The 57,671-nt window shown below is 30.3% G+C and carries 46 protein-coding genes (1 of these 46 running past the window's edge); 19 read left to right on the top strand and 27 right to left on the bottom strand.

Annotated elements, in window-relative coordinates:
- Window positions 1-79: 79 nt before the first annotated feature.
- From ACUN3A_RS15725 to ACUN3A_RS15630, 20 genes are all read right to left on the bottom strand, one after another.
- On the bottom strand, window positions 80-1,153 hold the full coding sequence (locus ACUN3A_RS15725) for a hypothetical protein (protein WP_445552233.1): 1,074 nt from the start codon (window positions 1,151-1,153) through the stop codon (window positions 80-82).
- Window positions 1,154-1,296: 143 nt separating this feature from the next.
- Complete coding sequence (locus ACUN3A_RS15720) at window positions 1,297-2,064, bottom strand: nucleotidyl transferase AbiEii/AbiGii toxin family protein (RefSeq protein WP_445552232.1); 768 nt, start codon at window positions 2,062-2,064, stop codon at window positions 1,297-1,299.
- Between the two features lie 3 nt (window positions 2,065-2,067).
- On the bottom strand, window positions 2,068-2,355 hold the full coding sequence (locus ACUN3A_RS15715) for a DUF6922 domain-containing protein (protein WP_445552231.1): 288 nt from the start codon (window positions 2,353-2,355) through the stop codon (window positions 2,068-2,070).
- Window positions 2,356-2,648: 293 nt separating this feature from the next.
- Window positions 2,649-4,118, bottom strand: coding sequence for a hypothetical protein (locus ACUN3A_RS15710; protein WP_445552230.1), 1,470 nt, complete (start codon window positions 4,116-4,118; stop codon window positions 2,649-2,651).
- A 1-nt stretch (window position 4,119) separates the two neighbouring features.
- Entirely contained in the window at window positions 4,120-5,952 is a 1,833-nt protein-coding gene (locus tag ACUN3A_RS15705) for a hypothetical protein (RefSeq protein ID WP_445552229.1), read from the bottom strand.
- A gap of 2 nt (window positions 5,953-5,954) precedes the next feature.
- Entirely contained in the window at window positions 5,955-6,980 is a 1,026-nt protein-coding gene (locus ACUN3A_RS15700) for a 3'-5' exonuclease (RefSeq protein ID WP_445552228.1), read from the bottom strand.
- Between the two features lie 7 nt (window positions 6,981-6,987).
- On the bottom strand, window positions 6,988-8,007 hold the full coding sequence (locus ACUN3A_RS15695; RefSeq protein ID WP_445552227.1) for a DUF1848 domain-containing protein: 1,020 nt from the start codon (window positions 8,005-8,007) through the stop codon (window positions 6,988-6,990).
- Window positions 8,004-8,633 (bottom strand): alpha-ketoglutarate-dependent dioxygenase AlkB family protein, encoded by a 630-nt coding sequence (locus ACUN3A_RS15690; protein WP_445552226.1) that lies wholly within the window; start codon window positions 8,631-8,633, stop codon window positions 8,004-8,006. Before ACUN3A_RS15690 ends, ACUN3A_RS15695 begins: the two co-directional genes overlap by 4 nt.
- A 119-nt stretch (window positions 8,634-8,752) precedes the next feature.
- Window positions 8,753-12,190 carry a DEAD/DEAH box helicase family protein gene (locus ACUN3A_RS15685; protein WP_445552225.1) on the bottom strand — a complete coding sequence of 1,146 codons (3,438 nt, stop codon included), beginning with the start codon at window positions 12,188-12,190 and terminating at the stop codon, window positions 8,753-8,755.
- Window positions 12,191-12,233: 43 nt separating this feature from the next.
- Window positions 12,234-13,502: an MBL fold metallo-hydrolase gene (locus ACUN3A_RS15680; protein WP_445552224.1), complete on the bottom strand. Its 1,269-nt coding sequence runs from the start codon at window positions 13,500-13,502 to the stop codon at window positions 12,234-12,236.
- A complete protein-coding gene (locus tag ACUN3A_RS15675; protein ID WP_445552223.1) occupies window positions 13,499-14,689 on the bottom strand; it encodes a restriction endonuclease subunit S in 1,191 nt (396 codons plus the stop codon). The genes ACUN3A_RS15680 and ACUN3A_RS15675 overlap by 4 nt, the downstream gene beginning before the upstream one ends.
- Window positions 14,690-14,709: 20 nt before the next feature.
- Window positions 14,710-16,185 carry a type I restriction-modification system subunit M gene (locus ACUN3A_RS15670; protein WP_445552222.1) on the bottom strand — a complete coding sequence of 492 codons (1,476 nt, stop codon included), beginning with the start codon at window positions 16,183-16,185 and terminating at the stop codon, window positions 14,710-14,712.
- Between the two features lie 8 nt (window positions 16,186-16,193).
- Window positions 16,194-17,456: a DUF2130 domain-containing protein gene (locus ACUN3A_RS15665; protein WP_445552221.1), complete on the bottom strand. Its 1,263-nt coding sequence runs from the start codon at window positions 17,454-17,456 to the stop codon at window positions 16,194-16,196.
- Window positions 17,457-17,532: 76 nt separating this feature from the next.
- Complete coding sequence (locus ACUN3A_RS15660) at window positions 17,533-23,400, bottom strand: DEAD/DEAH box helicase (RefSeq protein WP_445552220.1); 5,868 nt, start codon at window positions 23,398-23,400, stop codon at window positions 17,533-17,535.
- A gap of 3 nt (window positions 23,401-23,403) precedes the next feature.
- The gene (locus ACUN3A_RS15655) at window positions 23,404-26,661 is read right to left on the bottom strand and encodes a hypothetical protein (RefSeq protein ID WP_445552219.1); all 3,258 of its coding nucleotides are present in this window, start codon (window positions 26,659-26,661) and stop codon (window positions 23,404-23,406) included.
- A gap of 86 nt (window positions 26,662-26,747) precedes the next feature.
- Entirely contained in the window at window positions 26,748-27,746 is a 999-nt protein-coding gene (locus ACUN3A_RS15650) for a helix-turn-helix transcriptional regulator (RefSeq protein WP_445552218.1), read from the bottom strand.
- A 387-nt stretch (window positions 27,747-28,133) separates the two neighbouring features.
- Entirely contained in the window at window positions 28,134-30,221 is a 2,088-nt protein-coding gene (locus ACUN3A_RS15645; RefSeq protein ID WP_445552217.1) for a VapE domain-containing protein, read from the bottom strand.
- A gap of 97 nt (window positions 30,222-30,318) precedes the next feature.
- Window positions 30,319-30,600: a helix-turn-helix domain-containing protein gene (locus tag ACUN3A_RS15640; RefSeq protein ID WP_073371263.1), complete on the bottom strand. Its 282-nt coding sequence runs from the start codon at window positions 30,598-30,600 to the stop codon at window positions 30,319-30,321.
- A gap of 89 nt (window positions 30,601-30,689) precedes the next feature.
- Window positions 30,690-31,598 (bottom strand): hypothetical protein, encoded by a 909-nt coding sequence (locus ACUN3A_RS15635; RefSeq protein ID WP_445552216.1) that lies wholly within the window; start codon window positions 31,596-31,598, stop codon window positions 30,690-30,692.
- 238 nt (window positions 31,599-31,836) lie between these two features.
- On the bottom strand, window positions 31,837-33,054 hold the full coding sequence (locus ACUN3A_RS15630; RefSeq protein WP_445552215.1) for a tyrosine-type recombinase/integrase: 1,218 nt from the start codon (window positions 33,052-33,054) through the stop codon (window positions 31,837-31,839).
- Between the two features lie 384 nt (window positions 33,055-33,438).
- Between ACUN3A_RS15630 and ACUN3A_RS15625 the strand changes: the two genes are divergently transcribed.
- The 15 genes from ACUN3A_RS15625 to ACUN3A_RS15555 all read left to right on the top strand — a co-directional run bounded on the left by ACUN3A_RS15625 (window position 33,439) and on the right by ACUN3A_RS15555 (window position 45,323).
- Complete coding sequence (locus tag ACUN3A_RS15625; RefSeq protein WP_445552214.1) at window positions 33,439-33,903, top strand: hypothetical protein; 465 nt, start codon at window positions 33,439-33,441, stop codon at window positions 33,901-33,903.
- 189 nt (window positions 33,904-34,092) lie between these two features.
- Window positions 34,093-35,043, top strand: a complete 951-nt coding sequence (locus ACUN3A_RS15620) for a hypothetical protein (protein ID WP_445552213.1) — start codon at window positions 34,093-34,095, stop codon at window positions 35,041-35,043.
- 175 nt (window positions 35,044-35,218) lie between these two features.
- A complete protein-coding gene (locus ACUN3A_RS15615) occupies window positions 35,219-35,569 on the top strand; it encodes a hypothetical protein (protein WP_445552212.1) in 351 nt (116 codons plus the stop codon).
- Window positions 35,569-35,868: a hypothetical protein gene (locus ACUN3A_RS15610; RefSeq protein ID WP_445552211.1), complete on the top strand. Its 300-nt coding sequence runs from the start codon at window positions 35,569-35,571 to the stop codon at window positions 35,866-35,868. Before ACUN3A_RS15615 ends, ACUN3A_RS15610 begins: the two co-directional genes overlap by 1 nt.
- A 494-nt stretch (window positions 35,869-36,362) precedes the next feature.
- Complete coding sequence (locus ACUN3A_RS15605; RefSeq protein ID WP_445552210.1) at window positions 36,363-37,880, top strand: reverse transcriptase domain-containing protein; 1,518 nt, start codon at window positions 36,363-36,365, stop codon at window positions 37,878-37,880.
- A gap of 161 nt (window positions 37,881-38,041) precedes the next feature.
- Window positions 38,042-38,482 carry a hypothetical protein gene (locus ACUN3A_RS15600; protein WP_445552209.1) on the top strand — a complete coding sequence of 147 codons (441 nt, stop codon included), beginning with the start codon at window positions 38,042-38,044 and terminating at the stop codon, window positions 38,480-38,482.
- 166 nt (window positions 38,483-38,648) lie between these two features.
- Window positions 38,649-39,311 (top strand): XkdF-like putative serine protease domain-containing protein, encoded by a 663-nt coding sequence (locus ACUN3A_RS15595; RefSeq protein WP_445552208.1) that lies wholly within the window; start codon window positions 38,649-38,651, stop codon window positions 39,309-39,311.
- 332 nt (window positions 39,312-39,643) lie between these two features.
- Entirely contained in the window at window positions 39,644-40,216 is a 573-nt protein-coding gene (locus tag ACUN3A_RS15590) for an RDD family protein (protein ID WP_445552207.1), read from the top strand.
- A 354-nt stretch (window positions 40,217-40,570) separates the two neighbouring features.
- Window positions 40,571-40,939, top strand: a complete 369-nt coding sequence (locus tag ACUN3A_RS15585) for a hypothetical protein (protein ID WP_445552206.1) — start codon at window positions 40,571-40,573, stop codon at window positions 40,937-40,939.
- 474 nt (window positions 40,940-41,413) lie between these two features.
- A complete protein-coding gene (locus ACUN3A_RS15580; protein ID WP_445552205.1) occupies window positions 41,414-41,965 on the top strand; it encodes an NADAR family protein in 552 nt (183 codons plus the stop codon).
- Window positions 41,966-42,190: 225 nt separating this feature from the next.
- Window positions 42,191-42,844 carry a carboxypeptidase-like regulatory domain-containing protein gene (locus ACUN3A_RS15575; protein WP_445552204.1) on the top strand — a complete coding sequence of 218 codons (654 nt, stop codon included), beginning with the start codon at window positions 42,191-42,193 and terminating at the stop codon, window positions 42,842-42,844.
- 150 nt (window positions 42,845-42,994) lie between these two features.
- A complete protein-coding gene (locus tag ACUN3A_RS15570) occupies window positions 42,995-43,471 on the top strand; it encodes a hypothetical protein (RefSeq protein ID WP_445552203.1) in 477 nt (158 codons plus the stop codon).
- A gap of 122 nt (window positions 43,472-43,593) precedes the next feature.
- Window positions 43,594-43,812: a hypothetical protein gene (locus ACUN3A_RS15565; protein ID WP_445552202.1), complete on the top strand. Its 219-nt coding sequence runs from the start codon at window positions 43,594-43,596 to the stop codon at window positions 43,810-43,812.
- Between the two features lie 58 nt (window positions 43,813-43,870).
- A complete protein-coding gene (locus tag ACUN3A_RS15560; RefSeq protein ID WP_445552201.1) occupies window positions 43,871-44,701 on the top strand; it encodes a DUF6263 family protein in 831 nt (276 codons plus the stop codon).
- 40 nt (window positions 44,702-44,741) lie between these two features.
- The gene (locus ACUN3A_RS15555) at window positions 44,742-45,323 is read left to right on the top strand and encodes a hypothetical protein (protein WP_445552200.1); all 582 of its coding nucleotides are present in this window, start codon (window positions 44,742-44,744) and stop codon (window positions 45,321-45,323) included.
- Window positions 45,324-45,387: 64 nt separating this feature from the next.
- Here ACUN3A_RS15555 and ACUN3A_RS15550 read toward each other — a convergent pair whose 3' ends face one another.
- Window positions 45,388-45,987 carry a hypothetical protein gene (locus tag ACUN3A_RS15550; protein ID WP_445552199.1) on the bottom strand — a complete coding sequence of 200 codons (600 nt, stop codon included), beginning with the start codon at window positions 45,985-45,987 and terminating at the stop codon, window positions 45,388-45,390.
- Window positions 45,988-46,256: 269 nt separating this feature from the next.
- On the opposite strand from ACUN3A_RS15550, the gene ACUN3A_RS15545 reads away from it, so the two are divergent.
- The 4 genes from ACUN3A_RS15545 to ACUN3A_RS15530 all read left to right on the top strand — a co-directional run bounded on the left by ACUN3A_RS15545 (window position 46,257) and on the right by ACUN3A_RS15530 (window position 50,895).
- Window positions 46,257-47,354, top strand: coding sequence for an MBL fold metallo-hydrolase (locus ACUN3A_RS15545; RefSeq protein ID WP_445552198.1), 1,098 nt, complete (start codon window positions 46,257-46,259; stop codon window positions 47,352-47,354).
- A gap of 202 nt (window positions 47,355-47,556) precedes the next feature.
- The gene (locus ACUN3A_RS15540; protein WP_445552197.1) at window positions 47,557-48,735 is read left to right on the top strand and encodes a sodium:proton antiporter; all 1,179 of its coding nucleotides are present in this window, start codon (window positions 47,557-47,559) and stop codon (window positions 48,733-48,735) included.
- Window positions 48,736-48,970: 235 nt separating this feature from the next.
- Window positions 48,971-49,723, top strand: coding sequence for an SDR family NAD(P)-dependent oxidoreductase (locus tag ACUN3A_RS15535; protein WP_445552196.1), 753 nt, complete (start codon window positions 48,971-48,973; stop codon window positions 49,721-49,723).
- Window positions 49,724-49,752: 29 nt separating this feature from the next.
- Window positions 49,753-50,895 (top strand): lactonase family protein, encoded by a 1,143-nt coding sequence (locus ACUN3A_RS15530; RefSeq protein ID WP_445552195.1) that lies wholly within the window; start codon window positions 49,753-49,755, stop codon window positions 50,893-50,895.
- A 74-nt stretch (window positions 50,896-50,969) separates the two neighbouring features.
- On the opposite strand, the gene ACUN3A_RS15525 is transcribed toward ACUN3A_RS15530, so the two are convergent.
- The 6 genes from ACUN3A_RS15525 to ACUN3A_RS15500 form a co-directional block, all read right to left on the bottom strand.
- Window positions 50,970-52,274, bottom strand: coding sequence for a M28 family metallopeptidase (locus ACUN3A_RS15525; protein WP_445552194.1), 1,305 nt, complete (start codon window positions 52,272-52,274; stop codon window positions 50,970-50,972).
- 123 nt (window positions 52,275-52,397) lie between these two features.
- A complete protein-coding gene (locus tag ACUN3A_RS15520) occupies window positions 52,398-52,634 on the bottom strand; it encodes a MoaD/ThiS family protein (RefSeq protein WP_445552193.1) in 237 nt (78 codons plus the stop codon).
- Window positions 52,631-53,446: a uroporphyrinogen-III C-methyltransferase gene (gene cobA, locus ACUN3A_RS15515; protein WP_445552192.1), complete on the bottom strand. Its 816-nt coding sequence runs from the start codon at window positions 53,444-53,446 to the stop codon at window positions 52,631-52,633. The genes ACUN3A_RS15520 and cobA overlap by 4 nt, the downstream gene beginning before the upstream one ends.
- Before the next feature lie 371 nt (window positions 53,447-53,817).
- Window positions 53,818-55,731 (bottom strand): family 43 glycosylhydrolase, encoded by a 1,914-nt coding sequence (locus ACUN3A_RS15510; RefSeq protein ID WP_445552191.1) that lies wholly within the window; start codon window positions 55,729-55,731, stop codon window positions 53,818-53,820.
- Window positions 55,732-55,749: 18 nt separating this feature from the next.
- Window positions 55,750-56,808, bottom strand: a complete 1,059-nt coding sequence (locus ACUN3A_RS15505) for a glycoside hydrolase family 43 protein (protein ID WP_445552190.1) — start codon at window positions 56,806-56,808, stop codon at window positions 55,750-55,752.
- Window positions 56,809-56,819: 11 nt separating this feature from the next.
- On the bottom strand, window positions 56,820-57,671 hold the 3' portion of the coding sequence (locus ACUN3A_RS15500) for a family 43 glycosylhydrolase (protein WP_445552189.1). 144 nt of this gene lie beyond the right edge of the window; only the last 852 of its 996 coding nucleotides appear in the window; the start codon falls outside the window, past its right edge; it ends in the stop codon at window positions 56,820-56,822.

The following is a 57,671-nucleotide window of genomic DNA, read 5'->3' as shown; positions in this document are numbered from 1 at the left end:
GGCTGGGTGGGCGCAAAAAGGTCAGCGATAGCGTTCCTATTTTTTTTATTTTTGAAAAGGTTGTTTATTGACAGTCTTTTTATTTAGCATCCAGTATTTCATCTGGTTTATTGATTAATGGATCAAGCCAATCTGCTTTATCAGTTGCCCAATTTATCCATTCTTGTTTTTCCGGTGTTAGGCTATTTGTATTAATTGCATGTTGTTTTTCGGCTTCAATATATTGCCGAATTAAAATTGTTTTGTTGTGTTGCTCTGAGAGTGCAACCAATTTATTGAATTTGGTGATTTCTTCGTCTTTGCGTTTTTTGATTTCTTCCTTACGCTTTAATTCGGAATCATATTGCAATCTCCATAAACGTGATGCTTCTTCTTGCTTTTTCTTTTCTTGGGCATAGATTTCAAGTTTCGCAACTATCCGAGCTAAAAGTTCTTCGATTTTTACTTTTCCGTCACGCCATTCTTTTTCTCCTGAATATTTACCGATTTTTAATATTAACTCACCCGTTGGAATATATTCTGAAAAACCATGCGGTGTTGTGGCAGGTATTCTTTTCGTTGCTTCCCGTAAGTCAAAATCAATATAAATCCCATCGATCAAGATACAAGTATCATGATTTTCTTTAGCTATAGTATGACCTCTATAACGCAACAATTTGGTAAGGATATCCATAAAACGTAATGCTCTGTCACGATGCTTATCACCTACTCTGATTGGATAATGTAACTTTTTGTATTTATCATAAAATACGTTCCCTTTACTTTCATTCCAATAATCCTTGGTTTGAATGGTTAATATGTCTGGTTTTTCTATTTTATCGGGAACTACCAATGGTGCTTTTAAATCATTCTCAATTTCTTTGGTTCTTATGGTTAATGGAGTTTGGTCAACATTTACTGGATTCCCCTCTTCTCTTATTGTCAAGACAATTTTATCCACTTCATTGGATATTAGATGTAGTTCCTCTCTTTTAAACGGTTTATTAAATTTGAGTTTTGACCAATAACCACCATCCGGCATAGGAATCTCAAATTGCTTACACAATTTTTTAATTCCATCATTTGAAAGTGCATATTCTTGAGTTAGCTTTGATACTGGCGTTGACCATACTATATCATATAATTCTTTCCTGGTTAATTCAATAGTTTTCATAAAAAACACCTCTTTAAAAGACTAAATTAAAGGTACAAAATGTTATTTAAAAAATGAAATTAGCGAAATGAAGCAAACAAAGAATTGATGCTAGGAATACTTGGACTAGGGGCAATTTTTGTGCAGGTGAATGAGGTAATGAGTTATTTGATTTTTATTCCTTTTGGTCCAGGGAAATCTTTACCTAAATGGCTGTAAAGGCGTCTTACTTTTGAACGCCAACTTATTTTTGCTTCAATCCAAGTTTTACTTCCCTCGATAATTTGTATGGTATCGTTTGTATGTGATGGAAACTTTGAATAATCGGAATTATCATCAAATTTTAATAGTAATTCTGGATTGTCAATAGGTGTTTTGTTTTTACTTAAATCAAATATTGTTTTATCTTCTTCTTTGTTGAATTTAAGCGTTTTTACTTTTAAATCTTCATATAAATCTACCAATGAAATTGTATCGGTTATGAAGTCTAAATCATAAATATCTTTCTTGGTTGAACGGTTTGAGGTGCTGATTAATTTGAATAAACCAATGTCTCTTTTTGAAAGTAAACTTATTCCTTGATTTACTTCTACATCGAACAAATTTTTCATATTTTGAAGCATCTCCACTTTTATGGTTACCCCATCTTCTAAATCAAGAAAGAAACGCAGAAAACAATATTGGTCGTTTATATCACAAGGATCGTCAAAGCTTTTTGCTTTCGTACCAAAGTAGTTTTTAACTTCATTTTCGATGTTTTTAAATCCCTCTTTGCCAATTATTCCATCGTAAAAGAAATCAATATCATCAGAAACTCTATGATTGAATTGTAATGCTAGATTTGTACCACCACCTAAAGTAAATTTTGATACTGTTGGTAATGTTTGTAATTCTATAATGGCTTTAATTATTGCTGGAGTAACTGCCTTCATACATTATAGCGAAAAACGAAGAAATGGTTTTACATTGTATCTTTTTGCAACACTTATACAAACTTTGTTACTAATGTTCTCTGTTGTTAATTTTAAGTATTTAACAATATCTTTAGCAGAATATAGTGTTTCTAATTTTTGAATGTCTGTTTCAAATGTATCTGGAGTTGTTGCATACAAAGCCCTTGGTATAATAATAGACTTGTCTTTGGAAAGATTAAGTTTATTAGGATCCATATCCCAAAATAAGTGTTTGGGAAAAATTGTTGCTATGTTAATTGACTGTTTCACTATGCAAAAATAATGAATTTAGTGTTATATGGTGTATTACTATAAAAAAGTTTAACTTATTTGATCTTAAAGACTTAATGTAAATCTAAAAGAAAACAAATAATAAGTTCATAAAAATGAAATTAGCGAAATGAAGCAAATAAAGATGTGAGTTTAGGAATACTTGGACTAAACGAGGATTTTGTGTAGATGAATGAGATAATGATTAGATAATACCTCTGATATTTAAATGGAATCTATTAGATTTGTAGCTCCTCTTTTTATAAGGAAAACATCGCCTAATGCTGCAAAGATTAAATTACACATTTAAAAACTCTTACTACTCTTGTCCATCCATTTATCCAATCATCCGATTTACTGTTTATTTTAAACAATTCTTCAAAACCCTCATTGCCTGAAAAAGCATTGACAAAACTATCAATTCTTGCAGTTTTTAAATCCGTTATGTATGGGCTTACACATAAAAAATAATTTTCTCCAGAAAAATTAGCTTTAATTAATTCAATCAATTTTGATAATGAGAAAACATCCATATCTAGTATATTAGAAAATAAATGTATTCGCGTCTTATTTACTTGTAGAAAATCATTAGCTACCAATGAATCTAAATCCTTGTTTATTGTATTAATAATTTTGGTATTATTGCTGAATTTTGAAACGTGAAGCGATGCTCTTTTTAAAGCTATTAGGGAAGGCTCTATTAGCGTCATTTGTGATATTGATTGGTCGATATCATAGTCATTTAAATATTCCAGTAAAGTCATTGAAGCCATTCCTTGCCCACAACCCCAATCGATGCAATGGGGATTTTCATTAAATATATGCCTAGGCAAATGTTTAAAACTTGAAACTAATTTTGTGTGGTGCATTTTGCCATAACTCTTTAAATAAGAAAACAACTGATTTTCTTTTTCAATAATTTTAACCCCACGTTGAAGTGAATAGAAAACATTTGAATCATTTATTAGAGCGAATTGATCAACAGATATTTGTCTTATCGAATGAAAGTTTGCAGTAGCACTTTCTAATAATTCAACATAGTTTGTGCCTTCTTCTATTAAAAATAATTTATTTTCAAAAGGAATCTGCCTTTTTACTCTTTTTAGAAAAGTATCTAATAAAATTTGGATTTTATTGTATGAAGTAATAGGATCAATGACATCAAGATTAAGTACTTGATTAATCAGATTGTTTTGTAAAAAATAATAATTAGGATTATTGTTTTTAGAAAGTATTTTATTTTTAATTGAAACTACACCTTCATTGTTTTGTTTACCAAAATCATTAATTACTAATGCGTAATAACTAATAAAAGTATCAATTACTTTATCCTCTGTATCTTCTTCCTGATTATATGCAATTGAAAGTTTATCTAAAAAACTATCTATAATTTTATCGTAATCCGATATTTTTTTTATTCCTATAAGATATAATGAGGACGCTTCTAAACGGCTGCTTATATTTAAATTATTTTTAATTAAAAGTTTATAGAGTTGATGAAAAGGCATTAAAAAACTAAACCTTTGAGAAACATCTAGCAATATGCTAATAAAACTTTTATTTAATTCTATTGAAAAATCTAATTTTTTAAATTTTTGTAAGTTATTTGAAATATATAACTCAATTCTGTTTTTATCAACATTTAAGTCATTAAAATTTTGTGTTAAAAAAAAGTCATAAAGTCTATCGTTATTCTGCTCAATAAAAAAACTTAAATTTTCTACGCTGTTTGAGGCTGCTATTAATTCGTCAAAAACACTCATTTTAGAATATTTCTTTTTGAGATTCTACATATAAAATAGCTTCTATTAATTTATCTATATCGTCAGGATTGTTTTTAAAAGCTTTAAAATTATCTACTTTTAATTTTTCAGCCTCCTTTTTTAAATTAGTAATATTTAATTTTTTGAGTTCTTGCCGTCTATTTACTTTATCATCCTGAAGTTGTAAATCCGTTTTATTATCAACATCATTTACTAGATTTTCATTAGGTGTTTTTTCAGCGTATATTTTATTTTCTGACACATTATTTTCTAGTAATGAACTAGTTGTTGTTACTAATGGTTCATTTTGTTCTGGATTATCTTTAATGTTGTAATTATCGTTTGATTTGAATTTTTCTATAATTTCTTCAAGTTCCTTAATTTCGTTTTTTTGTTTCAGAATAAAATTATTTAGTTTTTCTATCTCTAAACTTTTCTCATTGTTTTTTTTATCGAATTTATTGTTTAGCTCTTTTTCTATTTCTTCTTTAGCCTTTTGGAATACTTCCTTTTCATACTCTTCAAAATCTTCTTTTAAAAGAGTTGTAAAGTATTTAGTTCCCTCTATATTATCCTTGTCAATTAAGTATTTAGGGATACACTTATTAATTTCTGATATGATTTTTTGATAAATTTTATTGCGTGAAATACTTTGAAAGAATTCTGGAAAACCAATTTTTTCTTTTTTTTTAATAATGATAGTTTTGTCTAATACTTGATAAGTTTCGAAATCTTTGTAATCAGTTTGGTCTTTATATTCACTGACCCAATTTAAATATTCAAAATCACTATTGTCTCTTTTATTATTAATCGCAAATTGAAAAATACTTTCTATTGTTAAATAGTCTAATTGACTGTCTAATTTGAATTTGACATCAATATTAAAGTTATTTGTTTTGTAATTATTTCTTAATACTTCATATCCCTTATTAATACCAAATATTAGTGCAATTCCTTCTTTTCTTTCAATTGGGAATTTATTGGATATTATATCAGAAATAAAAGTATCAATACTTTGCCTTGTTCCCTCACCATAAGATGCAAGTATTGCAACGAAATAGGTTAGTTTTTCTTGGTTGATTTTATCAATTAAATATTTACCATTATTTGTTAATAATTGAACTTTATCAACCTTAGCAAAATTCTCAACAGTACTGTTATTTATTTTGTTATAAATAGCATCATATAGACGATTAAATTTTTCAGTACGAATTATTGCCCATTCTTGGTTATTTTTGACTTGTACTTCTTGATTTATTATTTCATCTTTAACTAAATCGTTTATTACTGATAAAGTATTAAAATAATTTGTTGGATAATTTTGAGGATCATTACCGGCAATACTCATCACTGCAAAGCCACCCATTAATCTATCAAACTGCTCTAATTCTTTGCTCCAATCTTTTAAAGAGTTTTGATTATTAATTGAGGTAAATTCTTCAGTATTTATTTCAATTGAATTTGGCACAACTTCAATTAAATTAATTGGTAAAAAAGCAGCCCCACTTTCTATGTTATATACAGTATTGATCTTTTGTTCTTCATTTTTAAATGTTATTTTCTTAATTCTAGAAATAGGAAGTGGCATTTCTAGTGTAAAAAAACTATTTGAAATTTGAACAGCTTTTTCTGTTTCTTCATTAAGTATAATTTCTAATGAACAATCTGTTTCATTTGTAAACATACTATTTGACAGTAGTATTTGATTGTCATATCTATTTTGGATATCGGCATTTCTGTTTTGTAAATATTTTGTTGGACAAATACATCCTTTTGCAAAATAAAATGCAAGATTTTCTGATTTTATGGGTAAAAAATATGTTTTATTATTCATAATTATTCAATATCATAAGTGTTTTTATTTCCTTTGTTTGGCTTCGTTTTACAAATTAAAAATAAATTTGTTTTGGTCCTAGTTAAGGCAACATAATAATCTTCTTCATTTACTACGTCTAGTTTATCAATATACCAATCATAAGAGTCAAAACTAGGAATAATTACAGTGTCAAATTCAGTTCCTTTTGATGATTTAAAAGTAGTAATATGAATACCACTTAATCCTTCAAATTCATCTAAGTCACTATTAAATTTTGTACAGTCAATATCATTGTCAAGTTTTTCTCTAATTAGTGCATAGTATTCTTTTACTTGTTTTTGAGTTGGAACTAAAATTGCAATATTTTCAGTATCTCCTTGAAAATCATTAATAATACTCATAATAGCATCCAACTCGTCCTCTCTATTCCAACCAGTAATTTTTACAATAGGCTTTAAGCCTGTTGTTAATGATCCGTTTATAGTGTCTTGAGGAATTAAAATATCTGGAAAAACAGAACGTATAAAATCAAGTATTTCTTTTGAATTTCTAAAGTTTTTTGTTAAGGTATATTCTTCATTTTCGAATGTTTCTTCTAACCAATCGGTTAATCCTGCTAATTGTTCTTTATTTAGATAAAGACTTTGTTCGGGATCAGCTCCATAAGAAATTTTGCTAGAAAATCTTTTAATAGTTCTATATATATCAATATTAACATCTTGTCCTTCGTCAATAATTATTTCATCATATTCTCTGTGTAAATTTGTATGAGAAGACCACCAAAGTGATCTATTGACATTTTCGGCAGCTTCTTCATTTTTAGATAATGCTGATTGTATTAAATAATGTTCTAACGTTTTTGTATAAGTTAGGAGCAAACTTTCTCTAATACCAGTTTCATAATTTCTAATATGTCTCCATAAACAAACAACGCTTTTACCAGTACCTGGACCACCTGATAAAGCAAGTGAATCTGTTTCATTTAAGGCTGCTTGTTGATTGGGTGTTAATTGTGTAATTATGGGTAAATTGAAATAATATGGCATAATTTATTTATTTTCCTGTTATAGTATCTGCTTTTGGGTTCATTGTATGTGATTTGTAATTAGCAAATGCTGCTTGCTTTGAAGTATTTGCATAACAATATACACATTCGTGTGGACAGGTATTGTACTCGCCAATATCTTTACTCATAATGCAACCACAAGCTTCTCTTTGTCCTTTGTCTTTTATTTTTTTTGTTTTGGTTATTGTTGCTGACACATCGAATAACGAAGGTTCCGTAAATTCTACTCCCAAGAATTTCATTAATTCTTCGTCTTGATGAAATAAGTCTATCATTAGGTCGTCATCAATACATTTGTTGTGATTGATGCCGAATTTATTCAAGCCGAATTTTTCTGCACAAGTTGCTATTTCTAATTCCCATTTTTTATTTAATTTTTGCAAGCCTTCTGCAAATTCCAACATTGTTTCCAAACTGAATTCAATATATTTTATATTGGCTTTGTTAAGATTGCTTTCTACTTTTTTATAAATACCAATGTCAGCAAAGCTAAAAACTAATTTATTAGTGTACTTGTATAATTCATCGCCAATTTTTTCCAGTCTTTTTAGCAGTTCTTTTACATCAATTTCGTTTGTTAACAATAATGGATCAAAACGCCAGACTACTTTTTCTTTTCCGATTCTATTGGAGAGTTCTTTAAATGTTTTTATTCTGTTTTCTACACGAGGTACTTTGCCTTCAAAACCTTCCTTATCATAATCATTTAATGAAAATTGGAAATAATAATTTTTGACATTTTTATCCAAGAAATCCAGGTGTTTCATCATCGGTTTTGGATTTTTTGTCCAAAAAACAACTACTTTGATGTTTTTGAAAGAAACATATAGAGGTACTCCATTGAAAGGATTTTTCCATTTCACATATCCCGCTTTCCATCTGTCTACAAACCAATCTGCATAAAATGTTGGAATATCTGTTGATCGACTGGCCGATACAATTATTGGTGCTTGCGCCAAAACCGTTTCTCCATCATCATTTACTATTTCAACTTTTTGCCAATTCATAGTATTACTCTGAAAGTTAAATTGATTCTTTCTTTTAATGGTTTAGCCGATTTAGGAACTTGATGTTGCCAAAAGTGTTGTAGTTCTCCCTGCATTATTAAAAGACTTCCGTGTTTTAATTCAATCTCCAATTTTTCTTTTGTTATACGATGTCTTAATTGGAACTTTCGCGTTTCTCCAAAATTAGCGGATGCAATTACTGGATTTTTGCCCAGTTCTTTTTCTGCGTCAGTATGCCAAGAAATTGAATCGGAACCGCTTCTATATCGATTTAAAAGGACACTATTAAAAATTACTTTGGATTCAGGTTCAATTTTATTTTTAATAGCAAGAATTTCTTCATTCCAAGGCATTGGACTTAGTGTAATACCCGAAAATGAATAGGGTTTGTCATTATCACCGTACCATGCAGTTAGTCTAGGAAAATCAATATTTTTTCCATATATATTCATAGATTCCTGCTTCCAAAGTACTTTTTCTGTCAATGCTTTCAAGTAAAAATCACTTTCTAATTTTGAGAAAAAACTCGGTAAATAAATAAATTCACCGTTTGTGATTTTATTTAAACCAGTTTTAGGAAAAGTATTATCATTCCCATTACCCTCAAACATATCTAATTGCGCCATATACAAATGTAATTAAAATTGATTTTTTTCAGATTATGTTTTATGTTTATTCTATCTTGATTTTTTGAAAAAGCACTATGTTATAGTAATGTGATTTATTTTAAAATCACTGTTTACTATTACGCTATACAAGCATTCTCATTAATACGCTCAATAATACTTATCACTTTGTGTGCATCACTATCCTCAAATACTCCCATTAATCCCTGATCGTTCATATCGGTGAATGGTGGTTCAAACAACATACTTGGTTCAATAGTTCCATTTTTTGTTAAATAGGTAATAATGTTTTGAATGAATGTCATTTGGTCAGCTCTCAGATTTCCGGCTTGTAGGAATTCTGAAAAGGCATCTTGTGCTGCTTTTATATCAAGACCAATGATGTTTCTAATAAATACTCCTAATGGTTCTTTCCCAAATTCTTTTTCGAAATCTTGTCTTGTTCCTCTTTCTTCTCCATCAAACAAAATGTCTTCTAAAAGCTTCAATTCCTTTGTTGTAATTGGATTGTTTGAAACTAATTTTGAAATCGTCAATTGATGTTTGTTTTCTCGAATGAAACTCTCTACTCTTCTTCGGTAAGAAGTGCCATAATTTGAAGATATTTTTGGTTCATTCAAAACCATACTGATTTCTGAATCTTCTAGATCTGTATAAATTATTGCTTTATTGTTAGTATCTAAATACTGAATCAGTTCTCGAAGCTCTTCTCTTATGCCGTCTAACTTCTTTTGTGAAATTTCTTTATAAAAGTCCTGTTTTCGGATGTTTTCAATTGTTGGTTTCGCACGTAATACAACAGGGATGGTATATTTTTTACTCAATCCTTCGGCAATATCAATTAAGGTTTCTTCGTATCTCTTTTTTGTACCTGACATCATCAGTGTTGCTATTTGTAGTTTTAGCATCATCAGGTCAAAACGCCTTGCCATTTCATTGATTGTTTCTGGAATAGGTAATTCAGACAAGTACTCTTCAATTATATGTGTGTCGTTACTATCTAAATTATTCCATCTCGCTCTTTCGTTGAATTCATCTACATATTTTAAATTCATGGCTACTTGAAAACGTGTTCTATCTAATTGTTGTATAGCCTTATGTAATATATCACGTAAAGCATTAGAAAGCTCAACATTTTCTTCTTCGCTTTCTTCTACGAGCAATCTACTTAGATGTAATCTGGATTCAAAAATTTGTTGTGTGATTGGTTTAGCAATTAGTGTTTCTTTTCCTTTCTTCTGAACTTCAAAGAATTCGAAATTACCACATACATCAAATATTAAGAAATGGTCTTTGGGTTGATTTGGTCCAAAAACATCATCACATAATCGTGTACCTCTTCCTATCATCTGCCAAAATTTTGCATAGGAACGCACCACTTTGAAAAACACTAAATTCAATATTCTTACCGCATCAATTCCTGTGTCCATCATATCGACAGAAACGGCAATTTGCGGATTGTTTTCTTTGTATTTATCACAGAATGCATCTATCAAACTTTGAGCATGAGAAACTTCATTGTGTATCATGGAAATAAATCCCGATGGCAAAGCCGGATATCTTTCGGTGAAACAATCAACAATGAATTTGGCGTGCTTTTGATTTACAGCAAAAATGATGGTTCTGCCTAACTTATCACCACCTTCAATTTTTAATCCGTTTGCCATTAAAGCATCCAACACTTTATTTACCGTATCTTTATTGAACAACCATTTGTTCATGGCATTGGCTCTTATTTCTTCTGGAAAAAGTCCTGTGGTTTTGTCCTCAAATGTTTCTTCGTATTTTTCTTTTTCTTTATCCGATAAGTCTTTGTACTTGATACCCTCTCTTAGGAAATTGGTTGTAATGTCAATATTCTTATACGGGTTTAAATATTGAGGTACAGCTTGATGTAACTCATACAAAAATGTTGGGTCTTCATTACTGCATCCGAAAAGCTCAAAAGTATTGTGGTCAATTCCATCTTTAGGTGTAGCTGTAAGTCCTACAATACTAGCATCAAAATAATCAAAGATGGCCTTGTATCGGTTGTAAATAGAACGGTGTGCTTCGTCAACAATAATTAAATCGAAATGCCCTACACCGTAAAAACGTTCATCGGCATTGCGAATATTATCTATTTTGTTCATCATGCTTGGATAGGTACTGAACACTAATCGCGTGGTATCGTTTTCCTTTTCCTCTGTTAAATCTATGGCTGATAAATCGGGTAAATATTCGCTAAAGTTGTTCTTTGCTTGACGCACCAATGCGTTTCTGTCTGCTAGAAACAGTACTCGTTTTACCCAATTATTTTTGAATAACACCTCTACCATAGCCGCAGCAGTTCTTGTTTTACCACTTCCTGTTGCCATTACCAATAAGGCTCTTCGTTTGTTACCACACAAACCATTTTCACCATCAGTTACAAAGGTTTCTGCAACCCGATTTATGGCTTCAAATTGATAGGGTCTGTTTGCAATGGCAGTATTGATCGTTGCCTTACGAATGTCTTTTATCGTTGTTCTTTTTTGAATTAACCATTGTAATTCCTCTTTGGTATAAAAACCAAAAACTCTTCTTGGAGAACTATAAAAAGTATCTTCCCATATCTTGGTTTCATAGCCATTAGTATAGAAAATAACAGGTCGTTGCTTGTGCATTTCTTCTAAGCAATTAGCATATAAAAATGCTTGATATTTTCCAACCTCAACATCTTTTGTAGTGCGTTTTGCTTCAATTATTGCCAGAGGTTTTCCGTTGTCGTCCCATAAGACATAATCAACAAATCCGTTGCCTTTTGGATTGTCAGCAGATATTGGCATACCTGTTACTGGGTATTCAATTTCTCTGCCTACATTTAAGTTGTTCCAACCTGCTTCTTTCAAATCGACATCAATGAGGTGCTGACGTGTTTGTGCTTCCGTAAACTCAGCAGTTAAGGGTTTTAGTCTTTCCTGTTTTTGTTTTTTCAATTTTACAACCGCTTGTTGGGTTTGTTGTTGTAAAGCTATAAGTGTTATTTCGCTTTCTTGTGCTTTTTCAAAAATAGCTTCTTTTTCTTGTTGCAATTTTGCAATTTGCTCTTGTAATTGCTGATATGCTTTTTCTTGTTCTTGCTGTTGTTCTTTTAGGAGTCTTTGTTTTTCTCCTAATTTAGGAATGAAAGCTTCGTTGAATACTCCAGGTAAATCAGGAATTTCTGCGCTATAGGTTTGCGCCAACCATTTGGTAAAATCATAAATGTAACGGATGCTTATTAATGCATCTTTGGCATTAATACGATTACCAAAGTGCGCTGCATTGTTCCCTGTTTTTCTAACAATGTGTAAGCCTTCGTGAAGCTGAAAAGGAATGATACTTTTAATTGCTTCTTCGTTCATTAAGTTGATGAGCTCGGTATTGAATGGTTTGTCGATATACTCTACCTCATAGATTAGATACATGGACTCTTCTAATACCAAACGACAATAACTAGCTGCAGAAACTGGTTCTATAAAAACCCTTTCTTCGGCTGTTTTTAACTTACGATAGAGTGACAACCACTCTTTTTGAAGGAATTTAAAGTTGCTCATTTATTTAAAATATTTTACACTTTTATCTATTATGATTAAATTCTTAAATATTATTACCAATCACATATCTAATTTTCACATGACTCAATTGTGTATTTGAATGAATCACATTAATAGGTCTTGCATTTTGTACAATATCAATTATGGATTGAGTTGGATGTTTATTACGATTACCCAAACCAAAATTAATTATGTGATGAATAGCATTAGAAAACACATTGAAGAATCTAGGGTTTAAATAACCAGAAGCTCCATGATGTGGAATCTGAGAATATATTACTTTGTCTGTAATAATACTTGACCATTTAGCCATAATCTGATCTAAACATCTATTATCTACTTTTATATCTCCTACAAGAAGATTACCACATCTATATGAACTAGCTCCTGACACTTTGCAGCTTGCAGGGAAGTATGGTCTTCCTAAAATCCAACTTCTTATATAATCAAAAGTTAGTGGTGTTATTGCAGTATGAAAAACTACTAATGAAGTGTCATTTATATGAGCTTCTAAAAAATTTTGATAATAAAGTTGTTTTAAATTAATTAAGGTAGATATTGGCGAATTGTTCACATATATTCTAACATCCTCAATTGTTGGATTAGTATTTGAGAGTAACAAAGCCAAATCATTTTTAAAAGTAATAACTTGTCGTGGATCTCTTATCTTGTTAAAGAATTTAAATTCCCACAACCCGCTAAAAATTAATGTGCCCATATCATAGTAATGGCTCACCCCTTCAGCCGTAATTACTTCAAGAGGTAAATTAGTTACTAATTGCAAATTATTTTCTAGAACAAATTGAAAATCTTCTGTGAAATTAAGTTTATTCGGATCTATATCTCCATTCGTTAAGTCATCTCTTCCAGCCTCTGAAGGATGTATATATATGACTTGATCTACTTTAAATTCATTCATTAGATATCTTGCAGGATCAATGAAGAATTCAGCAGGAAATGTATTTCTACCATCAATTAAACTTACATGATAATTCAGTAAAAGTTCATCTGGTGATAAAAATGGGAGTATTACCACTTTTGCTCCATTAGTCTTTTGTAATAAAAGAGGCACATGACTAATATGATCATCATGAAAGTGGGATATTAGTAATAGGTCTAACTTATCTCCCTTTTTAATCTTTCTGCTGAAAATATCAATTTCATGGTTAATGTAATGGGCTGTTGAATTTGTACCACAATCATATACCATAGTGTACAGTTCTCCACTAGGCAAATGATTAAAAACACCTGAATAGAATAAGCCTTGACCTACTGGTCTAAATTGAAACTCTATTTCGAAGAATTTATTCATACTAATTCCCCTTTAAAAGCTTTTTGTAACAAACTATTAAACAACTCTTCAGATTTTATTAAACTCTTTTGTATTATTGCTTTTTGTTGTTCAATTATAGCTAATTGCTCAGTAAATTTGTTTTGCAATTCAATTGGTGGATTAATAATAGGAAAATTTTCGATGTGGTCTTTGTTAAGCTGTCTTTTATCAATTCCTCCTACACAAACACTTCTGATATGACCTCTGTATTCTTTTGTTGTCAGTATATGTAAAACAAATTCATTGATAATGCCTTTTTTAAGTCTTATCAAATAAACGTGACCATTTACATTCGCTTCATCATCCTCACCTAAATACATTGCTGCCCTACCTAGACTACTATTTTCAGTATTTATTCTTCCCGTTTTTGTCATTAAAATATCTTTATGCTTCAAACTACTTTTCATCATTTTGTCATGAGTAGCTTGATCTAAAAAAGCTATATCTTCATAAACTAATCTATTTTTCCACACATTTTGACTTCTGAAAAATGTAATTCCTTCTTCAACATACACTTCACTCCCTCCTTTTGGAGTGTTACCACTATGTATTTTGATAGAAATTTCTTTTAGCTTATTAACTTTCCATTTCTTGGGATTACTCACAGGATCTCCAAACATATCCAAAAACAATGCTTGTGTAAGTTCATCATACTTTGCTAGCAATGCTTTGTCATTCTGTCTTAAAGTATCTACTGTATCGAGAATGGTTGCTATTTTTTGTTGTTGGGGTAATGGCGGCAGTGGGATTTCAAGATTATCAAAATGTTCCGTTTTTAAATTATTAATATTTGCTCCTTCTGCTAATTGGCTAATTGTATTCTTGTAATAAGGAGTTTCAAAGAAAAATTTAAAGTAATCTTTATTTACTATTTCTGCATTTGGTCTTAATACTTTACAAAAAGCACCGAAACCTGCATTAATATCTTCTAAAATCATTGCAGCCTTACCTACTATTGAAATACTTCCGCTTGATGCAGCTATTAAAATATCTCCATGTCTAAGTAATTGAGTGTCCTTTACTCCTCCCTTTGGTATATAAACAAAATCATTATGAACTATTCTTGAATTTTGAATATTACCAGCTCTTAAAACAGGAATCAAACCTTCTTCAAATTTTAAAGAAGCATCATTTTTACTATATGAAACACCTCTAATTTGTTTCATTAGTTTACTTAACGGATAATTCATTTTAACAACTCTTCTAAGATTAGTAATTTATCTTTATTCTCTTCTTGAAGCGTTTTAATATCTTGAATTAAAGTACTTGGTTGGGCATAAGTTACTACATCATACACCACCTCTTTGTATCCTTTTATAGACAAATCCCAATCGTTGGCTTTGATGTCTGCAAAAGGCACTAAGAAGCTTTTATCAGTACGTAATCGTTTGGTTTCTGTGTCTAAATTATGGTAGCGTGTTACGATATCAGGTATGTCATTGGTTGTAGTTTCTCTACGTTGGTCATCTAAGCTAAAACCATCTGATTGCATGTCATAAAACCAAACATTGTCTGTACCACCTGTACTTGTTTTAGTAAAAAATAAGACTGCGGTACTTACTCCTGCGTAAGGTTTAAAAACTCCACTTGGCATGGAAATAACCGCATCGAGTTTGTGGTTTTCGATGATTTCCTGTCGTATTTGTTTGTGAGCGTTAGAAGAACCAAACAAAACACCATCAGGAACAATCACTGCACAACGCCCACCTGTTTTCAGCATACGAAGCATTAAACCTAAAAAGAGTAATTCTGTCTTTTTAGATTTTACCACTTTTAGAATAGAAGTTTCCACACCGTCATAATCCAAACTACCTTTAAATGGTGGATTTGCCAGTATCAGAGAAAATTGGTCTCTTATGTCTGCATTACTTTCACTCAATGAATCTTTCCCTATCAGATTAGGGCTTTCTATTCCATGCAGTTGTAAATTCATAGCGCCAATACGCAACATGGTGTTGTCAAATTCAATGCCGGTAAACATATCCGTATTGTAATGCTCTCTGAAAGCCTTATCATGGAAATATTCGGGATGTTTCTCATGGAAATATTCCCCTGCAGCAACCAAGAATCCTGCAGAACCTGCAGAAGGGTCACAAATAGTATCCTCTTTGGTCGGTTGCACCATTTCCACCATCATCTTGATAATGTGTCGTGGTGTTCTGAACTGACCGTTTCTCCCAGCTGTTGAAATTTTGGAAAGTAAGTATTCATATAAATCTCCTTTGGTATCCCTATCTTCCATCTTGATTTTATCAATCATCTGCACCAATGGGTCAAGCAGTCTTGGAGTTGGAATCATAAAAGTGGCTCCGCTCATATATTTGGCAAAAACTCCATTTTCGGCACCTACTTGTTTCATGTGGTCGAAAACAGAAAGTCCATCAACCATTGGTTTGGTAAACAAGTCAAACATTGCCTGTGGTTCATTGTTCTTAAAGGAACTCCAGCGTAATTCTTTTTGCTCTTCGGTAAATATTGGATTAACAATAGGCTTTTTAATCATAGCCGATTTCTTTTCTTCCTTCAACTGGGTTTCGTCTAATCTTCTTAAGAATAAGAGGTAAGTGAATTGTTCAATTACCGTTAGAGGATTTGATACTCCTCCAGTGGCAAAACTGTCCCATATTTTATCTACCTGCGATTTTAAATCTCCTGTTATCATTTGTTTATTTATTCTTCTATTACATTTATTTCGCTCTCCAATTCTAATGCTTTTATGGTTTGCACTGCATTTCCGGCTATACCACGAATAGCACCGTACATATTGATAGCATTATCAATTACTTTGTCAATTTGCTTTTCGCGTTGGCTCCAGATTCGTTGCATGCTTCTTTTCTCGGAGTTTAAGTCGGTTTGCATTTGTGTAAACCCTTCTACAATTCCTTCCATTTGTAAATGGAATTCATTGCTAGTCAAGAAATCATAGAGCATTGCCATTTTGTCCCCTTTGTTTTCCTGCGATTGCAAGGTTTGGCTCACTCGTATTACTGTTTCTCGCAATACGGCACTTAATCCTTTAAACTCTTCAAAAGTACAAATCCAGATTCCGTCTCTCATTCCCATGCGTTCCATTCCATTCGGCAATACTTCGGTCACTAAAACGCCTAAATTAGCTTTTTTTACTCGAATATCATTCTTAAATTTTTCTATCCATGCCGGTTGGAAAGCTTTAGTACGCTTGCTTTCATAATAAATAGAACCGCAATTTTGTAGTTCTCTGGTATTTACCACTTGAAGGCAATCGGCACCGTTAGCTCCTTTTTTTATTTCATTGATGGTGTCTAAAGGAAAATTCGACGCTAACCATTCTTCGATGGCTAATTCCATCACTTCACCTTGCAATTGCATAGAACCTTGTTCCTGCTTGCGTTTCATTTCCTCGGTAAGTTTCTTTTGTTCCTCTAATTGTTTTTGGAGTCCAGCAAATTTCAATTCATTTTTATCGTCTTCCTGTTTACGGATTTTTTCACGTTCCAGATTTAAAGTCTCATTTAACTTGACTTGATTTTCAGCTTCAATAGCTTCTTTCATTTCCAGTTTTTCTCTTTGAAGCTTTGCTACTTCACCTTGCATTTTACTAAGCTCTCGTAACTTTTCTGATTTTTCAGAAAGTTCTTTTTCCATTTCCGTTACCCTGTCTTTGCTTTCCTCTTCCAGCTTCTTTTTCAGCTTTTCGGTTATCTCTCTTTCAGATACTTTTTTAGCTTGTTCTAAACGTTCTGTAAACAGTTCATTTTCCTGCTTTTTCTTGGCTTCAAATTCGGCTTTGGCTTTGTTTAATTCATCATTTTTAGCTGCCAATTCTTTCGCTTGTTGGTTTGCTTTTTGTTGGTATTCTTGTCTAATTTTATCTTCTAATTGATTTTTAAGAATATCATTCACATCGATTGAAGTTCCACAATTAGGACATTGGATAGCAGTTTGCTCAGACATAATATTTACTTTTTATTGGTTTACTTTGTAAAGGTAAACTTGATGTGTGCGGTATATCTGCACTAGTTTATTTGTTTTATTCTTTAATTGTTCTGTATAATTCAAAAAAGCTAATATGTCCTGCAAAATCTATATTAGAAATCAGTAGATTAGAATGCCTATTTAAAAATTGATGATTCCAAAGTGGATGGACAATAAGACTATTTACAATATTTGATCCCATAATATCAATTGTTGTTTCTTCCAAATAATAAAGCATATTACTACTTTGAATTGCTTTTATTTTTGGATTTACTTTTGAAAGTGTTACAGCTCTTTTATTGATTAAATCATGAAGATCTTGTAATTCGAAATATTGAGACAAATTACCATCCAAGCCAAAGTTATAATTATGATTTGTTAAAAGTCGTAGTAGACCAACACCTAACCTCCAATCTAAAATGTGATGGTAGCCAGAATTATCATAAGCATTTAGACATTTTTGACATGATGTACTACATTCATCACGATGATTAATAATAGATTTAATAAAGTTATTTTTACCCTCTAAAATTTCATTTAATATTTCATCGAAATTTTCATATAAATAGTTTACAAAACCTGATCCATTTGGTGCTGCATCGCTTAGATATAAATAAGGAACATTATTTTCTATCTTTAATTCACTTATTTCTATTTCTCTTGGTTCTATATCTAATTTGTCAGCAACTACTCTTTGAAGAATAAATGCTGCAGAATAGAAAGCTGATTTAATTGCACTTTTATTACCAGATATTACATCCAAAGACACACCTTCAGGTATATTTGTAATTTGTAATTTGATCATCTCTGTAGATTTCTTTGCTCCTAATGCAATTTCCTCGATAGGTCGATCTTGGATTCTTAGATAACTTTCAATGATGAAATTTGGTTGGAATTCAATTTCTTCATTATTAAACCCAGTTTCCTTACTAATATGTGTTTCAATAATCCTTGAATTATTTGGAGTTTTATAAATATCAAAATTACAAACCGATTGACCTTCAAAATAATTACCATTGTTATTATTTATATGCCAAATTTCAGATCCAAAACCGAAATATGTTAAATTATAATTTCTTTTGGTTTGATTTTGATAAGTATTTGCTTTTTCATCTGCAAAAATTCTTGAAATAGAAAAATTAGATCTAGAATCACTATTATCTCTTCCATTACCAATGTTATTGATAATGGTATTAGTTCTAAATGCTTTAGGAATTACTAATCTTTTATATATTGTGTTTTCGCTATTTTCAGAAAAAGGATCAATTGTTATAAAATTGTCATTTTGATCAAGAATTAGTGAGTAACTGTTTTCCAAGGCATCTAATTGTTCCAAATTACTTCCATTATATTTTTTTAATGTTTTGATATTATACAAATTACCTTGTACTCTTCCATAAATTAAAGGAACTGTCAATCCTACAGATTCATACTCTCCTTTATCTTTTGTTTTTATCGAGCCTGGTGCAAATTCAGTTATTGCTTGTTCAAGATTTCTGCTTATAGACTTAATTTCACCATTCCCTGAGCCATGATAAAAATTTCTTGTATTACTAGGCATTCCGTACATTGGCAAAAGTCCAGCTTCAGCTAAAGTTTGCGCTAATCCAATAGTGTATAAATTGTTATTTATTGCTCGATCTATTTCGTTGATTAATTCATTTTTAAGCCATAAATTTAAATTAGTAATATCTTTAATTATTCTATCCTCTTTATTGAATTGTGTTAAATAATAATGTATATATTCATTTATAATACTTCCATTCTCTTTAATCCAATTTTCAATTATAGGCTTATGAATTGTCCAATTGGAACAACTATCAAATTCACCATGTGTATCGGTTATACTCTCTTCAATTTGTATATTTTGAAATGCTATTTTTAAAATATTCTTAGTTAACATTCTTTTTACAATCGGTAACTTAATTTGATATTCATTGTTGCTTTTATTTGGAGCTAAAGCCAAAAGTGGAGCAGGAGCATCACCACCTGTTATTTCACTAATACCATTATGATAATAATAAGTGTCATGGCTTTTTCCACGACAAAATGTAAATGCAACTGAATAAGCTTGCCCTCTTCGACCTCCACGACCAACACGCTGTTGGTAGTTATATCTCGTTGGTGGCATATTTCCTTGAAAAACTGCTTCTAAACTACCGATGTCTACACCGACCTCCATAGTAGTTGTTACATTTAGCATGTCAATTTCTTTACTTAACTTTTCTCTATTCAATTCATTTAAACTATCTTTTATAAATACTCCTTTGAAATGTAATTGTCTTTCTGCTTGATTATCAGATTGCCCAGTTAATTCTGCAGTTCTTAATCTTATTGCTTTTCTTTTTTCAATAAGTACATCAAAACTAATGAAGTTGTTTACTCTTAATTTTTTAACAAAACCAGATGGATCAGTTGGTAAATCTTCAGCACATTGGACATTGGTGCAGTATCCCATACCTGAATGCAAATGTATTTTTTTACAATTGTTGCATTCATAATATTCATGGTTATCATTTACGTTATAAAAACTTAAAGCATTAGGACTTATTGTGAAATTATTGTTTCCAAAAATTTCTGCTAAGTAATCAATAACATTTTGACCAAAAGCTATAGTGTCTTGACCTCTGTTTTCAGTATATTTTTCTATGTGTGTAGTAAACTTACTAGGAAGATTTATATATGCATCATACCCTGAAATATTAAAAGAATCTGGATCAGCATATCGATAATTATCTCCCATAATTCTTAAAAATGAATTTAAAAAATCTTCTAAAGAATTTTCAGAATTAAATTGTCTTCTTAACTGATTGTACCTAGTGCTCTCACGATTGTTATTAATTTTTAAATATCCTATACCAGCACTCTCAGAATTTACATCCATGTAAATACCAAAGCTATTTTTGAAAATTGTTGCAAAAAGTTGACTTCTTATATCAAGTATAAAATTTTGTGGAATATTGAAATTTGGTTGTCCAACTCTATTTCGAATTTCATTAATTGAAGCAATTTTTCCATTTTCAAAATCATAAAAATTACTCCAATGTTTCCCTGATATGTTTTCTTTTTCTAAACCTACACCGCCGGGATTAATTCCTAATTCTAATAATTTTTTAACTAATAATCCATCAAGTTCATTTGCTCTTATTTCAATTAAATTTTCAATGTTTAATGATCTATCAGGATATAAAAAATTGTTTAATGAATTTTCATCTTCAGCTAAAACGAACCCTGCAATTGAAGCAGCATTAATTATATCAGCATAACTATTAATTTCTGAAAATATTTTTGCTCCAATATCTCTAGTCCTGTTTATGAGTTCTATTATTCTCGGATTAGGAACAGATAATTCTTCTAAACATTCTAAAAACAATAGTCTAACCATGTCTCTGAAATGTTCTTTTTCTATACCAAAAGCCTGATCGGCGGCATCTTGTCTACTGTCTGAGAAACCAACTAATTTAGGTTTTTCACCAGATAGTTGATATATTAACTCTTTACTCAAGATTTGATTACTTCTAGAAATACCTGTTCTGAAACTTCTAATTGGTGATTTAGTATATAGTCTTCTTGTATAGTCTGCATTACAAGATGGACAAACATGAGGTAATGCTTCAAATTGTTGATCATGAATGTCAAAATCTATAATTGTTTCTCTTCGATTTTGTGGATCAAATGTCAAAATGAAAGTATATCCTTTTATAAATTCATTATTATTTAAATTAATACCATTAAAATATATTTCTCCAGTGTAAGGATTTAAAGATGATCTTTTCCAGTTTCCTCTAACTCCAGTTGTAGAGAATGCATAATCACCATTTACATTACTTTGATTAAAATCATCTCTTACTTCTAGGTTATTTGAGTTTAATCTAGTTATATAATAATCTTTAGTATTATTTTCACAAGGCCAAAACACTGTATATTCATTATACCTTTTATTTTGCACCATTGGTGTTGCACTATTATTTGGGATTTTAGATAAATCTGGGTTGTTTAAGTTTAATTCCCATTTCTGTTGGCCATTGATAATACTAAAAACACTCTTATTTCCTCCAATAAATGCTGTAGCACATTTTTCACAACGTAATGTTTCTAAAACTTTATGGATTGCTCCATCATTAGAGTTGACAGCTGTTTTGGGAGAATAAAATAACTGTCCAAAAGGATTCTGAACTTTACCTGGTTCTTGCGGTAAAAGTTCAGTCCATAAGCCTTCAACGTATTTGTAAAATTGATGGAAACGAATTCGAGGAAGCTTGCAATCTTTGATGCTATTGATTTCTTCATCTGCTCTTATGATCAAAAAACCTCTTAATGCATTTTGATCCCCGTTAAATAATTTATTCGCAAGTTCACTCATTGAAATAGGAACAATTTTACCTTTTTTATTTTTACAGGCTTCGATAAAGTGTCCAAATATATTTTCAGCTTCAATTCTAAAATAGGATTTTAAATCTGAATGACCTAGTTCTTTAGCAATTTGAGATTTTACTATTTTCTTTTCATTTTCGTTTTTCAACAAAAAAGTTTGATCGATTTTATTAAAAACAGAAAGTAATATTTTATTTTTTTTATTTGGAATGTAATCACTCCCCAGTTGAATTTCAAATGCATTTTTTGATTGATCTTCATAATATACCCCAAAAAATTGCTCTAAATATTCTTGAGTTTTGTCTGGATCTCCAAGAGAAGCACTGGATGCTAAAATTCTTAACTGAGGATTTGGTATTTTTTTACCAATATCTTCAATAACAGGTCTTACTCCAATTGCATCCAAAAACATCCTTATTAAGTATGCAATTTCAGTTCCGGCAGTACCTCTAAATAAGTGTAATTCATCAATTATTAAATGAAACACATTGTTTTTATCTTCTTTAATCCATTTTTTAGTACTTTCAAATATATTAGCTTCGATATTACGCATTAACATTACACTTAACATTGAGAAATTCGTAATTAATATATCTGGTGGATATTGCTGCATATCCCATCTTGTAACCATCTCGGAGGTCCGAATATCATTAGTTAATCTAGGTTTTATATATAATACCTCATCCTTCGTTTCTGGGTTTTTTTCTATATAATTTTCAACTTCATTTGACAGATGCTGTAATTCATTTAATTGTTTTCTACAATGTTTTCTTTTTTGTTTATTATCATTTCCTTCTAATTGACCAGCAAGAATTGTTCTACTATTATATTGACCAAAGTAGATTCTGTTTCCATTAAGTCCATCTACATCATCAAAATGAGCTCTGACATCATCATTATCCAATGCTTTTCTTAATCGAGTCATTTGATCTTCAACTAAAGCATTCATTGGATATAAAATTAAAGAACGAACCGCAGCTGTTCTATTTTCCCCATTACGCTGAATAGGATTGTATTCTTCATCTGTTGAATTAAACCAATTTGGACTACCATAAGATGGTTTTTTCCAACTTTTAGCTTCTTTATATAACTGTCCAAAAAGCGGAAAAAGAAATGATTCCGTTTTACCAGAACCTGTGCCAGAAGTTATCACAGTATTGTTTTTATTAATAAATGCTTTTTCAAACATTTCAACCTGATGCTTATAAGGCTTATAACTTATTAATCCCGTTTTAATAAACTTTGATAAAAAATCAAAAGCATGTTCTTTTTTTTGACTAAAACCTTCAGCAAATTTTTCGCTAAGATCAACTAAATCTTCGATTTCTTCTCCGTCTATATCAGCTGTAACATATTCTGGTAGAATTTCAAAAAGAAGTTCTTTTAATAAATTATCATTTTTTAAAAGTTCTTCGTCTTTTTTTGTATTTAATTCTATATTATCAAAACGATACATGGTTTTGAAATATCTAACGTAATTTTCTTTGATTTTATCAAATGCACCGATTGGATCTTTCGATAATAATTTTTCGTAAACTTTTTTATCCATAATTTATTGAATTTCTTTTATTACTATAATTTCTTCCGATTTTGTAGTAATATTAATATCTCTTTTAGAATCTAAAAATCTTAAGTTAGAAAACTCATTATCTAAAATTTGACTTATAGTTTTATTTAATGTTCCATGTGAAAGATCTATTTCACAAGTGTTAATTTTTTCGTTGTTAATTAAAATATTATTGCTTTTAAGAATAACCTTCTCGTTACTACAAACTGAATTTAAAAACATTCTTTTATAATTAGTTCCAATAGCAATTATTTGATCTTTTTCATTTCTAATTATCACAACATATTTAGTATCACTATCTAAAGTACATTCTGAATAACTAATTTTATTTTTCATTGAAAAATTACTATTGTAGACAATTTGTGGGTTATTCAATAAATCACTTGATCCTGTTAATATTTTTACAATATTTTCTTGTCTACCTTCTTTTTGAGAAATACTATATTGATCAAAAAGCATATAATATTGATTTTCTATGTCAAATTCATCTTTTAAATTTTTCAAAAAAACTTTCACAGTTTTTGGGACACCATGATTAAAAGCAACTAAAGCTTTATAGATGATCAATGGTAATCTTAATTTTGAAGAAATAAAAACTTCTGGAGAAAAATTTATATTTTTATTATCACCATATATTTTTTTTAATATTAGGACTGAACGTTTCTTTTTGTATTCTATATATAAATTACCCCATCCCGTTGAAATATCTTTAAAGTAAGAGTTGTGTTCTGTCTTTAAATATTTAGTAAAATATAAAAATCCATTTTTTGAATTAGGCATCTTACCCTCTACCCAACATGGTAAGCCATTATTAGATAACATATTGAATTCTTGATTTTCAAATCTGAACGGGCTTTTTAGAAAGTGAGTTTCAAATTCATTTATATTCGCAATAAAATTTACTAATGAATCTCCTATGTGATGTTGATTTTCAAGTTTAATTTCTAAATTAATCTCATCCTTTATGAACTCGATGAATTCATCGGCCCTATTTCTAAGATCTATAAAAATAGTTTCAGGTAATAATATGTTTTCTAAATGTTGATTTTTAATTGAATTAACATCCTTGAATTTAATCGCAATATTTTTTTGATTGCAAAATTCTATTGTCTTTTGAATCATCAATTTTGTTCTAGCTCCGACTAATTTGTATACCTGTGAATTATTATCAAAAGATTTTTCAATTTTTATTATTGTTGTTGGTAATAACTGAAATACAGAATTTGAATTTTCGTCTGTAGCCTTATTTATGTATCCTAAAGCATATAAATTATTAATTAAATTTGTCTTAGAATATTTATTTTCTTTGATTTCAATTCCTTTACTTCTTAAAAATATTAATGCCGCATCTATTGCTTTACTAATATCATTTCTTTTTATACTATGATTGTTAATATTATTAAAAAGAGAAGTAAGTAAGCATATAAAATAATTGAATTCGAAAGAATAATTATTTTTCAAACCTTCCAAAGAATGTTTGTTTAGTGATAGAGTTAAATTAGATGAATTTGAAATATTTAATCCATTAAAAAATAATTTTTCATTTTGTAATTTATCTCCCCATTTATTACACTTATATAATTGATCTTCTTCCGTTAAAATAATTTTTGACGGCACAATTGAAAAATCAAATTGAACTTCAATTTTATCATTGTATGTAAATTTGACAATTATTAAATTAGATTTATTAATAAAAATATCATTATTTAAGTACAGGTAATATTTATTGTCATTATGAACAATTTCAATGTCCTTATCTTCTTTACTATTCCTATATACTTTTATTTTTAATTTAGAAAAATCTAAATCTTGATTTTTTACTTCAAAATAAGGTAGAGCAGTATCAATATAGGTTCTGTTTGTTAATAAATAACCACCAACATTTTTAATAATTAGTGACTGTCTATCTATATCAACAGAATAAATTATGTTATCTATTCCATTTTGATAGTAATTCTTTTTAATGTCTTCGGCAAAATAAAAAATGTAATTATTACCAAATATATTTGTCAAATTTTCATTTTTTTCTATTCTCCTAATTATAGATATATTTTTATCATTAGAAGACCAATTACTCCAGTTAGAAATAATTGTATTATTTTCTTTGACAACTATTAAATAATTATAACCGATCGTAGGGGTTAAAGTTTGAATATAGCCACCACCAGATATTTCTTGAGATTGAAAAAAGTTAACTTCGTTTATTTTTAATGTCTTTAGAGCAACAGTATTAGATTTGAACCATTTGTTTTCAAATTTAATTGGTTCAGAATTTTTAACAATTAAAGGTTCTATATAGAATCCATTTTCATCTTTTTCAGATTCTATAAAATAACAATCTTCAACATTGAATTTTTCAGTCAGTTCAATATTAGTTTTTAACTTTAATGAGTAATCAACTGGATCAATGAAAAAAGCTAACTGCCCGTTCTTAATTACTTCAATACCTTTACCAATTTCAGTATTTTTAAAGCTTTCATGATTAAAATTTTTAATTCTATTTAGAAACCACTCAGCATAAACTATGTTTTTTGTAGCATCAATTATTTTAGATCGTAGTGTGCCTTTTTCAATTAATGGTAATAGCATATTTGCTAGCTCTGCATATAATGTATTATCACTAATTTGAATATTGTATTTATATATTATTTCTTCAAATTGTTTATTCTCGTTAGGTTTTAAAACAACTTGATATTTTAGTAAACCAATATATGCTAAAGCCCCAATTCTTCTAGCTCTAAAAATTCCATGATTACTATTATCAATACTCCAACTTTCAATTTTTTGAAAAAGTTCATCTAAATCACTTAGTGAAAGATTGTCATTATCTAAAGGGATGAATTTATTTATAATTGAATTTAATGCTTGATAAAATGAATTCTTATCTGTGTTTTCTACAAATACAGTAATGTAAAAAATAATATAATTTAAATAAACCAATTCTATTTTACCTTTTTTAGTAGAAAGGTGATTTGGAAATTTTTTTATTTTATTACTTAATTCACGATTTATAAGAACATTCCCTGATCTTTGAGGTGATTGAATTACATCATCATAGATTTTCCTTCTTCCCTCTAAGTCTACTAAAATACATTTTATGAAATCATCATAATTGCCTAAATTATATTTTTCACCTATTTCAAAAACTAGATTTTTATCTGCATAGAGAACAACTTCTTTATTAATGTTGTTTTCATTAAAAAAGTGTTTTGTTAGGGCTTTATTCCATTTGATATAACTCATTTACTTTTAATTTAAATTAATTATTTGATTCACTCATACTTTAATTTTTTGTCAAAATTAGAATCACTGTGTGCGGTATAAGTGCATTAATAATTATTTTTCATTTTATTGATTCTTTCTTTTAGTTTTTCAACTAAAATTATTGGCTCTAAAACTTGTATTTTTTCACCAAAAGATAAAATCAAAGTTTCTAATTCATAATTAGGGATTAGCTTTAAATGAACTTCAATATTATTGTCTTTTTCTTTGATTTTTTGAGACCCATGTAATGGTTTTGTTGTTATATAAGGAATTAGTATTTTATCCACTTTGAGAATAATGTCTACTATCTTTTCATTTGGAATTGTAACTCCAATAATATCTTCAAAATATTGACTAAAATCTATATCTGTTTCTATATATTCTTCACTGCCTGAAGCTATTTTTTCTATTCGGTCTAATGCCAAATTTGTAATAGTTTCATAGCCATGTGATTTTCCAAATAAAAACCAACGCATGTTATATTGCTTTAGATAATATGGATTGATTATAATAGTAGTTGAATTTTCCGTTTTGAAATTCTTATACTCAATATTTAATACCTTTTTATATAGGATTGCATTATAAATTTCTGGAATATATTCTAATCCTTTTAAGTATTCATTTTGTTCAAAACTGATTATAATATCGTTTTGCTGTTTTAAATTAAATGAAGATTCTAATCTTGCATTTATTTCATTAATCCAATTGTATTGTGGTAAACCTTTAAATCTATCTAATGTTAATAAAGCTTCTCTAAGTTGATTAGCTTCTGTTTCATTTAATGGTTGATTTGTAATAGAGAAATTTGAATCTTCGTATTTGTAAAAAACTCTTCTACCATCTTTTACTTTTTTTAGTTCAATACTCCACCCTTGATCGCTTTCCATAAATCTAATATCATCGTAAAGCTGTCTTTTCTTAATACCTTCTTCTTTTCCTGTATATTCGTAAATTGATTTATTGCATTCATTTACAAGATCTTCAATAGCGTAATTTCTTCCTGCGTTACGGAAGCACCTATCCAGTGTTTGGTATCTAATTATAGCGTGTTTATTAGTTGACAAAAGAAATTGATTTTAATAATAATGTTATTCTCACAAACATACGTAAAAGGTATTGATATAAAAATGATGAAAACCGTAATCATATGAAAAAAGAAAAAATTTCGCAAAAAGATTAAGGGTAAGAAAGGTAACCAATTTTTGAAAGAAAGTTTTTTTGTACAAACTCAATATTATAAAAACGGATTTAACCGCTAAAAATAATGCAAATCGGAACTAGTAATGTTCTGATTTGCATTTAAATATTCTTATGTTATCTGATTTTTAGTTTTGGAAAAAAACGAAAATACTTTCAACGTTTTTTGCTTACCCATCTTACCCATGAATTAGTTGACAATATTGAGTAGCAATTGGTATTCTGAAAGGCTTGATTTTGTTAGGATTTCTATTTTATACAACTTTATTATTGTTGTCTACTTCTTCGTAGGTTCTTTCAATAATTGCATATACATAAATTCCTTCTTTTTTAATACGGAGGAAATTATGCTTTTTTAAAGCTTTTCCCAATTTGTTAATGGTACTGTCGTTAACGTTTAGTTTAGCTCTGTCTGCTAATTTTGCAGCTATTTGTGAAGCATTTAGAAACGTATTCGCTTTTTCTTTTTCACAAGGCTCAAACCAAGTTAAAAGCAATTCTTCTTCTGGGCTTTGGAGTTGGTATTGTTGGTTACTTTCTGTGATAGCTTTAATTTCTTCCTGGTCAAACCAAAACCTAAAGCCACTTTTGAAAAGATATAAAGCTTGTGAAAAAGCCATATTAATATCTACATCGTGTTGATATTGGATGCCTTCCAACTCAAAACAAAGAAATCGCCTGCTTCCTGTACTGTCGTTTAAAAACTGTGCTGTGTTGACACTTCCTGCAAAGGATGCTCTGCGGGGCATTGTTTCGTTATTGTGTCCATAGGCTTTTCGCATTCTTATTTGGGTTTTTGTGATAATTTCTTTGAGTGATCCAATTTCGGAACGGTTTAGGTTTTCGAGTTCGTCCAAATTAATCAACATACATTCTGCCAGCTGTACCAACGTATCTTTATTGTTTGGGTTGATAGTTCCGGAAAACAAATACTCTTTCAATTGTTTTGGGACGAGTTTTTCTACCCAAGTTGTTTTTCCTAATCCTTGTTTGCCACTAAATACAATTACAGTGTGATTTATCACTTTGTCATCGAGTACACATCCCACCATTGCAACCAACCATTTTTTGAAACATTGTTGCCAAAGATCTTGTTTTGTAGTTGTGATTGTGTTGGCTAATTCAGTAATATAATCAGTCTCTTCGTCATAATTAGGTAAATTGAAAAAGTAATCTTCGAATGGATTGTACAATTCACAAAAATCAGAATAAAGCAAATTTCTCAATGAAGATAAATTGGTTTTGATCCGTCCTTTTAAACACTCCCGAAGCATTGAATTTTCTATAAAATCATTCATCACGTTCCACTTCTTTTTTCCGAAATATTGGAACTCTAATTTCCCCGAAACTATGTTATGACGATATATATATTTGTTTGACAAAAAGAGTTCTAAACGGTCTATTTGGGTGGGTTTAGGTTTGTCTTCATCGTCATCTTCATCAAAATTAGTTGATGTTTGTTTGTTTGTGGTTGATGGTTTCTTTGGTTTACGGTTGTTTTCATTCGTTCCAAATTCCTGAATGTTACCGTAAGCACTATTGACAGCTTGAGTTACTTCCTTTTCATCATATCCAAAATCTGTTAGAATGTTTCCTAAAGCTTCGTGAAGTGAAACTCCTTTTCGGTTTAAGTTGCACGCCAATTGATGCACAAATACATTTCGACTACCATTCACGAATTGTACTTTTTTTTCGGTGAATTTTATACAGTGGTTGTAGATAGCGTCGTTGTTGTCGGTTGTGAGTTGTTGGTTGTCAGTTTGAGAAGCTTCGACAAGCTCAACTTGATAAGGCATAGGTTTGAGAGTTGTGAATACTGTGGCGTTTTCATTCAGATATAAATTTTCATCGGATGAATAAAAGCATAATCTGGTTGCATCTTTTCCGGACTTATCAATTTCCAGATTTAATAATTTTTCATAATGTTCCTGGACCAATAAAAATGTTTCTTTGTGCTCTGTTTTTGGAGTATCAATTTTTACTAGAATTTTTAATCCGTTTCCAGATGGACTTATGAAACTAGCAAAAGTGTATCCGCTTTGATTGGCCAAAAGCTTTGCCTTTTGCAAATCGTTAACACTTAATTTATCAATGTCTAAAATGATAAAATTGGAATATTCAGTCAAGAATTCCAATTTACGACCTCCAACAAATTTAGCTGAAGGTGTAAATGCAGGAAGTGATTTTTTGGCTTTGTCGTAGGCTTCTTGTTTGTTTTCTGATAATGATTTTCGAAGATAAACAATGGCGTGTCTGTATTTGCCAGTTTTGATTTCGTCCAAAATTGTGAGAAGTGATTTGTGCTCTACTACTTCGTTGAAGTTTTTAAATATTGTTACCATAAGGATAGTTTTCAGTGGTCAGTTATTAGTGGTCAGTTTAGTTGTATTGGCAAATTTGCATTTGCATACTTCGTAGATTCTGTAGTAACTGATCCTTTTATTTTCCTTTGAAAGATTTGTTGTAATGCTCGGTTAGGAGTTTTTCAACATCAGATAATTTGTAGTAGATTTTGTTTCCTACTTGGCTAAAGGAAATTTTGCCTTCGTCTCTCCAGGTTTGTGCGGTACGTTTTGAAATTTTCATCAGAAGAAGGAATTCCTGATTGTCTAGGAAGGTTTCTTTCTTTGGGTCAGCCTTTGTAGAAAGTTGGCTTTGAATTGCGTCTAATTTGCTCATTAGATCTGTGAACTGGTCTTTTGTGAAGATAATTGCATCCATTTTTAAAGTTTTTTAAATGTTATGGTGCAAATGTGAGAAGTGTAAAAAAGTCTTTTAGTCCCCAAATGGTCTCCGGGGACTATATTTTTTTAGAGGAATTTCTCGATGTCAATTCTTTTATGGGTATTCGGACGTTTTTCTTCCTTTGAAGGTTTGAGGATTGTTTTGACCGTTAGGGGACTTATTTCTTTTCCATCTTTATCAACGAATGAATTTACTATCAAAGCTACTAGATCATTTGTATTTCCATCGATATAGGATTTTCCATCGACAAATAACTCTCGATTTAGCTGATAGAAAATATCAACTAATTGATTTAAATTGCCATTGAAACGCATTTTGTTGAATGGGTTTGGATTATTAATATTAGCTGGCTTGGACTCTTCTAATTCCGTTTTCAATTTTAAAAGTTCATAAATTTGTTCAATTTCTTTACTACATTGTTTGTCAAATAAGGGAATTTTTAGATTGATGAATTCAATATTGGATTGCTTGTAATCGTGTCTTTCTTTGGTTAATAAAATTATTTTTTGTTTGTCACAAGGAGTTTTATCCAATTGCTTTTTAAGCTCGTAAAATGAAAAATAGCGGTCTTCATTTTCCGCATTGATATGCTTTTTGGGTATATTAGTTTTGGTTTCTTTTACACTCGAAGATTGCAAATTGATTTGTATTTGCTCAATTAATTGGAAAATCTTATTGTATTTTAAAATACCCGTTTTGGAAGTAAATAAAGTTTCATTAGAATGAATAAATACTTCAAGCTCATGTAGCCATTTACAATGATTGGAAACTAAACTCATTTGATAATCTATAAAATCCGAAAAATGCCAAAGTGGCATTTTGTTGAATTTATGAAGAAGTTCTAAACAATAATTCTCCTTATTTATTTCATTTTCAATAATGATATCGAAATCAATGTTTTTAGTTTTCGAAATTGAAAAAGCAATCATTTCCTCAAAAGAGGTATTTATAATGTTCAGTAAAGTTATATTCACTTGCAATAATTAGATTAAGTTATAATTAGATTATTTATCGGGGGTAATCCATAAATAATTATAAAACATTAATAAATTGATAATTAATAATTTAACTACCAATCACTAGAAAATTGAAACAATAAAATAAATTTAGTCTTATAAAAACGCGTGCAAAGGAAAGTATTTTAATCAGATTATTATTAATAAAAAATTAATATTTTCATAATCTTTTGTTTAATAATAAGTTGAATTTATTTTAATAGATATAATTATCGACTGCCTTATCTAGTTCTTCGCTAATGATTTTGGCATAAATCTGAGTTGTACTGATGTCGGTGTGATCCATTAATTTGGAAACGTGCTCTATTCTCATTCCATTGTTTAAAGCATTTGTTGCAAAACTGTGTCTTGACAAATGGAATGAAAGCGTAAAAGGAAGCTTCATTGTTTTTCCCATTCGGTTAAGTTGAAAATTAGCGGAATGATTTTCTTTTTGCGATAAAAAATATCGCATTTCTTCATTCTGATTATATGCTTTTTTGTCGATGATAATCGGGAAAATATAATCATCTGGCTCCGCTCCTTCTTTGATGTATTTGTTCAAAATATCAATCGCAACTTTGCCAATTTTAAACTGGTGTAATCTTCCTGTTTTGCGAATTACTTTTCTTATTCTTTGCTCTTCAATACTATAATTTGAGTATTGCAGTTCGATAACATCGCTAAATCGTAATCCTCCGGCATATATTGAGAAAAGAAATAAATCTCTCCATAAATCGGCTTTTTTGCCTTCTTTTATTTCTAAATTGGTTAGATCTTGGATTTGGTCTTTGTTTAGGAATACTCTTTTTTGGGTATCTTTTTTCAAAGTCAGTTTACTAAACGGATACATATACTCAGGAATAATATCTTCTCTGATCGCTTCTTTGCACATTATTGACAAAATCATGATTGAAAAGTGTCGTGTAGTAGCTCCATTCTTTAATTCAGTTCCCATATAAGCAACATAATCTTTGAGAAGTGTAACGGTAATGTCGTCAAAATACAAATCACGAGTCCCTAAATACTTTTCAAACTTTTTTATATATTGTTTGTAGCTTTTATAAGTTCCATAAGAAACATTGCTTTTTATTTTTTCGCAACGTGCATAGGCATAATCAAAAAAGTTAACTACTGATTTTCCTTTTATGGCTTCTTTTAACTTCTTGATGGAAACTGTTTTTACTTTGCGCTCCATATCAGCAACCTGTCCTTCAGCATCCGCAATCTTTTGAGATAACGAAGCATTCATTCTGGCACTGTTTGAATGGTTCTTTTTTACTTTCTGCTTTACTTCATCCCATTCACTCTCTTTAAGCTTCACTCCAGCAGTGATAAATTTCGTTTTTCTATCTTTTATAATTCGGATATACAAAGGGCTGTGTCCAGTTTGGTCTGCCTGTTGTGTTCTTAAAATTAGTTTAACTGATGCCATACTATTAGGAATTTAGAAATGTTGTACTATATTTGTAAAGCAATGCAAACGAGTGAAAGTATTGTAAATACAAGGTTTTCAATCGGGTGCATCGTGTTACGAAGGTACAACAATAGGTACAACTTTACAAGTATTTCATTGCTTTTTGATGCATTATTTTTAACTTGTAAATTTTATAAAATCAATAAATACAGCACTTTAAGTGCAATTTGGAACAGGCTACAATAAAATGAGGATAACAGCCACTACAACGGATTTGGGTATTGGGCTTAATGAGAAGTTGGTTTTGTATTTGGGATGATTTGGCAAATCCGAAGAAAGGGCTTAATTTATTCCCAAACCCGCTGTAGTGCCAAGACGTTACCGGCAATTTAAATCAACATTATGCTTCACAAGGAAATAAAAGGCGACGAACTTTATCTGTACATGGATGGGAAGCTCATTTATAAAAGATGGCTTAAAACGGGTGTTTCTAAAGTGTTTGATTTATTTGCTTACGATAAATATACTTTGACAAGTATTCAAGATTTACAATTCAAAAATGAAGCGCAAAAAATTTCTATAAAAGCCAAACTGAAATTGAAACCGACATTTGATGGTGGCAGAAAAACAGGAATTAAAAGTGGTTACAAACCAAATCATGTTTTTGAATACAGAATCGATGGGAAACTTTACGCATATATGGGTGAAATCATCTTTGACAATTATGAAACAATTGAGCCTGGTGAAGAAAAAGTTGTAACTGTAAATTTTCATGTTACTCAACCTGTCGAAGAATATTTAAATAAAGGACGCAAATGGTTTATACACGAAGGGCCAAATCAAATTGGGGAAGCAGAAATCTTATAAGAAAAACTGCCGGTAACAGCTACTACAACGGATTTGGGCAATAGACTTAATGAAAAAATGGTTTTGTATTTGGGATGATTTGGCAAATCCGAATAATGGGATTAATTTAGTCCCAAACCCGCTGTAGTACCAGAACGTTACCAGCAAGCACCCCTCAAAATCAAGAATTTAACGCAATTTTATAACTTAATGGAAATTATAAATTCATTTTTCACAAATATAAAAGATAAATTAACAAATCCCTTTTTTGGCACACTAATACTTGTACTTATAATTCATCATTGGGAATTATGGTATTCCGTTTTTAATTTTGATGCTGACTCTACATTGGAAGACAAAATAAGAATTATAAAAATATATGCTGAGAATAACTTAACTTTTACATTACTAATGTGGAATGTCTTTCTAGCAGTAATTTTTATGTTCATCGGCTATTTGGTAGTTTTAGGAACAAGAAGTTTAGTAATGTGGATAGAATTTGGAATAATGCCTTTTATAACAGGTAAAATAGTAAACAAAAAAGTAGTTAGAAAAAGTGAATTCGATGATGTGGTTAAAGAGCGTGAGGAATATTTTGACCAATATGAAGAGCAAAGAAAAAATGTCCGAATTTTTTCAAAAACAATTGATGAACAAACGGAACAAATTAAACTAAAGGATGAAAATCTTTTAAAACAAAGTAGTGCTATTAGTAATTCTTTAAAAGAACTAGAAATAGCCAATATAAACTTAGATAATTTAAAATCGGAAAATAAAAGTCAAATTCAAAAAACAAATGAATTAAACGCTTCATTTGATAATTTGAAAAAAGAAAACGAAATTAAAATAAAACAAGTAGAAATATTTAAAAGTTTATTTTTTAGTCCTGAAAGTGAATCATTCTACTCTACAATTGACAAATTTCCTCCTGAAATACTTAATAAAGTTAAAGAATTAAAAGATGAAAATAAATGGAGAGCTTTTATTCGCATTGGAAATTTTTTTAAAAACGGTGGTAGTATAGGAGGCGAAACATTGACAGAGATGATTGAAAAAGGAATTTCATTTGAAAGAGATAGTAGAGAAGATTTTACACCAATTGGTGACATCATATGGCACTATCGAAATGTTTTTGATGAAGAGGATTATGAGGTTTATTAATCAATAACGTGTAAACAAAGCCAGCTGGTAACAGCCACTACAACGGATTTGGGCAATTAGCTTAATGGAAAAATGGTCTTGTATTTGGGATGATTTGGCAAATCCGAAAATAGGCTTAATTTAATCCCAAACCCGCTGTAGTGCCAAGACGTTATGCACTATTTTAAAGACCAAAATGCTAAAAGAGAACATATATTACGTTGACGATACAATTCTGAAAAGAATCGATTCCGATTTTGAATTAATTGAAAAAAAAGATTGGTACAGACTTTATCAGAATAAAACCGACAAATCATTTTGGCGACTTGATGAATGGGATAAATACCAAGTGCAAACGTTTGTCAAACTTAAATCAGTCGAAAATTGGACAGAATTTAACGATGAAGATTTAAAGATAGAACTTTTGAAAAAAAGCAGAGGATTATCAATTGAGAAATGCAATTGGAAAGATTGTAGCAAAAAGGCTCTCAACAATCTTGTGTTTTGTGAATTACACGCATATACAGAAATGGGTATTAGAAAATAATGAAAATGAATTTCGAGGATTTCAGAAAAGACATAGAATTAAAATTAAGTTCAATAACTGAATTTGACTTACAAGAATTCCAATTTCTCCCATACAGTTTTGGAAGCGGATTTCTCGCTTACCGAATTAAAGGACAATTTCATAAGTTCATTTTTGACGGTAGAGAAAGTGAATTAACTTGGTTGATAAGCAAACAGAATCATAAATATTCCGAAAATAGCTTTACAGAATTTAAAAGGTTTTGTGAATTAGACATTAGTGTTGAAGAGTTGGAAAACGGAATAAAAAACAGTGCATAACAGCCACTACAACGGATTTGGGCATTTGGCTTAATGGAAAGATGGTTTTGTATTTGGAATGATTTGGTAAATCCGAGAATAGGGCTTAATTTAGTCCCAAACCCGCTGTAGTGCCAGAACGTTAGGCGTTATGCCTCGTGAAATCGAGAAAAAGAAGAAGAAGAAATATAAATTAAATAAATTATCTTTGAATGCAGGGAAGTACTAAAGTTCTTAATCATACGTTTGCCAAGGCCAAACTTAACAGCTCTGGTTTTTTAAACTAGCTGGTTTTACATTTCGAATAACAATGAAATATGTTCAATTGAACAGAAATTCGTGTTTACAGATGATGTTAGCTCTTTCATAGGACTGTTCGTAAGGATTAGAATTTGTAAAGATAGCGATAGAATTACTTAAACGGTGTGTAGTGCAACTACAGAAGGCAAGCCTTAAAAAAATAGTATGTATGATTTATATAGAAAGCCGTGACGGGAAAACCTGCATTTTTTAAAATGAAAAGAAAATCAAAATCTTGGTATAAACCCAAAGGTTATATACATTTCAGCCCAAAACTTGGAAATAATCAGAAGAAGTTTGTTCAAAATTATATTTTGAGCAATTTAGAAAAGCATAACTATTTTCCATTAATACACGAGACTTTAACTGCCAGAAGATACAAAGCTTACATCGATGAAAAGTCGGAAATTTATCGGAGTCATTTTGATACAATAAAAAATAAATCTTCAAAAAAACCAAGAGAAATATTTTATGCTAACCATTTAGACGCACAAATTTATTCATATTATTCTAATGAAATTTTAGGAAACGCTTATGAAAATCTCTTAAAACAACAAGAAAACAAATACATTTCTGACGCTGTAATTGCCTATAGAAAAATACCCGTAAATCCAGATGATCCTGATGGTTCAGGAAAGTGCAATATTCATTTTGCCAATGAACTTTTTCAGGAAATCAAATCAAGAAAAAATTGTGTCGTAGCTTGTTATGATATTGAAAATTTTTTCCCTTCACTAAATCACGAATATTTAAAAAGTTGTGTTGCTAAATTAATTGGAGAAGACAATTATTCAATAAAAGAAGAACGATTAATTAATTCGTTAATAAAATATTCTTACGTTGAAATGAAAGACATTGTAGAACAATGCTCTAAAAATGAATTGAGAATTGAACATAAAAATGATTTAAGAAAATCTGATTTTGATTCATATTTTATTAATGCAAAAGAGTTTAGGGATAAAATCGCTAAAAAGAATCTAATTCGAAAACATAAACCACGAAATAAAGGTGAAATATTAAAAGGTATTCCACAAGGAACTCCTATTAGTGCATTTTTAGCTAACTTATATTTACTTGAATTTGATAGATTCATCGTTGATAATTTAGTTCTAAAAAGTAACTGTTTTTACAGGAGATACTCAGATGACATCGCCATAATATTCAATGACATTGAGGAATTTGAAGATTGGAATGACAAAATAATTAATCAAATTTCATTAGCTCCCCTACAACTAAAAATTAACGACACAAAAACTGTAATTTCAATATTTTCTGAAATTAATAATAAAATCATAAGCAAAACCAAAACAGAATTGAATAGTAACTATTCAAGTAATAATAATTTAAAGTACTTAGGGTTTGAATTTAATGGGGAAGAAATATTGATTAAATCTCCAAGTCTTTCCAAATTTTATCGAGAAATGAAGATGTCTATTCGAAGAAAAGCTAATAGAGCAATTTCTGCTATCAGATATAACAAGAGGCACCCAAAAAAGAAACAAAAACAAACCAGACTTTATCTTTCAAAAATCCGTTCAAGATTTACTCATTTAGGCAAAAATAAAGCAAAAAGTAATTTTCTAACTTATGTAGATAGGGCTTCAGAAGAAATTTATCCATCAATAAAAGGAAAAGACAATCCTATAAAAAGACAAGTAAATAGAGCCTGGAGCATTTTTGAAAAATCTGTAAGTAAATATGAAAACATAACTAAAAAAAAGCACAACGCCTAACACACGCTACAAGCAATTTGGGTAATAGGCTTAATTTGAAATTGGTTTTGTATTTGGAAGATTTGGCAAATCCGAAGAATGAGCTTAATTTAGTCCCAAACTGCTTGTAGCGCGAGAACGTTATGTGCAACCGCACCCGAAAAGAACGAAATAAGTCAATTATGAAAAATGCCACAATATTAATTTTCCTGCCATTTTTTATCATTTCTTGCCAAAAAAAGGAAGTTGAAGCTATTTCGATGAACCAAATCACGACAAATTATGACACTTTAATTAAAAGAGTTAAAAATGACGGAAATGAAGATGCTTATTACGAACTTTTTTACGGCTTTAAAGATTCAAATGTAGCCGAAAGAACAGACAGTCTAATGATTTATTCAAAAATAATGGCGCAAAAATTTCATTATGAAAAAGCCTATTTTGATTACTTTGAAGCATTTGCCGAAAAAAACGATATAAAAATTGACTTTGGAGATTATTCAAAATTTGACATCTCTAAATTGAACGAAAGCACCAAAAAAGAAGCTACAGATTGGCTGAAAAATATGGTAAAAGCAAAAATTATTACAATCGAACAATACGATTCAATAAAGAAGCAATAGCGGATGCACATAACAGCTACTACAACGGATTTGGGCAATAGGCTTAATGGAAAGTTGGTTTTGTATTTGGAATGATTTGGCAAATCCAAAACAGGGCTTAATTTAGTCCCAAACCCGCTGTAGTACCAAGACGTTATGTGCTAGCTTATCACACGAAATTCATAAAATGACAAATAAATATATATTAGCACCAGCATTAATTCCGAATAAAAAAATTATTAGGAATGCTAATAATATAATAAATGAAACTCATCAAATTTATTTCACTGAAGAAACAATTGAACAAATTAGAAATGATTTTCATAAAAAAGAATGTGAAAATCTTATTAGCATAAATCACAATGAGGAAACATTTGGTTTAACATTGACCAAATCTTTTCTTATAAATGATGAAAATAAAAAACAATTACCTAAAGAATTTTTGCAACTACCAATTGGAACTTGGATGATTGAATACACTGTGGAAAATGACGCTGTGTGGAAAATGATAAAAGAAGGCAAAATTAACGGACTAAGTTTAGAGGGAATTTTTCAATACGACCGAGAAGATGAAATTAATGAAGAAACTGACTCAATAAAAATAAACAATGATGAACTATTAGAAAAACGTTTCGATGAAATATTATTTCAAATAAGTAAAGGTAATAAGCAAGAAGAAATAGATAATAATTATTTTTTCTCTGAATTTGAAATATTAAAAGAATGGAAATCAAAATTCGGATATAAGTTCAATATTTATGGCAATGACCACTTTATAAATAAAAAACCACATTTTCATTTTGACAATAAACAAGATGATTTATATTGCAAAATTAGTTTTGACGGATAAATATTTGAAATTAAGCACAATAGAAAATTACCTAAAGGCATTCATAAGGAATTAAAATACTTTTTATCAAAATTAGAAAATCAAAAATTATTAAAAGAAATGTGGAATAACAAAAATCCAACCTTAAATGTGGAATAAAAAAGCCAGCACATAACAGCCACTACAACGGATTTGGGCAATTGGCTTAAGGGAAAGTTGATTTTGTATTTGGAATGATTTGGCAAATCCGAAAATAGGGCTTAATTTAACCCCAAACCCGCTGTAGTGCCAAGACGTTATGAGCTATGTTAGCCGACCAAAACACAAAAGTTAACCAACCAAGAAATAAAAAAATGAATACAGATTTTAAAGAGGTAATGTCAAAACGAACTGACGATGAACTTATCAAAATTGTAACTATAGACAAGGGTAAATACCAACCTTTGGCTATTGAAGTTGCTGAAGAAGAAATTAAGAAACGTAACATAGATACATCAAAATTTGAGCAAGTTAAAGTTGACTTAACAGCAAAGATTACAGAACAAGAAGAATTTGAAGCTAAGAAAGTAAGTTCTCTAACAAGGTTTTTAAACTTTATAATAGACTTAATTGTGTGGTTTATAATTGTAGCTATTTTGACGAATTCATTGAACGCAAAAGATCCCGTTCAAATGTTATTCGGATATTTTATATTCTTCGTAAGTTATATTAGCTACTATGCGTTTATGGAAACAAAATTTCAAAAGACAATTGGAAAGTTTATAACCAAAACAAAAGTTGTGAATAAAGATGGAACTAAACCACAAGGCGGAGATATTTTACGAAGAACATTTTGCCGACTAATTCCATTCGACAGAATTTCGTTTCTTTTTACGCCAAATGGTTTTCACGATAGACTTTCAGACACAATAATAATCAAAGATTGAACTAACTAATAGCATAAAAACACAGCCCATAACAGCTACTACAACGGATTTGGGCAATTGGCTTAATGGAAAGTTGGTTTTGTATTTGGGATGATTTGGCAAATCCGAGGAATGGTCTTAATTTAGTCCCAAACCCGCTGTAGTACCAAGACGTTAGTGGCTATTTACAGAAACTAAAAAATTATGGGAAATAAAGAAATAATAGCAAAAGGATATATTCTAAATTTAATTTTTATGATAGCAATTTTTACTGCTATTCCTTATTTTATATTTTGCAAATTATCACAAGAACTTTGCCAATGGAAAGAATTCAACCCGAGGGGAATTTAGAAGAAAAAAAATAGAACTAAAATTATGATATCCAAAGAAAGTGGTCAAAACTTAATACTTGTAATTGTTGGTGTTATTATATTATATTATGTTAACAAAAGTTATGTTACATCCAAATATTTAAAAAGCGATTATGAATTCACGATTGGTAAAACTTTAGATTTTACTGGTGCGGGAGGGAATAAAGGATTTATTTCTTATAGTTATTATGTTAATAATAAAAAATATATGAGTGATGTCAGGAGAAAATATAAAAATGATTCACAATTACATAATTTTTATAAAGTAAAGTATTCTAAAGTAAAACCCGAAATAAGTGAGATGTATTTAGATGAAGAAATAACCGATTCGGCTGAAATTGTTAAAGCGGGTTTTAAATATAAAAACAAATAAAATATGAGAAATTTCATTGCAATTCTAATTACCATTGTCCCCGTATTTCTTTTAAATGCATATTTCATAATTACAAAAGAGCCTAATAGTGGTATGAATTGGAGTCATTCTTTCATAAGCGCTATAGTCCTTATGTTTAGTTATTCATTTGCTAATCATTATAGAAAAAATGATAAAATAAAATAATAATAATAATAATAATAATAATAATAATAATAATAATAATAGTGATAATATGGACTTATGCTTTGAGCGAAGCCTAAAATAAGTATTAAAGAATAAAAACAGCCACTAACAGCCGTTACACGAGATTTGGGCATTTGGCTGAATTTAAAGATGATTTTGTACTTGGAAAATCAGTGTTTAATCGAAAGAACTCGCATCTTTAATCCCAAACCTCGTGTAGCGCCAGAACGTTGGTGGCAATTTTCCGAACGACCCTAGCTGAACTGAAAACTTGACAAGAGAATAAAAATGACATACAATTTAGATTGGCTAATAGACAATTTTGAAAGAGGAAAGCGAACAAAATATTTATTTTTTTGGGGACACCAGAAAAGTAAAAGTGGCGAATTGACATCATCGTGTTTTAGTCAATGGTGGACATCGCCTTTTATTGTTGACAAAATAAAATTTAATACTGCTGAACATTGGATGATGGCGCAAAAAGCGCTTTTATTTGACGACAAAGAAATTTATGACAAAATAATTATTGCAAAATCACCAGCAGAAGCAAAAGCTTTGGGCAGACAAGTGAGAAATTTTGATGACAAGACTTGGAATAACAAACGGTTTGACATAGTTGTTAAAGGAAGTTTGGAGAAATTCACACAGCATAAAGATTTGAAAGAATTTTTACTCAACACAAAAGAAAGAGTTTTAGTTGAAGCAAGTCCCGTCGACAGAATTTGGGGTATGGGATTGACAGCCGACAGCGACAAAGCAGAAAATCCTAAGCGTTGGAATGGATTAAATTTACTTGGTTTTGCTCTGATGGAAGTCAGAGATATTATCAGAAATGAATAAAAAAACAGCCACCAACAGCCACTACAACGGATTTGGACATTAAGTATAATGAAAAGTTGGTTTTGTATTTGGGATGATTTGGCAAATCTTAATAATAGACTTAATTTAATCTCAAACCCGCTGATAACAGGACTTTAATGGCAAGTGCAACTAATAAATGAACAAATAAAGTTGATGAAATATATAATTAAAATCCCTAAACCGTGTAATGAAAATTGGAGTAAAATGACTTCAACAGAAAGAGGCATGTTTTGTTCAAATTGTAGAAAAGAAGTAATTAATTACCAATATTATTCCAACAATCAACTTTTAAAAAGTTTAAATGAAAGTAAAAAAATTTGTGGAAGGTTTTCACCTAATCAAATTGATAAAGAATTAAACTCAATAGAAACAAATCTTTTTCATCGAATTGGATTACTTTTTGGTTTTTCATCCTTGTTCTTAACAACACCAGCTTTTTCACAAAGTGAAAAGTCAAAAACTGAAATTATTGAAAATAAATCAGACGATGAACTGAAACAAAAAAGCTCAAATGAATTTATTGAGTTTTATGGAAAAATATTGGAAAAGCCTAGAAATAACAATGATAAAAGCTATCCTATTCCAGGAGTTAATATTATTCAAAAAGACACGAAAAATGTTGTACAATCAAATATTGATGGAAACTTTATAATCAAAATACCGATTGAAGATTTTAAAGATAAAGTTGTTCTTATATTTAATTTTATAGGTATGGAGACAAAAGAAGTAGAAGTTTTCAAAACAAACAGCAACCTAAAAATAGAAATGATTTTAAGCGATGCTTTAATGGGAGAAGTTATAATTGTCAAAACTAAGAAAAGAAATATTTTTAAAAGAATAGGAAATCTATTCAAATAAAAAGCACCCGCCAATAACAACAGCTACAACGGATTTAGGAAATTGGCTTTAATAGAAAGTTGGTTTTGTATTTAGGAGATCTGGTAAATCCAAAACAGGGCTTAATATAGTCCCAAACCCGCTATAATTCGAATAGTTAACTATTATTTTATGAAAAAACACTACGGAATATTTCTAGTCATTATATTTTTTGCAATTAGTTGTAAAAAGAACTCGAATAAAAAAGTGGACGTAAAAAAAACTGAAAATAGAACAATCGTTTTTAATAATAGTAACCCAAAATATTTATTAAACCCTCCAAAATCTGACACACTTTGTATCAATGATATTGAAAGAGCTAAAAGAGACATCAATAAATATCAAAAATTGTTTATTGAAACTATTTGTTTTGGATGTCGTTCAAAACCGTTAGAAACAGAAATTGAAGAAGTATTAAAGAAACGCAAAATTAAAAAAGTGATAGAAGACATTGGATGTGTTATTTATGAAGGACAAACTCAAGGATGTTATAGTGGTTTCATTAGTTTAAAAATGAAAGAACAATATGGAAAGAATTATTTTTCGGAAATTGAAAAAGAAGCTGAAATATTTTTATCAACAACATCATCAAAAATAATAAAGTTGTAAGCATTTACGATTTAGAAGATCAAGAAAAACCAAAAATAATAAGTCGAGAAGTTTACATAGAAAGTGATTATTACACAACAATAAAAGTAAATCTACCTGTTAAAATTGATAGTCATAAATCTTTGTTTGCAGACATAACTTTTATTATAGAAAAAGACGGAACAATTGGTAATTTAAGTGTAAATAATTGGGTAAATGATGCTGTTGATGACAAATTCAAAAAAGATTTAATTACAAAAGCTTTAACAACTTTAAAAGAAAATTATAATCATTGGAATCCTGGAAAATATAAAGGTAACATAGCACGAACCGAAACCACATTGAGAGTTAACTTTGAGTAAAAAAAACAATTAACAGCTACAACGCTATCAGCAAGCATAAAAACAACCAAACAAACAAATGAAAAAAATTATTTTACTACTTATCACGCTGACACCATTATTGTGTAACAGTCAATCACAAAACGAAGTAACGTTCAAAGTCCAGTTTAAACCCAATACCCAATATGCTCAAACAATAGAACAAACCACTAAAAATGACATGAAATATTCAGGTCCTGCGGAATTTCTACAAAAACTAAAAGACAGAGGTGTTCAAAATCCAATGATAACAGAAAGTCAATCTAAAATTGAGTCTGTCTTCAAAACGGGTAAGCAAACTGACGGAACAAACTTCCCTTTAACTATGGAATTTGTAAAAACTACACCTATTAATGGCAAAAAAATTATTCCTGACGGCACACTCATTTATGGTCATGGTTCAAACGGAAATATGCCAACACTTGATTCTATTGTTTCAAAGGATCTTGATGAAAATTTAAAAAAAACAGTTCTTCAGTCAGCGCAAAGTACCTTTTCACAGTTATCTTTTCCTGAGAAGCGAGTTAAAATTGGTGAAAGTTTTTCAATAGATTCGCCACTTTCTATTCCAATTGCAGGAACAACAGTTGATATGACCATAACAACTAACTACAAGTTATTAAATGTTAAGAATGGTATTGCCGACTTTGACGTATCAAGTGTTTATACATTGAAGTCAAACATGACAAAATATACAATCAACGCAACAGGCACTAGTAAAGGTAAGTTGCAATATGATGTAACAAAAGGTTACTATACAAAATATGAAACTGACGCTGAAATAAAAATGCAAATGAAACTTGAAAATTTCGAGATAGATTTAAATTCAAAGACTGGCTCTATCCAAACGATAGTAATGACAAATATTTAAAATGCCAGCAGGCATCAATAATAAACAAACCTATACCAACATGAAAAAAACACTACAAATTAGATTTTTGTCCGCCATTCTTTTCATTTTAAGTTTAAATGTAAGTGCTCAAAATTTGAAAAATTATTTTTCGGTTTCAGAGATTTCTTTATCCAATATCGTTTATAAGTTAGCATGGAGCTCACATCCAAATGCTGTTTATTATAAACAAGAATACTTACCCGCAGGAGAAAAATCTGAAAGTTTTAAAACAATGATAACGATAGATGCAATAATTAAGGATCTACCAATTGATAAAGTTGTTCAATTAAAAGTATCAGAGCTACAAGAAAGAAAAAAAACAGATAAATTTTGCAATTATCAAATTACAACTAATTCGAAAACAGGAGAATATATGATTGATTTCCTAATGAGTTCTGGCGATATTGTAGAATGGAATGCTTACAGATATAAAAAAATTGTGGACTCAAAAGGGAATCCAACAATCCTATTATTTGCACTAAGTAAAAGAGGATATGGTAACGGTAGTACTCCTTTTTTAACCGAACTGAAAAGCAAACGTATCGATTGGATTAATTTGGTATGGAACTATAATTTACCAGCAATTAACTTTAAAGAGTAAGAAAATTGCAGCTCCCAACATGCGTCACTTATGCAAAGCCCAATAAAATTATTCACACCAAAATTTATTCTTTAACCAATATAATAGTCGCTTTATAACCTGTACCAACATTCCATTGGCTGGCCGAAATAACCGTTCCATTCTCATCATATACCTCAAATTGAGCCGTATTAGGTGACGCCGAACCTTCGTTTAAAGCTTCAAAATCAATTTTATTACTACCTGGTATTAAATTTATTTTGAAGTCTTTAAACTTCTCATCTAATCCAACTTCTGGTTCAATAACCTTATCATTCAGATAAATTTTTATTTTATCTCCATCTACAAAAGCAGCATCTCGAAATCGAATGGTTGAAACAAACGTTTTTACTTTAAAATTTCCTAAATATTGATTTCGTCTATAATAAATCCCCTCCGTGTTGGCTTCTTTTTTATATAAATAGGTATTCTTAAAAAAATCCTCAGGATTAATTTCTACTGGAACTGGCTTTTTCTCCTCAACAACTGGCGGACTAACTTTTGGCAGAGCTTCTTTTGGAGGAATAGGTTCTTTAATCTTAATATCTTTCGCTGGAATTGGTTTAATATCATTTTTAAACCCATCCTGTGCATAACTATATAAAGAAAAACCAATCATACTAACTAAAAACAACACCTTTTTCATAGCTTCTATAATTTAATAAACAAGCTCATTGGAGCCTTATTTATATAACATTTTATTATGCTATTTATTGCATTTTAAAGCCAATCAATTATCAAAAAACAACTCAAAACAGTTTGTTTTTTCAATTGATTACGTGGACAATTTTAAATCTACTGCTAATTCAAACAAAAACATTTGAAGATAAATTACCTATATTTACAGGAAAACATTCCAAACAACTATGGTGTTTCAGAAAGACAAAATAGTGTATCCATTAGACAAAATTTAAAATGCTTATATTCTTTACAACAATCTCACTTTTGATAATAGTTGTTTTTGCTTTTTTGCAACAACCAAAATTTGGTAAACTGCCAAAAGGAGAACGATTATTAAAAATCAAACAATCACCAAACTATAAAAATGGTGTTTTTCAAAACATAAGTCACACACCTGACTTAACCGATGGCGAAACCTATTGGACTGTTGGAAAACAGTTCCTTTTTGGGAAAAAAGTTAGAGCCAGTCCAAAAGATGCAATTCCTTCAATCAAAACCGATTTGTTAAATTTAGATATTAACAAAGATGTATTAATATGGTTTGGGCATTCCTCCTACTTCATTCAAATTGATGGAAAACGAATTTTAGTAGATCCCGTTTTAAGCGGTTCGGCAACACCAATGCCTTTTGGAATCAGAGCATTTGATGGATCAAACATTTATTCGACAGATGATTTGCCCGAAATAGATTTTCTTTTTATTTCCCACGACCATTGGGATCATTTGGACTATAAAACGATTCTGAAACTAAAACCAAAAATCAAAAAGGTTATTTGCGGGCTCGGTGTTGGAGAACATTTTGAACATTGGGGTTACGAAAAATCGAAAATAATTGAAAAAGATTGGAACGAAAAAATAGAATTAACAGACAATTTTACGGTTCATACAGTTTCAGCACGACATTTTTCAGGTCGTGGAATAAAGAGAAATAAATCACTTTGGCTTTCCTATGTTTTACAAACACCAACAATGCAAATTTTTATTGGTGGAGACAGCGGTTATGACAAACATTTTGCTGAAATCGGAAAAAACTTTGGCCCATTTGATTTAGTAATCCTCGAAAATGGTCAATACGACAGCAAGTGGCGTTACATTCATACGCTCCCAGATGAAATTTTGAATGTAGCCAAACAATTAAACGCAAAAAAGATTTTACCGGTTCATTCTTCAAAATTCGTTTTAGGAAATCATCCTTGGGACGAACCTTTAGAACTTATTACAAAAAATAATGAAGCAGAAAAATTAAATATCATTACACCAATTATTGGCGAACAAGTCAATTTAAAAGACAATAATCAAACATTCACCAAATGGTGGCAGACAGTAAATTAATTTTAAAAAAAGATATAATAACAATATAAGACAGCTATTTATTCTTTTTTTGGGTTTGTTTTTTATGACTTTTCAAACATTTGTATTACTAAACAGTTCAACACAAACTTCTTTTTATTCTACAAATCAGTTATATTTACAAAATAGCAAACTTAAGCTACGCCTTATAAAACCAATATTCAACTGATTCTAAAATAAAAGAATGTCTACATCCATCATTATTGCAATATGCATTTTATTAATCCTTGCCTATATTTTTGACATTACTTCGTCAAAAACAAAAATTCCTTCTGTAATATTATTATTAATCGTAGGATGGGCGGTAAAACAGGGAACAGATTTTTTTTCAATACCTCTACCAAATTTAACCTCAATATTACCGGTGCTCGGAACAGTGGGACTAATCCTGATCGTTTTGGAAGGTTCCTTAGAATTAGAATTAAACAAATCTAAATATACATTTATAGCAAAAACGGCTATTATAGCTATTGTATCAATAATCATTTTTAGTTTTGGACTAGCATTTGCTTTTCAATACTACGCAAATATTTCATTAAAAGATGGATTAGCCAATGCAATTCCGCTTGCTGTGATTAGTAGCGCTATTGCAATTCCAAGTGCTCAAAACCTCCTTTCTAAAGACAAAGAATTTATAACTTATGAAAGTAGCTTATCCGATATTTTTGGTGTTATTTTTTTTAATTTCATAACCCTTAACGATACCATTGGCTCAAAGTCTGTTGGCAACTTTATATTAGAAGTCCTAATTATTCTAATCATAACAATCGTTGCTACATTAGGACTTGCTTTTTTATTAAGTAAAATAAAACATCCTGTAAAATTTATTCCAATCATTTTATGCATAGTATTAATATATGTTGTCTCAAAAGAGTATCATTTGCCTGCTTTGATTTTCATACTCCTTTTTGGTCTTTTTCTAGGTAATCTGGATGAAATAAAAAGCAATAAATTTATTCAGAAACTGCATCCTATGCTCTTGAATAAAGAAGTGCATAAATTCAAAGAATTAACAGCCGAAATTGCTTTTTTAGTAAGAGCTTTATTTTTTCTATTATTTGGCTTTCTAATTGAAACCCAAGAATTACTAAATACTCAAACAATAGTTTGGGCTATTGCAATTTGTATCGGAATATTTAGTTTGCGTTTTCTATTATTAAAAGTTTTTAAAATCAATATGAAACCTGCTTTTTTTATAGCTCCAAGAGGCTTAATTACCATTTTACTGTTTCTATCCATTCCACAAAGTCAAGCAACTGATTTAGCTAATAATTCATTGGTTATCCAAGTAATTATCTTATCTGCATTAATGATGATGATTGGACTTATGAGTTATAAAACCGAAGACGAAGATATTAGCTAAAATGCGATATCGTAAACATGCCTTTCCAGATAAAATAAAGATAGCTAAGAAGATATCACTCTCAAACATTAATGCAGAATCCTATTCTTTTCATCTAAATCATATAAAATTATACCATTCAAAAAGAATAACATATTGTTGCACTTCTTATATTTGTAAGACTAAAAAAACTTATAAAGCACAAAAAGCAGAGTATTTTAAACACACTCTTTATAGAATATTACAATAAAAAAACATGACCAAAATCGCTTTAATAACAGGTGCAACTTCAGGAATAGGAAAGGCTACGGCAATTAAATTGGCCGAAAATGGATATGATTTAATTCTCTGCGGACGCCGTGCTGAGAAACTGGAAGAATTGAAAAATGAATTATCCAAAACTGTAAAAACTCACAGTTTGGTATTTGATGTCCGCAATAGGGCAGCCGTGGAATTTCAAATTAATTCTTTGCCTACTGAATGGAAAAACATTGACGTTTTGGTAAATAGTGCTGGGAATGCCCACGGACTTTCTACAATTCAAAATGGTGATATTGACGATTGGGATGCGATGATTGACGGAAACGTAAAAGGATTATTATATGTTTCGAGAGCCATAATTCCGCAAATGGTAGAAAGGAAAAAAGGGCATATCATCAATTTAAGTTCGGTTGCTGGAAAACAAACATATGCCAATGGAGCTGTTTATTGTGCTTCCAAAAAAGCAGTCGAAGCCATAAGCGAAGGAATGCGGCTTGACTTAACCGAACATGGAATCAAAATAACCAATATCGCCCCGGGAGCCGTTGCAACCGAATTTTCAGAAATCAGGTTTAAAGGGGATAAAGAAAAAGCTCAAAAAGTGTATGAAGGCTACGATCCATTATTAGCAGAAGATATCGCTGATTTTATTTCGTATGTCGTCAACGCTCCAGACAGAGTAACCATTGCTGATGTGACAATTTATTCCAAATCTCAATCTGCACCAACGACTATTTATAAAAAATAAAAAAACTTAGAAGGTTAGCCATTAATTACATGAAAATTCCTCAACATAAATTAAAAAAAACAATACTATTACTCATTGCCTTTTTTGTTTGCTTAAATCTCTTTTCGCAAAACACTTATGTCTTTTTTGGTTCTTTCAATCGAGACAAAACTACTGATGCCATTCATGTTTATCAATTGAATACTCGTAGCGGAAAATTATCGAAAGTTACAGCAGCAAAAGACATTGTAAGTCCATCCTATCTAACTTTATCCCCAAATGGAAAGTTCCTTTTTGCCTGTACCGAAAGTAAAACTCCAAATGGAGGAAGTGTGAGTAGCTTTGAATTCAACCCCGAAAACAAAACACTTACTTTTATAAATAGTCAAAAAAGTGGCGGTGAAAACCCAGTTTACATGACGGCTCATAAAAATGGAAAATGGCTCGTTAACGGAAATTACACCGAAGGAAGTGTTTCTGTTTATCCAATTGCTGATAACGGAATGATAAATCCGATCGCGCAAAATATTCAATATTCTGAGGGAAGCATCGACCCAGAAAGACAAAAGCGTTCCCACATTCATTCTACCGTTTTTTCACCCAACTGTGATTATCTCTTTTTACCTGATTTGGGCGCAGACAAAATTCGATGTTATAAATTTGAAGAAGACAAAAACGAACCTTTAGTAGCTGCTGAAAAACCTTTTACCCAAATCACTTTAGGAGGCGGTCCCAGACATTTTACCTTTCATCCAAACGGAAAATTTGCCTATTGCATAGAAGAAATAGCGGGTAATATAGACGTTTATAACTATGAAAACGGAAAATTAGATAGTATCCAAAGAATAGCAACACATCCCGAAAATTATATAGGAAATTATGAAAGTTCTGATATTCATATTTCGCCAGATGGACGATTTTTATACGCATCAAATCGTGGCGAAAAGAATAATATTGCCATATTTTCAATTGATAATGATGGGAAACTAAAATCTATTGGATACCAATCTACCTTAGGTAATTATCCTAGAGTATTTGCTCTTGATGAAAGTGGAAAGTTTCTAATTACAACCAATACAAATAGTGGAAATGTATTTGTATTTAAAAGAAATGCCAAAACAGGATTACTTAAAAAAGTTGGCAAAGAACTAAAAATAAAAAGCGTTTCTTGTGTCAAAATTAGAAAATATTAGACAAAAAAATAAGTACAAAAAAGTGAACTACTTCTAGAAAACTTTTTTGTACTTATTTCAAATTTGATTCCTTCCTATCTTAACTGAGTAGTATCAACTCTTGAAGGTGTATCTTTACCGCTAATAATCGTTGAGGAACTCAAAGCAATGGCTTTAATAATTTCTGTCATATTATCAATATCCAAGGTTTCAAATTCATCATCGGCAGTGTGATAATTGGGTTCGTTATCCATTTTTGAAGTAGATATCGTATGTGCTGGAACTCCCAATTTTGCCAAAGTTGCGTTATCAGAACGGTAAAATAATTGTTGTTCTGGATATGGATCCGGGTAAAATTTAAAATTGGTTTTCTCTAAATTCTTTTGCAATATTTTACCAAAATCAGATTTTTCGAAACCTGTGATATACGCAGAATTCTTTCCCCATTTAGATTCAGTACCAATCATTTCTAAATTAAACATCGCTATTACTTTATCCGCTGGTAGTTGTTTAGAAAAATATTTAGCCCCAAAACCTCCTAATTCTTCGGCTACAAAAGTGGTAAAAATAATGGTGCGCTCGTTGTTATTTAGCTTTTTAAAATAATTGGCCAACATAATTACCGCAGTACTTCCCGCTGCATCGTCATTGGCACCATTATAAATCGAGTCTGTTGCTGGATGCGGAGCTCCTTCCTCTGGAGAACCTACTCCAAGGTGATCATAATGTCCTGAAAAAATAACATATTCATCTGGCTTACTTTTCCCAAGTAACATTCCAACGACATTGTTCAATGACTTTTTAGAAATAGTATTGGTCAATTCAATAGAAAAAGTAGGTGCTTCCGAAACGCCAAAAACAAACAAAATTGTATTGTTTCCCGGATTCGCAGTAATTCTCTCGATATGCTGAATATTAGACAATGCATTATTAAAAGAAGCATCAACTAACACCAGATAACTCTTAGAACTGTTGTAATATTCATTGAATTTTTTTCCAAGATTATCCCCTTTACTAATTTTTACAACAGTAATATCACTTTTTTCTGTTAAAGAAACTTTAGTTTGATAAGAGAAAGCAACTATTTGCTTGTTATCGATTTCTTTACCGTCAATGCTAATTTTGGAAGAAATCGCTTTAGACTCAGTCATAGAAAACTCCTGTCTAAAATTGGCAGCATTCATTAGAGGCTTCAAACCTGCCTTTTTAAATTCTGATTCTATAAAGGCTGATGCTTTATCAATCCCGGGAGTAAAAGTTCTTCTCCCCTGCATGTCATCTGCTGAAAGCAATTTTTCGATTCGGCTAACTTCTTTGGTGGTTATGACTTTATCAATCGACTGCCCGTGAACACAAAGACATACGTTTAAAACAAATAGGCTTACAATACTTTTTTTCATCTTTTACTTTATAAATAACAAATTAGGCTAACCAAAAATATGCTATTTATTCGTGAAAAAAAATTAACTACAAATAACAATAATCCCAAAAAACAGGATTACTAATTTTAGTAATTTTAAAAATTATACGCCGACAAAAGCAGGCAGTAAAGAAACTGTATCGTTACTTTTTAAAATAGGATTGGAAAATTTATCAATTATTTTTTGATTAACAGCTACGCTAAATGGCAACTGATTCAGTCTATATTTTAGTTCTAATTCAGCCACTAATTGACTTAATTTCAAACCTGAAAAATAGATGTTTTCACCGCGAAGTTTGGTTCTTGCCACAAGAGCTCCAAAATATTTTATCTTAATCATAATACTATTTCATTTAGATTTTGCAAAATAAATTCCTCTTCAAGAGAAGAATCAAAAACCAATTCTTCCTCTATATATGAAGTTAGTGCCGAAGCATTTTTTACTACTTCCCCAATAATTATGATGGCTGGCGAAGACAATTCATTTTCTTTCACCAATGCTTCAATAGAACTAATAGTACCAATTACTTTCTTTTGAGTCGTTTTAGTTCCGTTTTGAATAATAGCAATAGGCAAATCATCAGTTCTATTATTTTGATACAAAGCGACAATTTCATCAAGCTTATTCATTCCCATCAAAATAACAACGGTAGCCGAAGATTGTGATGCCAAAGCAACATCCTTAGACAATTTATGCTCCGATGTAGTTCCAGTTATTACCCAAAAACTCTCGGCAACTCCTCTTTGTGTCAAACTAATTCCGTTGGAAGCAGGTACTCCCATTGCTGATGATATTCCAGGAACAATGGCTGTTTCTATTCCAAATTGACTTGCAAAATCTATTTCTTCACTTCCTCTTCCAAAAACAAAAGGATCTCCACCTTTGAGACGAACAACATGACCTTTACTTTTAGCCATAGCTACAATTAAATCATTGATTTGATCTTGGCTGTACGCATGACATCCAAATCGTTTTCCAACAAAAATAATTTCCGCTTGTTGTGCATATTGTAATAACTCTTCATTTACCAAGGCATCATACAAAACAACATCTGCACTTCCCAATGCTTTAATTGCTTTTAAGGTAATCAACTCTACATCACCAGGCCCCGCTCCTACTATTGTCAATTTTGGTTTATTTGCTTGTATCATGATTCAAAGTATTATGGATTCAACTCATTAATTGACTACGTATAAATACGTATACAAATATAAGTATTATTTCTAATAAGAATCCAAAAAAAATAAAATAATGCAAAAAATAAATATTTTAATAGAAAACAATTACAGAATACTATTTGAAGATAAGCCACTACGGACTTAAAGTATTCATTTTTAGACGACAGACATAAAATCAGCACAGTTAAAAACTTAAAAATAAACCGCAAATTCGCAAATTACATACTTAAAAGCATAAAATAATTTTCGAATTTGCGGTAAACATTTTTAAAACCTGAAAAGCAAATGCACTAAAACATAGTTTTACCTAAAATGTGAGACCAATAAAAATCATGTTATTTTAATCAATCTACTCCATTGGTAGTCATTATAATGGGTTTAATAGTACCATCAACATTATATTCTAATTTATCAATACAAACGGATCGACTATAACTGCTACCTCCGTTTTGCAAGCCTCCATTATGATAGATAAAATAAGGCTTCCCTTTAAAATCTAAAATAGCTTGATGATTAGTGTTACTGTTTCCTGCAATTTCATTTAAAATTCCTTTGTAAACATATGGACCTTCAATTTTGTCGGCCATAGCATAAGCAATTTTCTCAGGGAATCCACTAGCATAACTAAGGTAATATTTATTGTTTTTTTTATGTACCCAAGGAGCTTCAGTAAACTGTAATCCTTCAAAATCTATTTTCTTAATTTCGCCATCGATTTCAATCATATTCTTCTTGAGCTTTGCATAATAACAAACTCCATTTCCCCAAAAAATCCAAGCTTGTCCATCGTCATCAATGAAAACAGCAGGATCAATACAAGTCCATCCATGTGTGGAAGCAAAACAGTCTTTATTAGTTAACAAAGGCTTACCAATTGCATCTTTATAAGGTCCTTGTGGCTTGTCTGAAACGGCTACACCTATTCCAGAACCATTCGTACTGATATACCAATAATATTTACCATCTCTTTTAATGGTTTGACCCGCATAGGCATCATTTGTTTTATCCCATTTAAAATCTTCAATCTTTAAAGGCACAGGATACTCAGTCCAGTTTTTCAAATCGGTTGTAGAAAAAACGAGCCAATCTTTTAGTTTGTATCCTTTTTGTCCTCCTTCAAAATCATGTCCAGTAAATAACCACAAGGTGTCTTTTTCAACAAAAGCCGCAGGATCTGCAGTAAATTTATGTTTGATTATAGGATTGTCTTTTGCTTTAAAATGAAATAACCCATCTTCCGAAGTCAATAAACTTTGAGGCACACCACCCCATTTTTCTTGTAAACGTTTTGCTTCTTCTTTTGTAATGCCAATAATACTTCCGTGACGGGGAAAAAAATCTTTGGTAAATGATTCTGTTTTATCTGTAAAATGATATAAATCTTTACTACGCTGAAATTCATAACGCCCACTAGAATACAAATCATACATCAAAATATATTCATCGCTATTATCAAGTTTAAAAACAGAAGAACCTTCAACACCCGTTTTTTTATCCGCATAAAAATCTAAATACTCAAAACTTTCTATCCAAGGCCCTTGAAGTTTTTTACTAGTAGCTTGTTTTATACCATTTTTAATTTCTTTTCCACTTTCATCTTTCGTATTTCCTTTAAAAAACATATGATAGGTTCCATCTTTATAAATAATATCTCCATCAATCCCACCATCTTTTGGACTAAACATCAACGTTGGTTCCTTTTCAAAACCAGTAAAATCTTTATTGGCATAAGCACAGTAAAAATCAAGTTTCAGGTTGTCATAATAACGAACGGTAAAATATATTAAATACTTTTTTGCTTTAGTATCATAAAAAGTTTGTGGAGCCCATACCCATTTTATTTTTTTAAATTTTACCGGATACAATTTTTCTAAATCAATAACACTTGACTTCCAATCAATCAGATTATTTGATTTAAGCAATGTGATTCCAGGATTATAATCCCATCCATTTTTTTTAGTATTCATATCAGTGGCTACCATATAAAAACTATTGCCATCAGCCCCTCTAAGGATATGAGGATCACGAATTCCTCCTGTATTAGAAATATTTTTTGAAGGTATTACTGGTTCATTATTATTTAATGCTTTCCAATTTACAGCATCCTCGCTTACTGCAAAACGCAATTGTTCTTGCTTTTCAGCAGGTCCTTTACCTTCAAAGTAAGCAAATAAATACCCTTTAAAATCTTTATTTTGAGCCTTTAAACCTGTAACACCCAATATTATAAACAATACTATTTTAAGTAACGATTTCATCTCTATTAAATTTTATTTTTAATTTTTAAATTGTAAATCCATTCCCCAATGTTTCGCTAAACGAAGGGCTTCCTCTTTTGTCAAAGAAATAACGGCAGCATGTTTTGGAGATGAAAAATTAGTAGCTTTCATAACTCCTTCATTAAAATGTCCTAAATCTTTAAAACTCTTGAAATCGGTAGTTTCCATAAAGCCAAAATTATGTGGTTTGATTCCATAAATATCATACACCAATATCCAGCGGTTTTCATCATTAATTTTCCAAATATGAGGCGCTTCACAAGCTTTTGGCTCGGGATCTATCCATGTATCATTAAACACATAATCGGCATTAATTTTATTAGATACAGCTTGTTTAATCCCAGGAGTTCCATCATGTGGCGTATAAAACATGTGGTATTGATCATTTACTTTTGTAATATCTGCATCTATATAAGAAATGTCTTTAGGATACTGAAAAAGTAATTTTGGAAGTGATAGTAATTTATTAAAATCATCATTTACATAGCTGTAATACAATTGATTCTTACCATTTTTAAAACGCATGGTATAATAAATCATTAGCTTTTTTTCTTTATCATCATAAGTCACTTCGGGAGCCCAAGCACAACCAATTTCTTCAAAACCAGGAAAAGCCTGATCCACTCGAACTCTTGTAACTGACCAATTTATTAAATTCTTCGATTTCATTAAAACAAAACCTCTGTTATTGCCCCAGCCATAATCATCTGAACGCTCCCATTGTGTTTTACGCAACCCTTTTTCTTTTCCAAAAATATGTAAATCTGTCATTGACAAATAAAAAGTTCCATCAGATCCTCTAAAAATATGCGGATCGCGAATTCCTTTTTGTTCAGCAATTGTATCTCCAGCAATTACTGCTTTACCTTTATTTACATCAGTAAAACTTTTGGCATCCGTACTTATAGCCATGTGTAAACTATGATCGTCATCCTTAAAATAAACCATTAAATAAGCAGCATATTTTAATGTCTTATTTTGCTTTGATGTAGCACAGGAAAATATAAAAGCGGTCATCAAAAGTAAAAGCAGACACTTTAAAAAATTATTTCTCATGAAATTTTCTTTTAAAGAGTTGGAACTACAGATTTGATACTTCCATCTTCATTAAACTCCAATTTATCAATACATACTTCTCTATAATAACCCGCCGCTTTACCCATCGTAATACCATTTGGACGCGTAAAACGATGGTATATGATATACCAAGTATCGGTATTAGGAATTTGCAAAATACAATTATGACCTGTACCATAAATACCTATTTCAGACTTTTTTTCTATAACTATATTGTTTTCAATACTGTTTAAAATACCTGTTGGAGAATCTGATGTGGCATATCGTACACGATAATTTGGACTTCTTGTATCATCTTCTGACCATAAAAAATAATACTTCCCTTTTCTAAAAAACACCTCAGTTCCTTCACGAAAAGTCTTTCCTGGATTTAATAATTTTAAGGTATTTGGTTTAATAGAAATCATATCATCATTCAATTCAACACAAGCCATGTGTCCATTTCCCCAATACAAATAGCTTTTACCCGAAACTGGATCTGTAAAAACATCTGGATCAATTTCCTGTCCCCCTTTAGTACCTTCTGGCCTTTGAGAAATTAAAGGTTTTCCTGAATCTATAAATGGTCCCGTTGGATTATCAGAAACGGCTACCCCAATTTTTTTCTCAGCTGTAAAATAATAAAAGTACTTATACTTGCCGTTAATCTTTTTTTCAACAGCAGTTGGTGCCCATGCATTATTATCAGCCCAACTAACATCTTTTTTTAAATCTAAAATAACACCTTCGTCTTTCCAATGTATCAAATCCTTAGAAGAAAATGTTTTGAAATAAGTTCCAGTCCAATCTACAAAACCATCGCTTGTTGGATAAATGTAATATTTCTTTGTTTTATGAGAATA

The organism is Flavobacterium sp. WC2509 (assembly GCF_052683105.1).
The sequence above is the reverse complement of the archived record's forward strand: the minus strand, read 5'-3'. Positions and strand labels throughout refer to the sequence as shown.

Excerpts from the sequence above, each read along its gene's own strand:
- ACUN3A_RS15680 (WP_445552224.1), bottom strand. The coding sequence starts at position 13,502 with ATGAATAAATTCTTCGAAATAGAGTTTCAATTTAGACCAGTAGGTCAA.
- ACUN3A_RS15575 (WP_445552204.1), top strand. The coding sequence starts at position 42,191 with ATGACTTCAACAGAAAGAGGCATGTTTTGTTCAAATTGTAGAAAAGAA.
- ACUN3A_RS15620 (WP_445552213.1), top strand. The coding sequence starts at position 34,093 with ATGGAAATTATAAATTCATTTTTCACAAATATAAAAGATAAATTAACA.
- ACUN3A_RS15655 (WP_445552219.1), bottom strand. The coding sequence starts at position 26,661 with ATGAGTTATATCAAATGGAATAAAGCCCTAACAAAACACTTTTTTAAT.
- ACUN3A_RS15525 (WP_445552194.1), bottom strand. The coding sequence starts at position 52,274 with ATGAAAAAAAGTATTGTAAGCCTATTTGTTTTAAACGTATGTCTTTGT.
- ACUN3A_RS15700 (WP_445552228.1), bottom strand. The coding sequence starts at position 6,980 with ATGCCATATTATTTCAATTTACCCATAATTACACAATTAACACCCAAT.
- ACUN3A_RS15585 (WP_445552206.1), top strand. The coding sequence starts at position 40,571 with ATGATATCCAAAGAAAGTGGTCAAAACTTAATACTTGTAATTGTTGGT.
- ACUN3A_RS15535 (WP_445552196.1), top strand. The coding sequence starts at position 48,971 with ATGACCAAAATCGCTTTAATAACAGGTGCAACTTCAGGAATAGGAAAG.
- ACUN3A_RS15560 (WP_445552201.1), top strand. The coding sequence starts at position 43,871 with ATGAAAAAAATTATTTTACTACTTATCACGCTGACACCATTATTGTGT.
- ACUN3A_RS15520 (WP_445552193.1), bottom strand. The coding sequence starts at position 52,634 with ATGATTAAGATAAAATATTTTGGAGCTCTTGTGGCAAGAACCAAACTT.
- ACUN3A_RS15615 (WP_445552212.1), top strand. The coding sequence starts at position 35,219 with ATGCTAAAAGAGAACATATATTACGTTGACGATACAATTCTGAAAAGA.
- ACUN3A_RS15670 (WP_445552222.1), bottom strand. The coding sequence starts at position 16,185 with ATGATAACAGGAGATTTAAAATCGCAGGTAGATAAAATATGGGACAGT.
- ACUN3A_RS15660 (WP_445552220.1), bottom strand. The coding sequence starts at position 23,400 with ATGGATAAAAAAGTTTACGAAAAATTATTATCGAAAGATCCAATCGGT.
- ACUN3A_RS15705 (WP_445552229.1), bottom strand. The coding sequence starts at position 5,952 with ATGAATAATAAAACATATTTTTTACCCATAAAATCAGAAAATCTTGCA.
- ACUN3A_RS15710 (WP_445552230.1), bottom strand. The coding sequence starts at position 4,118 with ATGAGTGTTTTTGACGAATTAATAGCAGCCTCAAACAGCGTAGAAAAT.
- cobA (WP_445552192.1), bottom strand. The coding sequence starts at position 53,446 with ATGATACAAGCAAATAAACCAAAATTGACAATAGTAGGAGCGGGGCCT.
- ACUN3A_RS15590 (WP_445552207.1), top strand. The coding sequence starts at position 39,644 with ATGAATACAGATTTTAAAGAGGTAATGTCAAAACGAACTGACGATGAA.
- ACUN3A_RS15570 (WP_445552203.1), top strand. The coding sequence starts at position 42,995 with ATGAAAAAACACTACGGAATATTTCTAGTCATTATATTTTTTGCAATT.
- ACUN3A_RS15595 (WP_445552208.1), top strand. The coding sequence starts at position 38,649 with ATGACAAATAAATATATATTAGCACCAGCATTAATTCCGAATAAAAAA.
- ACUN3A_RS15675 (WP_445552223.1), bottom strand. The coding sequence starts at position 14,689 with ATGAAACAAATTAGAGGTGTTTCATATAGTAAAAATGATGCTTCTTTA.
- ACUN3A_RS15550 (WP_445552199.1), bottom strand. The coding sequence starts at position 45,987 with ATGAAAAAGGTGTTGTTTTTAGTTAGTATGATTGGTTTTTCTTTATAT.
- ACUN3A_RS15725 (WP_445552233.1), bottom strand. The coding sequence starts at position 1,153 with ATGAAAACTATTGAATTAACCAGGAAAGAATTATATGATATAGTATGG.
- ACUN3A_RS15530 (WP_445552195.1), top strand. The coding sequence starts at position 49,753 with ATGAAAATTCCTCAACATAAATTAAAAAAAACAATACTATTACTCATT.
- ACUN3A_RS15605 (WP_445552210.1), top strand. The coding sequence starts at position 36,363 with ATGAAAAGAAAATCAAAATCTTGGTATAAACCCAAAGGTTATATACAT.
- ACUN3A_RS15555 (WP_445552200.1), top strand. The coding sequence starts at position 44,742 with ATGAAAAAAACACTACAAATTAGATTTTTGTCCGCCATTCTTTTCATT.
- ACUN3A_RS15685 (WP_445552225.1), bottom strand. The coding sequence starts at position 12,190 with ATGAGCAACTTTAAATTCCTTCAAAAAGAGTGGTTGTCACTCTATCGT.
- ACUN3A_RS15695 (WP_445552227.1), bottom strand. The coding sequence starts at position 8,007 with ATGAATTGGCAAAAAGTTGAAATAGTAAATGATGATGGAGAAACGGTT.
- ACUN3A_RS15690 (WP_445552226.1), bottom strand. The coding sequence starts at position 8,633 with ATGGCGCAATTAGATATGTTTGAGGGTAATGGGAATGATAATACTTTT.
- ACUN3A_RS15720 (WP_445552232.1), bottom strand. The coding sequence starts at position 2,064 with ATGAAGGCAGTTACTCCAGCAATAATTAAAGCCATTATAGAATTACAA.
- ACUN3A_RS15630 (WP_445552215.1), bottom strand. The coding sequence starts at position 33,054 with ATGGCATCAGTTAAACTAATTTTAAGAACACAACAGGCAGACCAAACT.
- ACUN3A_RS15545 (WP_445552198.1), top strand. The coding sequence starts at position 46,257 with ATGCTTATATTCTTTACAACAATCTCACTTTTGATAATAGTTGTTTTT.
- ACUN3A_RS15540 (WP_445552197.1), top strand. The coding sequence starts at position 47,557 with ATGTCTACATCCATCATTATTGCAATATGCATTTTATTAATCCTTGCC.
- ACUN3A_RS15610 (WP_445552211.1), top strand. The coding sequence starts at position 35,569 with ATGAAAATGAATTTCGAGGATTTCAGAAAAGACATAGAATTAAAATTA.
- ACUN3A_RS15600 (WP_445552209.1), top strand. The coding sequence starts at position 38,042 with ATGAAAAATGCCACAATATTAATTTTCCTGCCATTTTTTATCATTTCT.
- ACUN3A_RS15505 (WP_445552190.1), bottom strand. The coding sequence starts at position 56,808 with ATGAGAAATAATTTTTTAAAGTGTCTGCTTTTACTTTTGATGACCGCT.
- ACUN3A_RS15645 (WP_445552217.1), bottom strand. The coding sequence starts at position 30,221 with ATGGTAACAATATTTAAAAACTTCAACGAAGTAGTAGAGCACAAATCA.
- ACUN3A_RS15580 (WP_445552205.1), top strand. The coding sequence starts at position 41,414 with ATGACATACAATTTAGATTGGCTAATAGACAATTTTGAAAGAGGAAAG.
- ACUN3A_RS15510 (WP_445552191.1), bottom strand. The coding sequence starts at position 55,731 with ATGAAATCGTTACTTAAAATAGTATTGTTTATAATATTGGGTGTTACA.
- ACUN3A_RS15625 (WP_445552214.1), top strand. The coding sequence starts at position 33,439 with ATGCTTCACAAGGAAATAAAAGGCGACGAACTTTATCTGTACATGGAT.
- ACUN3A_RS15640 (WP_073371263.1), bottom strand. The coding sequence starts at position 30,600 with ATGGATGCAATTATCTTCACAAAAGACCAGTTCACAGATCTAATGAGC.
- ACUN3A_RS15665 (WP_445552221.1), bottom strand. The coding sequence starts at position 17,456 with ATGTCTGAGCAAACTGCTATCCAATGTCCTAATTGTGGAACTTCAATC.